Source organism: Halomonas sp. M1, from assembly GCF_029581375.1.
Lineage (GTDB): Bacteria > Pseudomonadota > Gammaproteobacteria > Pseudomonadales > Halomonadaceae > Vreelandella.
In genome coordinates, this window is record NZ_CP121119.1 from 288,132 (window position 1) to 344,660 (window position 56,529).

Consider the following 56,529-nt stretch of genomic DNA (forward strand, 5'->3'; position numbering starts at 1 on the left):
GGCCCTAAAGGTGAGTGCCAACCGCACGGCGTTGCGCATGGCAGATTTTGGGTTGGCTAGCCTGCGCCATGTAGAACACCAAGTAGAGCGTGAGGTAAGCCTGCTTACGGTGCGTGGACAAGCTGCCTTTGCTCTTGAAGGGCATGGTTCGCCAACGGCCCATGAAAGCTTCGTGCGTGCCAGAGAGCTATTGCGTCACCCCTGTGGTGAGGTTTCAGATGAGCCAGAAGATCTCGAGCAAATTTTCTTGGTGAAGTGGGGGCTGTGGGTGGGTCGCAGTCAGCGTTATGCCCATGCGGACGCATTTGCATTGGCGTCTACCCTTTCCGATATTGCTGAGCGCTTGGAAGATCCGCGTTATCAGCGGCTGGCAGACTATGCCAGGGCGCAGTGTGAGTATTGGGCGGGGCGTATTCAGCAGGCCCACGACCATCTAGACGAGATCGATCCACTTAACGCGCAGATGATGATTGAGTGGCTACCGTTCTCGGATCACCCGCAGGTAACGGCGACGTGTTTCCAAGGTTGGGCGCTCTGTTTGCGTGGGGATTACCAGCGTGCTGAGCGGCACGTCTCGTCCGCTATTCGGTTGGCTGAAAAAATAGGTCACCCCGGCACCTTAGCCATGGCGTTAATGTTTGCTGCAGCGCTTTATCGTCAGCTGGGTCATGTTCACCTTGCTGCGCGCCATGCTGAGCGCGCGGCAGCGATGACAGAAACTCCGGATTTGCAGCTTTGGCAAATTTCCGCTCAGGGTGTACTAGGTTGGCAACGTGCCCTGGCAGGCGATCATGGCGGGCTAGTCCAGATGCGCGATAGCTTAGATCAAATGGCCGAGCTAAAAGGCCGCGACCATTTTCAGCGGCCGGTACTCTGGTACTCTGATGCCTGTATCGAACTTGGTGAGTTAGCCGCAGCAGAAGATTACCTAGACCAGTGCTTAGTAATCGCTCGTGAACGAACAACGCTGTTTTTACCCGAGCTTGCTACCCAACTTGCTAAAGTGCGCGATCTGCTTGGGCATCCAGCCAATGAGATAAAAGCGCTAGCGGAAATGGCGATTCACCAGGCTCGCGAACATGGTAATCGCCACCAGGAGTTGGCAGCACTGGAATTTTGGTTGACGCGCATTGCGCCTAGCGACCAGCAGGCAAGAGAAGCATTTAGAGGCTTGCTAGGCGAAATCAGCCACAGTGATGCGCCTGTTTTAGTGCGCTGGACGAGCCTGCTAGACCGTCGTTCACAGGCGACAAGTGTGGAGAGCTAATGCAGGCTCAAGCAGAGGGAAATGCATTCTCTAGGCGGTCGTTTTTTCAAGCCATGTGAGTGTGACGATTGCCTGTTCGCGGTCGTCGCCACACACATGGCGATCAAACTCGAACTGCTTGCACACGGCAGGGCGAGTAGGGTGGCCAAACAACTTGCATAGGTTGTCATCGCTTAATTGAGCGCACCTCACCCCAGCCGGTTTGCCATGGGGCATGCCTGGTATGGGGGAGGTGATGGATGGCGCTATACAGCATGCGCCACAGCCGACACGGCAAGCCGTTGGCTGTGGCGCAGTTGTTCCACTGCTCATGTTAAGACGTCAGCCATTGCGCCTTTATTAATCCCTTCAAATGCCTGAACCGAGGACGATTTTCCGCTTTGCTCGGTTATTCTCTCAGCTAACCACGCAGCAATATTTTCTACGGTGGTCGGTTTAGGTAATACGCAGCAGCGAGCTTGAGGGATAGTGATTAAAAACTCTCCTTGTGCGGCTTCATAGCGACAGGTCATAGTAGCATCATCTTGGTAAGCGATATCCGCGTCTTCAAGTAAATAACGATTGTCTAACCAGTCAGCCCATTGTTGCTCAAGGGTAGTTTGCCGCTCACCTTCTTGCCATATATAGAGTCTTGAGCGGTGCCCATGGGCAATGCGTTGGCAGTTGCCTGTGTGGCGTTTCAGTCCATGACTGTAGCCGTAAGCTGCGCCTTCAATAGCCTCATCACTTAAGCTTAGCTTTACATAATGAACGTTGTCAGGCCGCTGCATAGTGAGAGTGTCGCTCAGTAGATCTGTAACATCTCCAATAGTAATTGTTTCCCATGGCAGCAGTGTAAATGCTTCGGCGGGGCCGCGTACTTCCATGGCGTAAGGGGTAGTGGTTCGAATACAAATGCCTTCAGGGCACTCGCTGACTTCAATGCCTGGCGCCTTGAGGGGTACTAGCAGTGTATGGTCAAGGCCGCTGTCGAGCGTTCGTTTAATCCAGGGCTTCACTTCACCGAAGTCAAACAGCATGCCGTCTTCACCCAGCTCTCCGTCTAATAGGGCATCTACTTGCCAACTGCACCCCTTTAGGCCTTTTTCTGGGCACCAGAGGGAAACATCAATATGGGTCAGGTGGTTAACAAATAGCGACATTAATCAAATCCTGCGATTTTGTGCGTTTGAAGCGAGAGGCGCCACTGGGGGTTAGCCATGCAGTAAGCGGTCGTTGATTTAACCGTTTGAGCATTTAGTGGCTCACTACCGCGATCCATGGGCTGTAAAAAAAAGTGGCTGAAATCGAGCGAGGCAAAATTTTCTGGTAGCGCGTCAGGTTGCGGATAAACCAGCTTTAGTTCGTCCCCGTGGGTCACTGCAAGAGGGTTAGTGCCCTTTGGACTCACGCACAGCCAGTCGATACCGGGCGGTGGCAAAAGGGAGCCGTTGGTTTCCACGGCTACTTCAAACCCATAACGGTGCAGCGCGGCTACCAGCTCGGCATTGAGCTGCAACAGCGGCTCGCCTCCTGTAAAAACCACATAGGGCGTCGCTCGGCTAGAGCTCTGGGGCCACAGCGCATGAATATGATTGGCCAGCGCGCTTGCTGTAGCAAACTGGCCGCCATTAATACCGTTAGTGCCGATAAAATCGGTATCGCAAAACGTACACTTGGCGCTAGCGCGGTCAATCTCTCGACCTGACCAAAGATTACAGCCGCTGAAACGGCAGAATACGCTGGCGCGGCCAGCTTGTGCGCCTTCGCCTTGGAGCGTGTAAAATGCTTCTTTAACTTGGTACATCAGCGCACTCCCTGCAAAACGCCACTTTCATATGCGAGTGGATCGGTGGCATGGTTAGCGCTAAAGGCGGCCAGACGTTCTCGGCAGCTGCCGCACTTACCGCAGGCGAGTTCGCGCCCTTCGTAGCAGGTCCAGGTATCGCGGTAATCTAGGCCCATGGCGAGCCCATCACGCAAAATCTCCGCTTTGGTAGATTGCAGGTAGGGGGCGTGGATCGTGACGGGTTCGAAATTAGCGATGCCAGACACGTGGTTCATGGCTTGAACAAACTCAGGACGGCAGTCAGGGTAGAGAATATGGTCTCCCCCATGGGCACCATAATCGACGCGTTGGGCGCCAATGTTGACCGCTTTAGCAATCGCAAGTGAAAGCAGGATCATATTGCGGTTAGGTACCACCGTGGCGCGCAGGTTATCCGCCGCGTAGTCGCCTTCGGGCATGGCAATGGCATCGCTGGTTAATGCCGAGTTATCAATCAGGCCGTGAATGGCGCGTATATCAACCACCTGATGAGGCACTTCGAGCTGCTGGCAAACGTTTCGTGCCGTGGTCAGTTCTCGTGCGTGGCGCTGTCCATAATCAAACGAGAGCGCGTGAACGGTGAGGCCTTCGTTCAGCGCGCGATGAAGGACTGTGTAGGAGTCCATGCCACCGGAATAAATCACAACGGTGGCAGACGCGTTTGCGTCTAGAGTGGTGTTTAACGACATTATTAATACTCACTGTTCGGAGAATTTTTTAGGCGCGTTAGCGTCACGCTAAGCGATGATCCGGGGTCCGGTCCGGAAGGGCGGCAGTGTACGCAATGTGGGGTTATCTGACCAGAGGTAGTCACGCCGCTTCGTTGTGTATGTCGGCATGGTTTGGCATGTTAAGCTGTTAATCCCAGCCGTAAGAGACAAGCTCATGGCCACCATAGAACATAGTGAAATTATTAAAGCGTCCCCAGAGCGCGTATTTGAGCTGTTACGCCGCGTTGAAGATTTTGCGGACTATTCTGATTTAATTCGTTCGATCGATACGTTAGGCAATGACCGTTACCGTTGGCATGTACGGGCGGTGGGTATGGACTGGTCCTTCGATGTAGCAGTGACAGAAATTCAGCCCCCTCACGTGTTGGCGTGGGAGTCGTTGGAAGGGGTGAAAAACCAGGGGCGCTATAAGCTGCGTGCAGTGCCAGAAGGAACGGAGGTTGAGTTAACCTTACGCTATGATATTCGTAATCGCTTAATGGAAAAAGCGGTAAACAAAGCTGCCAAACCTTTAGTAGGTAAAGTCAGCCGCCAAATACTTGAACGGGTTGAAGCTCGGTTACATGAATAATTTCACACGTTACTCATGGCGTTGGGCCGCGGGCTTCGCGGTCGTGGCAATGCTTGCTTATGTTTGGTTATGGTACTCCCCTGATTTAATGGCGGTAAAGCGCTGGGCAGCCACGATGTCTCATCATCCGGTGGTGATCATTGGTGTAATGGTAACGATGGCGGTAACCCTTGCCATTGGTTTACCTGGCAGTATTGGCTTGTGGTTGATTGCCCCTTTTTATTCACCACTGATTGCGACGTTTATGCTGACCATAAGCAGTGTTGCAGGTGCGTGGGGCGCTTACCAGCTAGCGGCAAATGCGGGCGACCGCTGGAACCCTAAAGGGTTGACGCTTAAGGTCATGGAAACATTAGAGGCGCGTAGTGACCTTCTTACCCAGTGCGCGTTACGTATCCTACCGGGCTTTCCGCATTCGGTGATTAATTTTGCCGCTGGCCTGCGACGCATTTCGCTGGGCCGCTATTTAATCGCGGCGGCGCTGGGCTTGTCGGTAAAGTGGGCGGTCTATAGTAGTGCCATTTATGGCGCTCTTGAGGCGATAGAAGAGGAAAATGCCCTTCAGTTTGAGGTTATATTCCCACTTTTGGCACTGGCATTACTGCTATTAGTAGGTGGCTGGTATCGGCGCCGCGTTGAAGCGGCGCGTGATTTTTAGCCGTTATTGAAGAGTATTAACCGCCCTGGCTACTTAGCGCAGGGCATGGCTGCGTGTGGTTAGCCGGTTTTGTGCATTGATGCGTCAAGGTGGTCAACCACTTCTGCCCAGTCAGCATCTGCTTCAACGGCTTCGCGTAGAAACTCTGCTTGGCCTTCATTCCAGCAGGGAGCGTCTGCTAGGGCCATCTCTTCGGGGAGCGGCGAGTTGCGTTGTATAAAGCGCTCGATAGATTCTGAATCAGAGGGTAATCCAAGCTGCTCAAAAAGTTCGCTAAAATGGTGTACGGGTTGTTCCATATTTTGCTTTCCTTTCCGTTGGTTAACGTACACTTAAACATAGCGTGAATGAGGGACTATGCCAGTCTCTTTTCGCAAAAAGCGCGTTAGCGTTCTCCGACGAGTGGTGTCAAAAAGCGGCGACGCTGGTCTTCAAAAGAGAGCGGTTGGGCGAGTAAGTGAACCAGCTTGGTATAGGCAGCTTCGGGCGTCATGTCATCGCCTGAGAGCACGCCAGCGTCGGCAAGGCCGTCGCCTGCCGCATAGGCACCTAAATGAATGCTCCCTTGGGGGCATTGGCTAATTGCTGCAATGAGTTTGCCTTCACCACTTGCCTTAGCAATGAGCGCGAGTAAGTCAGGATTGCTAGGAATGTTGCCCGCCCCCCATAGCTGTAATAGCGCGCCTTTGATGCGTGAGTCGCCAAGTATGCTCTCCAATTGCCACGCGCTAATACCAGGCCAAAGGACGACTCTTGCCACTTCACCCTGGGCTACTGGAAGATAGTCGGCTAGCTCAAAGCGTGGGGCGCCTCGCTGTTGGCAGGCCAGTCCCCGGCTAGGATAGTGTATAAAGTCATCGCCTACTCGCTCCCCAATAAGTGGGTAATTGGGGGAGGAGAATGCATCTACAGCGTTGCTGTGCTGCTTGATGGAGCGAACGCCTCGTAACAATCGGTTTGCAAAATAGATAGCCACTTCTTGCAGTGCTGGTTGGACGGCAAAGCGGAATGCGCCGTACAGGTTATCCAAGGCGTCGCTATTCGGGGCTTCTAGCGGCTGCATGGCGCCAGTTAACACCACGGGACGATCTATTCCTTGTAACTGATAAGCAAGGCTGGCGGCCGTCCAGCTTAATGTGTCGGTGCCATGAATAATCACGAAGCCGCGATAGGCGTTGACGTTGTCGGCGATGTCTCTTGCTAACTGCTGCCAGTTAAGCGGTGTGGCAGCACTTGAATCGATTAGCGACGAGTAGCTAATAACATCGTACGCGGGCAGGTTTTGCCGTTGTGCCAGGGGAAGATGGCTTAATGCTTGATGTAGGCGTTCACGAAAATTACCGCCTGGGGTAAGGCCATTCGCCTGTTGCAACATGCCTATGGTGCCGCCGGTATAAATGACCAGCAGGCGCTCTTTAGTGGGAGCTGAAGATGTTAAAGGAGACGTCGTGCTCAAAGCATTATCCTGAAATGGTCGATGACTGCGTTAACGGGCCGCTTTACATCGGTAGCGTTAGTGTCACTAGTAAGTTAGTTGTTATGTACTAGCAGTTTGCCTGACTGGTCATCTAGTCGACGTTTACGACCAGCGAGAAGCGCAAACCCGCAGCAGATTAGAATCAATAAAATAAGTAGCCAAGCGATGTCTGCAGTGCCGGCACCTGCTTGGAGCATCAGGCCCACGCCAAATGGCCCAAGGGATGCAAGCGTGTAACCTCCACCCTGGACGAGGCCAGAGAGCTGCCCGGCTAAACGTGAGTTAGCGGTTCTCAATACCAGAAGGCTAAGTGCTAAGCTGAAGCTGCCGCCTTGACCAATGCCAAGTAGCGCTGCCCCTGGCCACTTCCAGGCCAATGGCGCGATTAGCAGCATCCAAAGGCCTAATGCAGTGCTGAACAGAACCAGCAGCAAGGCGGGGCGCTGGTCTTTGCCTAAGCGCGCCAGCCAAGGGGCGGATAGCGCAGCGCCTAGCTGGCACATGATTGAAATAGCCATTGTCCAGCCCGCGGCAGCCTCATCATATCCGCGATATACCAGCAGTGTGGGCAGCCAGCCGAACACGATATACGCCATTGAGGACTGGATGCCCATAAACAGCATGACATGCCAAGTCAGCGGTTTGCGTAGCAAATGCAAAAGCGGTGCTTTTGGTGAAGTGGGTAACTGAGATTGCTGGGTTTTGGGCGCCTTCGCGATCCATAGAAGTAATGCCACAAGCGCTAACAGGGACCAGCTCATTAAACTCAGCTGCCAACTTCCCAGCCATTGCATTAGTGGCACGCTAAGCCCTGCGCCCAGTGCACCCCCAAGGCAGAGCGCCATGGTGTAAAGCCCGGTAAGTAAGTCGGCACTTTCAGGCAGTTCTCGTTTGACCAAGGCGGGCAGCAATGTACCACTAATCCCGATAGCCGTGCCTGCCATAGCAGAACCCATAAATAGGCTGCCGGGCAGCGGTAGCCCCCTAACTATTAGCCCACTGGCTAATAGTAAAAGCGCTCCGCTTAGCGCACGTTCACTACCAAAACGGTGGGCCAACATTGGTGCGAGTGGGGCCGACAAGCCCAGGAAAAGTACCGGTAAGGTGGTGAGAATACCTGCGGCCGCAGGTGTTAACCCGGCGGTCTCTTGTAGGCGGTTTAGCAGTGGGGCAACCGATGACATAGCAGGGCGCAAATTAAGCCCTACTACGAACATCAGTAAGATGAAGGTGAATGCACGACGAGAGACCATGGCGGGCGCTTACGCTTATTTAAGGTGTGGACGTAAATCTCCACGCACCGCATCGAGCAGGGTAATAAAGTGGTAGTCCTGAGGAGTGTCCAAGCAGTCTACCCGTACCTGGGTGCGCATTCCTTTATTGATATCTAATTTATCATAGATTTCCAGGGTTAGCTTGCGCGCAGGTTTATCGCCAGGAGCGATAATGCCTTCTTCAAGGGTAAACGTTTCAAGCAGGGTCACGCGCACCCGCGTACTGTTGCCTTCGCTCAGTACACGCCGCACGAAGAGCCAGCCTTCGCAGGGGAGCGCGTCATTGCTGTCGCGCTCGCGCAAAAAAAGCGTACGGTAGCAGGCACCTTCCACCGAAGCCTTTTCGGCCATGCTGCGATATGCTTGAAGCACTTGTCCTGAAGAAGCACGCGCATCTTCTAGGCGCTGTGAAATACCTTGATGTTCGCGACTCAACTGCTCTTGATGCTGAAAGGCAAGCCACTGACGGTACTCATTAATTAGTTGCTTCGACGCCATGATCACTCCATGAATCAATTCAGTGGTAATGCTGGAATATGCAGGGCGCTAACCTTCGCATATTCCTTGCCGGCAGGCTAGCGGCGGGCGCGGCGGCGTTCGCCGTTTGAAGGCGCGGATTGCCCGTCAGGCTTACGTTTGGCGCGGGGTTGCCGCTGGCCCCGGCGCCCATTTTCAATCGGCTCGGGCTTGGCGTTGGGGTCAGGTTCGAAACCGGGCTCAATGCGCTTGGGAAGTGTCTGCTTGATTAACCGTTCGATGCCGCTGAGTAAACCATGCTCATCAACACATACCAGTGAGACGGCTTCACCATTGCTACCTGCACGACCTGTGCGGCCAATACGGTGCACATAGTCTTCCGCTACATTAGGCAGGTCGAAGTTCACTACGTGGGGTAGTTCATTGATATCCAGCCCGCGCGCGGCGATATCGGTGGCCACCAGTACCTGTAGGTCACCGCTTTTGAACGCGCCTAGAGCCCGAGTTCTGGCGCCTTGACTTTTATTGCCATGGATTGCCATCGCAGGGATATCTTGCTTTGAGAGCTGCTCTGCTAGGCGGTTAGCGCCATGTTTGGTGCGTGTAAACACCAACACCTGAAACCAGCCATGCTGTTGGATCAAATGAGCGAGTAGTTCACGCTTTTTATCGCGATCTACGCGATAAATGGCCTGCTCAATTCGTTCGGCTGTGGTGTTGCGCGGTGCAACTTCAATCAACGCAGGGTTGTCGAGTAGTTGCTGGGCGAGCGCTTGAATTTCATTTGAAAACGTCGCGGAAAATAGCAGGTTTTGACGCTTTTTTGGCACCAAGCGCAGCAGCCGCTTAATGTCATGAATAAAGCCCATGTCGAGCATGCGATCCGCTTCATCGAGAACAAGGATTTCCACTGCGGATAAATCGACATGGCCTTGCTGATGAAGGTCAAGCAGCCGGCCTGGGGTGGCAACCAAGACATCAAGGCCTGCTTTTAAGGCATCAACCTGGGGTTGCTGACCAACGCCACCAAAAATAATGTGGGAGCGTAGCGCAAGGTGTTGGCCATAAGCGGAAACACTTTCACCCACTTGGGCGGCCAGCTCACGGGTAGGAGTGAGGACGAGAGCTCTTACTTGGCGTTTCGCGGGGCGCTTGCCGTTAGCGAGCCGCTGAAGCATCGGTAGCGTAAAACCAGCTGTTTTACCTGTGCCGGTTTGGGCACTGGCGAGTAGGTCACGCCCCTCCAGTACTACGGGGATAGCCTTTAATTGAATAGGGGTTGGCTGGGTATAGCCTTGCGCGGTAACGGCGCGCAGTAAATCGTCGTGCAGACCAAGTTCAGAAAAGCTCATGCGTTCTCCGCAATCACCTAGCAAGTCATACCGACAGGCGGCAGTTTGCTAAGCGTAATGTTCAAAAAGCGAGGATGATACACCGTCGCGGCAGCGAAGTTTGCCAGATAAAGTGCGCAGCCGCGATGGACATTTATTAGCCGTAAAAGGCAAGTACGTATGACAAAGCCTTGTTCGGAAGTGACGGGGTAGTGCTGAAAAATAACCGTGATACACCACTACAGTGTATCACGATTGCTAGCTGGCGGTGCCTTTCAACGTGCTTATTGGTGGTCAATGTGCTGCGCATAAAGGCTGGTAACCCGCGCATGACTGGCAGCAGGCAGTGGCAGCGAGGCGACTTCATCGGCGCTAAGCTCAAAGAGTTGGTTGGGGTGCGCTATGCCAGCATCAAATAGCTGCGCCGCCGTGGCAGGGCCAATGCCATCTAGGGTCATTAACGGGCGGGCAAAGTTTTCAAGAATATGTGCTTGCTGTTGGGCAGAGCTGGGGGCGCTGTATAGCTCAAGGGCTTGTTCAGCAACAAACTGTTCAATGCGTCCCAGTGTCTCAATAGCCTGTGCAGGGGCTCCTTGGGTAGCCAGTATGTCGGTGATAGCCTCATGGCTATTTAGGGCCGTCTCTAATAGGGAGAGTGATGTATCGCCCTCAAGCCATGCTTCAAGAGAATGCGTTAGGCTAGCAAGCTGCTTGTGTAGCGCCTCAACGTCTAACGTGTTGTCACTATGCATATCGCGTCCTTGTCCGAGTCTCTGACGTAGCCTAGCCGTTAATAGGCAGGTCGACATGAGGTGCCCAAGCTGGCCTACTCAAAAAAGTTGCCTTGGCGTAGTTGATGTGCGATCTGGCCGGCAATGCTGGCCCAACTCTCGCCTAGTGAGCGTACCAATGCTGGGTAGCCATCTTCATTGAGTTCTGTTTCAGCAGTAAAACTTTTCATCGTCAAAAGTTCATTGCTGGTGCTTCGAAGTTGCCACTGGCCGCTGGCCACAGCAACCCCATCATACCTTCCCTGGAACTGATCAATTTCAAGTTGCAGTGTTGGACCGCTAGGTGCATTGATCTCTTCCCGAACTACTTGGATAGTGGGTAGCTCATGGGCAAGGTGCACCCGCAGTGAGCGCTCCAGCTGACGGCCTATGCTTTCCGCCCACTGATGCTCCCGCGCTTCGTTGAGGGCAATATCATCTAACTGCATAACAATGCCATCAACATCTAGATAATGTGCTAACCGTGGAGCGCTTACTTTAAGCGTGGCTTGGGGTTGAACCGGGGCGTTAACCGCTGGGCTGCTAGGTAGCATGTAGCGTGCTGGTGGTGTAACGCTGCTTGCACAGGCCGACAGCAGAAGGCTCAGGCCGAGCAACAGTAAAGCCTTAAGGGTCAGAAAGCGCATAGTCATTCCTTGTTAGCGTGGAGCACGGGGAATTGGATCCTGGGTATCCAGATTATCAAATAGTAACGCCCTGGGGTTTTCGTTCAACGTGCGGGTAAGTGGCTGTAGGTCACGCATTAAGCGGTCTAGGCGTTGAATCGCGGTGGTTAACTCCTGGTAAGCAGGCGAAGAGGGCGAAACACCTTGTAGTGTGCTGCGTAGCTCATCGAGTGTAGCGTTCAGGTTGCCGCCAAGTGCTTGGGTGTCTGGGTCATTTAGAAGCTGGTTCATTGCCGAACTGACTTCACGAACTTCGTTGAGCACGCTCTCTGACGCCTGCAAATTGCGATCTAGGCCGGCCAACAGCGGCTCTACCTCTAATCCGTTAAGTTTATCCAATAAATTGGTCACTTGTGCTTGGATTTGTGCAAACCCGCCTGCCACCGTGGGGAAAACGGTGCGTTCTGAAAAAGATTCGGCCAAATATTGATCGGCTAAGTCACGCTGGAAGTTCAGATCGACAAAGAGGGCGCCAGTGAGCAGGTTGCCATTTTTCAGGGATGCGCGCAGGCCCATGCCAAACATGCGTTGAAAACGCTCTTCCCACATCTCTAAATCAATATCCTCATTTTCAATACCTAAACGTTGCGGCTCAATGCGGATCAATACTGGTATGGAAAACTGAGCCCGTGAATCAGGTTGTGGAGCGGTAAAGTTCCAGGGGACGGCGGCAACGGTGCCCAGGCGGACACCTCGAAACTCCACGGGCGCCCCTTTTGAGAGCCCACGTACCGTATCCTCAACCAGTAGCACGTATTCGAGATAGCGGTTAAATGTTCCCTCGCGGGCACTATCTTCATCTGCATAAAGGCTAAAGCTGGCATTGGCTTCTACCGGGCGGCCCATGGGTAAATCCTCGGGTACGCCAAAGGTAACCCCGCCGCCAAGCAGCGCTTCCAGAGACTCTACGTTGACACGGACGCCATCGGCGTCTAAACGAAAATCAACGCCGCTAGACGTCCAGAACCGAGTGCTGTCCGTGACAAGCTGTGCATAAGGGTCTTCTATAAAGACATGGTGATGCATGGTACGAGTTTCAGGCTCAAAACGTGTGTCTTCAACGCGGCCAACGGTATAGCCTTGGAAGGACACGGGATCCCCTACACGCAGTGAATTGCCCAGTTGGCTCACTAAACTGATGTGCAGCCCAGCTTGGCCTGCAGGCGCGACCGGGGGAACGTCGCTGACCTGAAACTCACGGCGTGACTCTTCAGACCTACCCGGCTCAAGCTGAATATAAGCACCTGAAAGCACGGTACCAAGGCCGCTGATGCCTTCCCTTCCAATACGTGGTTTGACGACCCAAAAGCGGCTGTCTTCGCGCAGCATAGTTTCAGCTTCAGGTTGAATGCGGGCAGTCAGGACCGCGTGGGAAAGATCGTCAGATAGCTGCACGCTTTGTACCCGGCCTATTTCAACGTTGCGGCTACGAATTAATGTGCTGCCTGCCTCTATGCCTTCAGCATTTTCCATATTGAGCGTTACCAGCGTGCCGCGGCTTGTATAGTTGTCGTATACCAGCCACATGCCAATAATGACAGCGACAATTGGCACAATCCAGATAGGCGAAAGCCTGGTCTGAGGCGATGACTTCGCCCTGTGCAAGTCGTTCTCTTCTGAAGGCGTTGTTCTTTGCTGCGGGGTTGAATCATTAGCCATCAACAGGTTCCTTGGTGGCCGTTTCACGGCGAGTAGAGCATGTGGGTGGGGCGTCCCAAATCAAGCGTGGGTCAAAGGTTATGGCAGCAAGCATGGTGAACACTACCACGGCTCCAAATGCCAATGCAGCTGGGCCAGGAGTAATTGACATTAACGAGCCGGCCCGTATGAGGGCAACTAAGATAGCAACAACAAACACATCGACCATTGACCAGCGGCCGATAAACTCGGTGAGCCTGTAAAGTTTAGTGCGGCTTTGGGCGTTCAGTTCGTTGCTGCGCTTTATTACAAGGCAGAGCCACGCCAAGGCGACGAGCTTACCTACGGGTACGATGACACTCGCAATAAAGATAACTGCGGCTACCGGCCATGAGCCCATTTGAAGCAGTTGCACTACCCCGCCAATGATGGTGGAAGGTGTTGTGTGCCCTAGGCTAGTAGTGGTCATAATCGGGTAGACGTTAGCCGGGATATACATAATGGTGGCGGCAAAGAGCAGTGCCCAAGTGCGCTGTAAACTGTGAGGTAAGCGCTGGTGGAGCTTTTCATGGCAGCGTATGCAGCGGTTTTGGCCTTGAGGAGAAAGGCGATTCACTAAGCCGCAGGTTGGACACCCTGTCACCCCTTGGCTGGCGCCGGTGGTGCCAGTTTTTGTTCCTTCTGGCGCGAGGGGTTCGCCCTCCAGCGAGAACCACATCCAGTCGGCGTCAAGAGACTGTGACGTCTTTAGCAATAACACGGCAAAAATACAAAACGACCAAAAAGAGATACCCAGCTCAATATGCGCCATGCCGGCAATTTTAATTAAACTGACCAGGGCGCCAATGATAAAGACATCGGCCATCATCCAAGGGGTTAGGTGGGCTAAAGAGCGCGCGATGTCACGGCTAAATGACATGTGTTTGCCGCGTAAAAGGCCGTACTGCAACCAAATGACGCCCACCAGATAAACCGCTGGCAGCACGATAATCGTCATGATGACCGCAATTGCGACAATAGGCTGGTGAAAGGCGATTAGTGTAGTGGCTGTCTGCGAGAGCTCAATGCGGTTACCCACGCCACCTACGTTAAAGCTGATAAACGGAAATGATACTGCAATCAGCAGGGCAATAAGCGAAGCGAGTGCAAGCGCCATGCTGCGTTGGGCTGGAAAGCGGTTACGCTTAACCAGGACGTGAGAACAGCGTGGGCAGGAAGCTTTCTCCCCAGATTTAAGCGGGGGCAGTGCTGAAACCCAGTCGCACTCATGGCAGGCACGCAGCCGCCTACGCTGAACGCGAAGCTCAGGCGGTAGGCGATCAACCAGCGGTGTATTAACCGGTAAGTGGCGTTTTTTTAGAGGGTAGTGGGGCAACAGCGAGCTCTCAATGCATTAAGTAGTTAACACTAATACGGCGGGCGTGCTTGGCTGTCAAACCCGCGAATAAACTCTTCTTGACTGATGTGAAGGGTTGGACAAGGATGCACCCGCGATAGTGCCTAACATTACGACATTAAGGAACTGAAATGTTGCTCGCTTATATAGCGGTGCTGGTGGGATTGGCGTTACTTATTTGGAGCGCCGAAAAATTTATTGATGGTGCTGCGGCTACATCACGCTGGCTGGGGCTTTCACCCTTGCTTATTGGCATGCTTGTGATCGGATTTGGAACATCCGCACCCGAGATGACCGTATCGGTGTTAGCCGCCATGCAGGGAAATCCTGGTTTAGCAGTAGGTAATGCGTACGGGTCAAACATTGCCAATATCGGGCTCGTGTTAGGTTTTGTAGCGCTTATTGCACCTTTGGCGGTGCATTCAGATGTTATTCGCAAAGAGATGCCGTTATTAGTCGCCGTTATGCTTTTAACCGGCTTTATGCTGTTTGATGGATGGATTTCACGCTGGGAGGCGGTTGTACTGCTTGTCGCCTTGGTACTCTTTATCGGTGTGAGTATCGTGCGCTCTCGCGGACAAGCGGATGATCCGCTGGTTGATGAAGTTGCTCAGTCGCTGGACAGTAAACCCATGACCCGGGGCAAAGCACTCATGTGGACGCTCGTGGGGTTAGTGTTGCTGATTGTGAGTTCGCGTCTGTTGGTCTGGGGAGCGGTTGAGATAGCGGTTGGTTTTGGTGTTAGCGACCTGATTATTGGTTTGACCGTGGTTGCTATAGGTACTTCTTTGCCTGAGCTGGCGTCTTCTATCAGTGCGCTACGCCGTAAAGAGCACGATATGGTGCTGGGCAACGTGGTGGGCTCCAATTTATTCAATAGCCTGGCTGTGGTTGGCTTGGCTGGAGTGATTCACCCCATTGAGGCGGGGCGCGAAGTGCTGGTGCGTGATTGGAGTGTGATGACCTGCATGACGCTGCTAATGGTTCTATTCGCATTTTCCTGGCGAGGTCGACCGCGCCGGATAAATCGTGTTGAAGGCGGTATTTTGCTGGCGCTTTTTTTGGCTTATACCGGCTATATGGTGAGCATCGTAGTCACCACCTAAAGTGCTTTTAACTCTGCGTCAATGCGACACAGCTTAACGGCAAACTTTCTCTGTATAGCCATTGTCGAAGCTGTAAGATAAGCGTTAGATAAAGAATAAGCTTAGTGCTTATAACTAAAATGCAGTGCCACTAAGGCTCAACTAAGCTTGTGTGACCCAGTGATGGGATATTTGTTCAGGTCTTAGGAGAGTGTGATGGAACTCGACCCCCTGGTGCTATCGCGAATACAGTTCGCATTCGTTGTATCGTTTCACGCTATTTTTCCTGTTTTTACCATAGGTTTGGCATCTTATATTGCCCTACTTCATGGCCTCTATTTTAAAACCAAAAACCCTGCGTGGGATCGTTTGTCGCTGTTTTGGACAAAGGTGTTCGCTGTGGTGTTTGGCATGGGGGTGGTGTCGGGCATCGTTATGTCTTTCCAGTTTGGTACGAATTGGAGCAACTTTTCCCAGGCAGCGTCTAATTTTTTAGGGCCTGTACTAAGCTACGAAGTGGTTACCGCCTTCTTCTTAGAAGCTGCGTTTCTTGGGGTACTGTTATTTGGCCGAGGAAAAGTACCACAGGGCGTGCACTTGTTTGCCGCTATCATGGTGGCCGTTGGTACGTTCATTTCCTCCTTCTGGATTCTCTCAGCTAACAGCTGGATGCATACGCCGGCAGGGGTCGAGCTGATTGACAATCGCTTCCATGTTGTTTCATGGATGGAAGCCATCTTTAACCCTTCCTTCCCATACCGTTTTGCTCACATGGCGATGGCATCGTTTCTTACCGGTGGCTTTGTTGTAGCAGGGGTTAGCGCTTGGTTCTTACTGAGAGGTCGCGATCCGGAAGCTAATCGCCGGGCGCTCTCAATGTGCTTATGGTTACTGTTGTTCCTGGCGCCTGCTCAAGCGGTTGTCGGTGATTTTCATGGCTTGAATACCTTGGAATATCAACCTACAAAAGTGGCGGCGATGGAAGGCAATTGGGAAACCTCAACTAACGTACCACTACTGCTGTTTGCAATTCCTGATCAAGAGGCACAGACCAATCGTTTCGCTATTGGCATCCCTAGCTTAGCGAGCATTATTTTGACCCACTCAGCAGACGGGGAAGTGCCAGGAATTTCAGAGGCGGCGCCGGATGAACAACCACCGGTTGCGATTGTTTTCTGGGCTTTCCGGGTCATGGTTGGCATTGGGCTGTTGATGATCGCAGTTGCTTTGACAGGGTTAATACTGCGCCGCAAAGGGCGTATCTACCATAACCCTGTTTTCCTGAAAGCGCTGACTGGCATGATTGCTATGCCTTTTGTAGCAGTGCTGGCCGGATGGATAGTCACTGAGTCGGGCCGTGCTCCTTGGTTGGTATACGGGATGATGACCCATGCCGAAGGGGTCACGCCGTCGCTAACAGGGCCGATGGCGCTGTTTACTCTGGTTGGCTATGTGCTCGTCTATGGCGTGGTGTTCTATGCCGGTATTTATTACCTAACGCGCGTTGTGCGTAATGGCATGCTGCCAGAGGAAGAGCGGGAGACGGTGGGCGATAACTTCCATCGTCCTATGCGTCCAATGTCTGCTGCCCATACCCCCTTTGATGATGACGTTGATCCGGCTAGGAGCTAAACATGGAAATGTTTGATTTAACGCTAATATGGGCGTTCATCATCGGCTTTGGCATTATGATGTACGTCCTGATGGATGGGTTCGATTTGGGGCTTGGGATACTTTATCCCTTCGCCCCGGATGAAGATGCCCGCGACGTCATGATGAACTCTGTAGCGCCGGTATGGGATGGTAACGAGACGTGGCTAGTGCTTGGCGGAGCAGGGTTGCTTGGCGCTTTCCCGCTGGTCTATTCAGTGTTTTTACCAGCACTGTATATTGGCGTCTTTCTTATGTTGGCAGGGCTGATATTCCGGGGTGTGGCGTTTGAACTTCGTTTTAAGTCACGTCGTAACCGGCACTGGTGGAACCGAGCATTTTGCTGGGGTTCTTCTATTGCTGCCTTTGCGCAAGGGGCCGTGGTGGGTGCCTATATCCAAGGCTTTCGAGTAGAAAATTTCGCCTTTGTTGGCGGCCCTTTTGATTGGCTTACCCCGTTTTCGGTTTTAACCGGCTTAGGTTTAATGGCGGGCTATGCACTGCTAGGCGCCACATGGCTTATTCTTAAATCGGAAGGCCACATTCAGGATTGGGCATACAAAATTACGCCACTGCTGTTAGCAATAGTGCTGGGCGTGTTTGCTATTATTAGTCTCTGGACACCGTTCGTGAATCCTGTGGTGTGGGAGCGTTGGTTTGGTCATCTTCAGATCATCTGGATATTTCCGGCGCTTGCGCTGCTATGTGCGTTCACTGTGTATAGGTCGGTGAAGCGGCGTAGGGAAGGTATCCCTTTCGTTGCGACGATAGGCATCTATGTATTTACCTATTTGGGCCTTATCGTTAGCAAATGGCCAGTGATTGTGCCTCCTAATTATACGCTTTGGGACGCTGCGTCTGCCCCTGAATCCCAGCTTTTCCTGCTGATTGGTGTGCTGTTCGTTATCCCGATTATTCTTACTTATACCGCTTGGACGTACTGGGTGTTCCGCGGCAAGGTACGAGTGGGTGACGGGTATCACTAATCCTATGTCCGGTCGGGATCAAAGCGAAGAGCCCCTCATTACGCCGCGCCGCTGGCTTCACATGCTCGCGCGCAGAGAGCGAAATCGGTTGGTAGGTGCGGCAGCCTGCGGTGTTTTAGCTGGTGTTCAAACCGTAGTGCTGGTGGTGGGCCTTGCCTGGCTGATAGACCAGCTAGTGATTCATGGCCGTTCGCCTGTGGAGCTTTTGCCCCTCTTTGGCGGGCTGGCCCTAGCAGTGGGGCTCCGCTCTCTTTTTCAGTGGGGGCAAGAAGTATTAAGCGCTGAGGCGAGTCTGCGTATTCGCCAATTTGCCAGGGCCGAGTTGCTAGCGAAGATCGCGAAACTCGGCCCTGTTTGGTTGACCCAGCGGCAGAGTGGTGCCCTGGCTACTCAGGCTGTGGAACATATTGATGCCCTGGATGGCTACTTTGCGCGTTTTTACCCCCAGCTACGTATCGTGGTGGCGTTGCCGCTGTTAATTGCCTGCGTGGTGGGGTGGCTCGATTACTTAGTAGCTATTTTTTTGCTCCTTTCTGCACCGCTTATTCCACTGTTTATGGCCTTGGTAGGGATGGGCGCGGAGCGTTTGAATCGAGATCAATTTGCAGCGGTTTCACGCTTATCTGCGCATTTTATTGATCGCGTGCGCGGTATGACGACGTTGCAGCTCTTTGGTCACACCCGTTCCGCTCAGCAGGACGTTTGGTATGCCACGGATGAGTATCGCCGCTTAAGTATGCGTACCTTGCGACTGGCGTTTTTATCCTCCGCTGTGCTTGAGTTCTTTGCGTCTGTCGCTATTGCGGTTGTTGCCATGTATGTGGGTTTTGGTCTGCTAGGCTACATCGATTACGGTCCATCGCCATCACTTACGCTATTCACTGGCTTGGCAGTGTTGCTGTTGGCGCCTGAGTTTTTCCAGCCTTTACGCACGCTTTCTCAGCACTACCACGATCGTGCGGCGGCGTTAGGTGCTGCGGAAAGTATTGCTACAATTTTTAATGAACCAGCATTGGTTCCTCATCATATAGCGTCGCCGAAAGCGTCAGGCGTTGAGTGTGAGTTAGCCAGTATCAGTGTGGGCTATGTTGGACGGACACCGGCGTTGCAGGCAGTAAGCATGACGGTTTGTGTCGGTGATGTTGTGGCTATTACTGGCGAGTCAGGTAGCGGAAAATCGTCGCTGTTAGCGATTTTTGCGGGCTTTATGGCGCCATTAAGTGGCGAGTATCGCCGACGGTCAGCAAAAGTGGCGTGGCTTGATCAAAGCCCGTGTCTTATTCAGGGCAGCATAGCGGATAATCTGCGATTAGCTAATCCAGAGGCGAATGAGGCAGCCATGACGGATGCGTTGCGCCGTGCTGGATTGGGGGCCTTATTAGAAGCATTGCCGGCTGGGCTAGAGAGCATTGTTGGCGAGCGCGGCGTTGGTCTTTCGGGAGGGCAGGCCCAGCGGCTTGCCCTTGCGCGTGTTTATTTAAGTACGGCGCCGCTAGTCGTATTGGATGAGCCAACGGCGAATTTGGACGCCTCAGCAGAACTAGCCGTTATTCAGGCGCTGCTTGAGTGGGCTAAAGAGGGGCGAACGCTAGTGATTGCTACTCACCATCCCGCTATTGTTCATGCGGCTACTCGCCACTTTGTGTGCGAGGCGGGCAAACTCAACGAGGTAAGCCTATGAGGCGTGTCTACCGTGAGTTCAAACCCTGGCTTGCTCTCTTACTGCGACGTCGTCAGCGCTTCTTAGTTGGCGTCTTCCTCGTTTGGATTACGCTGCTAGCAGGGCTCTCTTTATTAGGTTTGTCCGGCTGGTTCATAGCTGCCTGCGCCCTTGCGGGTATTGCGTTAGCGGCAGGCCTGCCTTCTTCTTTGGATATTTATGTGCCTGGTGGAGGCATTCGTTTTTTTGCCTTGCTGCGAACGGTTGCACGTTACGTGGAGCGTCTTTATAACCACAATACGGTGTTAACGCTGCTGGCGGATCTACGCTTTCGTGTGTTCGGGTACTTAACGCGACTTGATGATGCTAGCTTACGTCGTCGTAGGGCCAGTGACTGGCTAAGCCGCCTGACAGCAGATATTGATACGCTAGATAATTTTTACCTTCGCCTACTGATACCGCCCTTTGTGGCGTTGTTATGCCTGCTTGTTGTATCGGCATTTATCGCTATTTGGCTACCTGGCGTTGCTCTCATGGTGGCTGTTTCGTTAGGGCTGCTGTGGCTAGTTATTACCCTGGGGTATGCTTGGCTTGGGTTTGCCAATAGCCACCAGCAGACAGTCGATCAAAGAGAACTGCGCCACTTAGTGCTTGATCAAGTACAAGCCTCTGCGGAGCTGATGAGCTACGGTACCAGTGCCTGGCATCAGCGAAAAATTGCCAGTCATGAAATGGATGCTGCGGCTAATCAGAGACGCTTGACGCTTAAAGCAGCGCTAGGTAACGCACTAGTTTCCATTGTGACCGGTATGCTGGTGTTAGCCGTATTGTGGCTTGCCAGCATCGCCTTGGGGGAGGGGCGTGTAAACGGGCCAATTATGGTGATGGCCGTATTAATTATTTTGGGGATCAATGAAGCATTTAACCTATTGCCTTCAGCCTTTATTAAATTAGGGGCAAGCTATGCGGCGGTTCAGCGGTTGAATATTTTGTCGGTTAATACGCTTAGCCCTGCTTCCATGGCCCTTCCCCTCGAGAGCCAGACCTACTCCCTTCGTTTGAATAGCGTCTCATTTTTCTATCCAAATATGCTTGAGCCCGCGTTAAGAAATGTTTCGTTTGTGCTGCCAGCCGCTAAGCGAGCGGTGATAACAGGGGTCTCCGGCGCGGGTAAGTCGACACTTGCGCAACTGCTTATGGGGCGAGCTTCACCCTCTAGTGGTGATGTCAGCGTGGCAGGTTTTGCGCCGTTTAAATTGTCAGAAGATAGCCGGGCAGCACATTTCGCTATGCTTTCCCAGCAGGTTGATCTTTTCGATGGATCATTGGCGGAAAACCTACGTATCGCAAAGCCTAGCGCTAGCAACAAGGAGCTATGGCGTGCCTTGGATCAAGTGGCGTTAAGCGATTGGGCGCAGCAGCAGCCACAAAAGCTGGGCACGCCAGTAGGGGAGAAGGGGCAGCAGCTATCCGGTGGGCAAGCCAGGCGGGTTGCCTTAGCGCGCTTATTTTTACGTAGTCCAAACGTGGTGCTGCTGGATGAGCCTTTTGCTGGTGTTGATGCGCAAACGGCACAGCATCTAGCGCGTGCTTTAGATGACTGGTTGCAGGATAAAACAGTGATTTACTTTGTTCATCAAGTAGATGATGCGAGTTTATTGCCCAGAGTTGAGTACACTTGGCGGCTTGCTGAGGGACAGCTAATTGCTGATACTGGCATAAATAGCTAGTTACCTAAGCAAAAAAAGGAATTCGATATGCATGAGTTTTTACGTCGGCTGCCAAAAGTAGAGCTTCACTTGCATATTGAAGGCTCTCTTGAGCCAGCATTAATGTTTGAGCTTGCGAAACGCAATAACATTGAGCTTCCTTATGCAACGGTTGAAGATGCGAAAGCTGCTTATCAATTTGATGATCTGCAAGGATTTTTAAATCTTTACTACCAAGGCATGGATGTACTGCGCACCCAGCAGGATTTTTATGATTTGGCGATGGATTATTTTAAACGAGCGCGCGAAGAGGGAGTGGTGCATATAGACATGCATTTTGACCCGCAAGCGCACTTGCAGCGTGGCGTGCCCCTTGAGGTTGTGATGGCGGGCTTGTTGCAAGCAAAAGAAGAGGCTGAAACATCGTTAGATTTGTCTGTTGGCATGATCATGGCATTCCTGCGTGATCGGCCAGCGGATGAAGCGCTGCATGTTTTTGAACAAGCGGCGCCTTATTGGAAGCTGCTGGATGCGATTGGTCTTGATAGTGCTGAGCGCGATAACCCACCCGTTAAATTTCAGGCACTATTTGCACGTGCTAAAGATGTTGGCTTAGTGCGTGTGGCCCATGCTGGTGAAGAGGGGCCTGCGGCCTATATCGTTGAAGCGCTCGATGTGCTTGATGTGCAGCGTATTGATCACGGTGTGCGCTGCTTAGAGAGTAACGCTGTGATCCAGCGCCTTCGTGAGCAGCAAACCGTCTTAACCGTTTGCCCGCTTTCAAACGTTAGCTTAAAGGTGGTTGAGCAATTGAGCGACCATCCGCTCCCGATCCTGCTAGCGGAAGGGCTAAAAGTCACGATCAGTTCAGATGATCCGGCGTACTTTGGGGGTGGCTTGCTTACAAATCACTTGGCGTGTGCTGAAGCATTTGGTTGGGGTGAGGATGTTTTTCGCACGTTAAATCGCAATGCGATAGAAGAAGCATTTACTAGTGAGGGGCGCCGCGAAGAACTTAAGCAGCGTTTAGAGCGTGCTTAAGTTGAGTATATAAAAGAGAACTGCCGGCGCAAGTGAACTGACCCCATAAACTTGGACAGTGAAAATTAAGCGGCTAAGGCCTGATTTCGGTACTGCACCGGACTCAGGCCTTTTAGCTTGGTCTTAATACGCTCGTGGTTGTAGTAATGGATATAGTGGCGGATGCCCGCCTGTAACTGTTCAATATTGTCGAACTGATTCAGGTAGAAATATTCACACTTCAGCGTTCCAAAGAAGCTCTCCATCGCGGCATTATCTAGACAATTTCCCTTGCGTGACATGCTCTGGATCACGTCATACTCCGCTAGCTTGCGCCTGTAAGCAGGCATCTGATAGTGCCAGCCTTGGTCGGAATGCAGTAACGGCGCCTCTTGGTTGGCCAGCTTGGCCAAGGCTTTCTTGAGCATCCCCCCTACCAGCGAGAACTGTGGCCGCTGCTGCATTGAATAGGACACGATTTCCCCATTGTAGAGATCCATTACCGGCGACAAGTACAGCTTTTCACCTCGGACATTGAACTCCGTGACGTCGGTGACCCACCTTTGGTTGGGGCGTTCAGCCTGAAACTGACGGGCAAGAAGATTGGGAACACTGGCCTGTTGTCCACGATAAGAGCGGTATTTCTTTGGGCGTACCAATGACTTCAACCCCAGATGCTGCATCAGACGTTGAACTGTTTTGTGGTTGACCTGCTCTCCCGCTTGGCGCAATGCTGCTGTAATTCGTCGATAGCCGTAGCGCCCTTTGTGACGCTCGTAGAGGGCGTGAATTCGACGCTTCAGACCAGCATGCCGATCATCCAGCTGCTGAACCCTTACCTGATAATAGAAGGTGCTACGCGACAGTTCTGCTACTTTTAGCAGCGTCGGCAAAGGGTGGCCTTGCTTCAGTTCAAGGACTACCCGCGCTTTTTCTGCGCGGCTTGCTCTTTGGCCTGACGCAAGGCCCTCAATTTTTTTAGGTAGGCCACCTCAGCACGCAAGTATTCGTTCTCTTTGAGCACCTGCTCAAGCGAACTCTTTTCAGCCTGTAAAAGTGGGGCCTTGGGGGGCTCTGTTGTGGGCATCTTCGTCGGGCGACCTCGAGGCTTAGGCTCCAGCGCCTGGAAACCTCCTTCATAATACTGACGTTCCCACCGTCGTACGACGCTCGTTCCGCCTCGGATATCGAACAGGGTGGTCGCTTGTAAGGCTGAGAGATCCTCTTGCCTCATTCGTTGCAACACCGATAATTTGAACTCAGCGCTGTAGTGGCTGAACTTCTTCTGCAACCCATTTAGGCCATGCTGTTCATAGCTTTTGAACCAACGCCTGATGGTGGCATGATCAAGACCGTACTGCTTAGCCAAGCCCTGATAGCCTTGCTGCCCTTCTAAATAGCTTTGCACTACTGATAGTTTGAACGCTTCTGAATATTTCGCCATGAAAAAGCACCCCAATCGCTGGATGAGTGTCCAACTTTTGGGGTGCAGTTCACAAGGCCGGCAGTTTTGTGATAGCTAACTCAGGTGTAATGCCTGCGTCAGGGGAGAGCTGGAATTTCGAAATCAGGCATCTCGCCGGTGAGCGTATGCAGAAATGCGGTGATGTCGTTAATCGTTGCATCATCAAATTCCCGGCCAAGCATCTCCTCGCCCATGATAGCGACCGCTTCCTCTAGCGTTTCAGTAGCGCCATTGTTCATGTAGGGGTAGGTGACTGCTACGTTTCTAAGCGTAGGTGTTTTGAAGCGATATTTATCGCTCTCTTCACCAGTTGCTAGGTAGCGGCCTAGGTCGGTTGAGCCTGGAACTTGGATCGCATGGAAGCGGCTATCTGTTAGCGCTGGCCCGCTGTGGCAAGCAATACAACCATTGTTAACAAAAGCAGCCATACCATCTTTAGCTTGGTCGCTGATGGCGCTTAGGTCACCGCGGAGGTAGCGGTCAAACGGTGAGTTTGGTGTATTAAGTGTGCGCTGAAAAGAAGCAAGTGCTTTGGCCAGGTTGTCGGCATTGATTGGATCTGCGTCATCAGGATAGGCTTCAGCAAATTTCTCCTGATAGAGATCAAACTCCGTTAAGCGTTCCAACGCCATTTCAAGATCCATTGCCATTTCGACATCGGCTTCGATAGGCCCAAGTGCTTGCCCTTCTAGATCTGGTTCGCGGCCATCCCAGAACTGGGCTTCAAAAAAACCACTATTTAGGACTGTTGGTGTATTGCGCTCACCGACTTGGCCGTCATGGCCTACTGCGCGAGGGATACGGTCAGCCCAACCCAATGCAGGGTTATGGCAGGTCGCGCAGCTGATGACACCGCTGGAAGAAATTCGCGGCTCGAAAAACAGCATATTACCCAACTCAACTTTCTCTTTGGTAAGTGAGTTGTGCGCAGGTATAGGGGGTAAGTATGGCAACGCCTCAAAGCGGTCGCGGTAATCTTCAAAACCGTCTTCCGCTGCCATGGCCCCAGTAGATATTAATGCTGCACTGGCAATAATGCCGGGCAGAATTTTTTTCGTCATTTTCATCGATGATCCCCTCGCATGAGTAGCACTCATAAATAGCACTTACAACGGCTAGTCCTGCAGTTTGCTAATCTAGCCTTAATTAAGGTAGGTGCTTTTAATATTAGTTTTCAACCAAGTGTAATAGTCGGGTAAAGGGGTGGCTTGCGCTGGGTCAAGTTTTCTTGCAATTTCTATCTAAGCTTAGTGTTTATTCTACGCTGGGTGGTTATGGAGGAAGGAGGGTGAGGTACCCTGGTGATAAAACGTGTCTTAAGTCTTTTATAGTAAGGAGGTGATATGCCGCGTTACCGATACCCTGTTATTCCTGAATCGGAAGTGACGCCTAAGGCAGTATTCGACAATCGTCGTCACTTCTTGCGTCAGGGTTTTGCTGTTGGGGCTGCCGTCATGCTGGCTCCCAGCATGTTTTTGACAAAAAATGCGCATGCCTGGGCAGATGTACTTAAGCCCGCCCTCGAAAGCGATTTACCGAGCCAAGAATTGGCCGGCGGTGAAGCGCTTACCGACTTTCGAGATGCCACCACCTACAATAACTTTTATGAATTTGGAACGGGAAAACGAGACCCTGAAGTTTTTGCTCATAATTTGCCAGTTGACCCCTGGAGTATCACCCTAGAAGGGGAGCTGGACAAAACAGGGGCTATACCACTTGAAGATATTCTTAAACGCCACTCTTTAGAGGAGCGTATTTACCGATTACGTTGCGTGGAAGCGTGGTCGATGGTCATTCCTTGGATTGGGATACCTCTGGCGGATCTGCTCAATCACCATGGGCTAACATCCCGGTCTAAGTATGTTGAATTTGAGTCGCTATATGACCCAGATAATTTAAGAGGCCAGCGCCGTTCCATTATCGATTGGCCATATCGAGAGGCACTGCGTATTGATGAGGCAATGCACCCGTTAACGTTGCTAGCTGTGGGCATGTATGGGGAAAAAATGCCTAATCAAAATGGTGCGCCCATTCGGTTAGTTGTGCCATGGAAGTACGGTTTTAAGAGCATTAAATCGATTGCCAAAATACGTATTCTTGAAGAGCCGCCCACTACTTCCTGGCAAGCGCGCAACCCTGAAGAGTATGGTTTTTACGCCAATGTAAACCCGGATGTTAATCATCCCCGTTGGTCGCAGGCAAGGGAGCGTAGGATTGGCGAGTCAGGCCGCCGAGAAACTTTGATGTTCAATGGGTATGGTGATGAAGTCGCTCATCTTTATAAAGGTATGGATCTTCAAAAACATTATTGATTAGCAGTGAGTGACTTATGGCAGTTAAAGCAACGCCAGTATCTTTTTTTCGTTTATGCGTATTCGCGGCAGGTCTACTGCCAGGCTTATGGTTAATATGGCAGTGGCATTACGGTGATCTTGGGGCTAATCCAGCGGAAGCCGTTATTCATTTCTCTGGGAGGATTGGGCTGTCACTATTGTTAGCCACGATAGCGTTTAGCCCTGCGTTTCGGCTTACACGCTGGTTAGGGTTTATGAAGGCTCGTCGTCAAATAGGGCTGTGGTCTTTTTGTTGGTTAATTTTACATATGCTTTCATGGATGGGGTTGGAGCAGTACTGGGAGTGGCAGTGGATTTGGCATGAAATGGTTGCCCTTGAATACATACGCTATGGAGCTGCTGCACTGCTACTGCTTATACCGTTAGCTTTGACCTCTTTTCAATGGGTGCCCGCTAAAATGGGTTGGAAAGCTTGGCACTGGTTGCACAGGCTGATCTATATCTCCGCAGGTCTTGGCATATACCACCTTTGGGTTCTCACTAGGGCTGACTATCTGCTACCTACTATATTTGCTTTATTATTTGCTGGTTTGGTTGTTTTTCGGTTGATTGATGCATTCATTCACCGCCAGTAAAATCTAAGAGTAAAAAACTCACGCCATGTGCTTGACCAGAAAAAAAATACCAGTATGATATGCACACATCGAACGGCAGCAGCCTTCGAGAGCTCTTTAACAATTTGATCAGGTAATTCATGTGGACGCTTGCCGATGAGGGTGATAAATCACCAAATATCAAGGCAAGCGGTCATGACAATGTAAATTGAAATGAATTCGTTTGAACCTTGAGCCAAGTTTGATGCGCTTTTGTTGCTTTCGGCTAGTCCTTAAGTAACGAGTAAGCATCACAATGATTTTAAACTGAAGAGTTTGATCATGGCTCAGATTGAACGCTGGCGGCAGGCCTAACACATGCAAGTCGAGCGGTAACAGATCTAGCTTGCTAGATGCTGACGAGCGGCGGACGGGTGAGTAATGCATAGGAATCTGCCCGATAGTGGGGGATAACCTGGGGAAACCCAGGCTAATACCGCATACGTCCTACGGGAGAAAGGGGGCTTCGGCTCCCGCTATTGGATGAGCCTATGTCGGATTAGCTAGTTGGTGAGGTAATGGCTCACCAAGGCAACGATCCGTAGCTGGTCTGAGAGGATGATCAGCCACATCGGGACTGAGACACGGCCCGAACTCCTACGGGAGGCAGCAGTGGGGAATATTGGACAATGGGGGAAACCCTGATCCAGCCATGCCGCGTGTGTGAAGAAGGCCCTCGGGTTGTAAAGCACTTTCAGCGAGGAAGAACGCCTAGGGGTTAATACCCCCTAAGAAAGACATCACTCGCAGAAGAAGCACCGGCTAACTCCGTGCCAGCAGCCGCGGTAATACGGAGGGTGCAAGCGTTAATCGGAATTACTGGGCGTAAAGCGCGCGTAGGTGGCTTGATAAGCCGGTTGTGAAAGCCCCGGGCTCAACCTGGGAACGGCATCCGGAACTGTCAAGCTAGAGTGCAGGAGAGGAAGGTAGAATTCCCGGTGTAGCGGTGAAATGCGTAGAGATCGGGAGGAATACCAGTGGCGAAGGCGGCCTTCTGGACTGACACTGACACTGAGGTGCGAAAGCGTGGGTAGCAAACAGGATTAGATACCCTGGTAGTCCACGCCGTAAACGATGTCGACCAGCCGTTGGGTGCCTAGCGCACTTTGTGGCGAAGTTAACGCGATAAGTCGACCGCCTGGGGAGTACGGCCGCAAGGTTAAAACTCAAATGAATTGACGGGGGCCCGCACAAGCGGTGGAGCATGTGGTTTAATTCGATGCAACGCGAAGAACCTTACCTACTCTTGACATCCTGCGAACTTGTGAGAGATCACTTGGTGCCTTCGGGAACGCAGAGACAGGTGCTGCATGGCTGTCGTCAGCTCGTGTTGTGAAATGTTGGGTTAAGTCCCGTAACGAGCGCAACCCTTGTCCTTATTTGCCAGCGCGTAATGGCGGGAACTCTAAGGAGACTGCCGGTGACAAACCGGAGGAAGGTGGGGACGACGTCAAGTCATCATGGCCCTTACGAGTAGGGCTACACACGTGCTACAATGGCCGGTACAAAGGGTTGCCAACTCGCGAGAGTGCGCTAATCCCGAAAGCCGGTCTCAGTCCGGATCGGAGTCTGCAACTCGACTCCGTGAAGTCGGAATCGCTAGTAATCGTGAATCAGAATGTCACGGTGAATACGTTCCCGGGCCTTGTACACACCGCCCGTCACACCATGGGAGTGGACTGCACCAGAAGTGGTTAGCCTAACGCAAGAGGGCGATCACCACGGTGTGGTTCATGACTGGGGTGAAGTCGTAACAAGGTAGCCGTAGGGGAACCTGCGGCTGGATCACCTCCTTAAACGATGCATTATCCTCGCGGTAAGCGCTCACAATGAATTACCTGATCAGATATAGAGCAAACGGTTTAAGCACGATCCCCTCTTGGGTCTGTAGCTCAGTTGGTTAGAGCGCACCCCTGATAAGGGTGAGGTCGGCAGTTCAAGTCTGCCCAGACCCACCAAATTCCTGCGATACTGCGTTAAAATGCCCCTCGTATAGCAGGCTATACGTTGTCGCATTTTGCCTTGTCTCACAGAAATTAATGGCAAGAGGTAAGGTCAGCAAAAACAATGGGGCCATAGCTCAGCTGGGAGAGCGCCTGCCTTGCACGCAGGAGGTCAGCGGTTCGATCCCGCTTGGCTCCACCATTATGTGCTGTTTTGTACATATTGTTTTATCGTACTTTAATGTCCGTTTGTGAATGTTTCGTGACCACTGATAAGTCACTGTGTTTTAACACGTTGTTTTAACATACTGCTTTATCACTGTTCATTGAACAGCTGCTCTTAACAATGTATATCATGCTGACATAAACACTTCGTAGAAGTGTTTATACGTAATTGTTTTGTGATACGTCTCAAGCGTATCCGGCAATCGTTATTATTGCGAACCCCAGACTCCTTCGGGTTATAGGGTCAAGCAATTAAGCGCACACGGTGGATGCCTAGGCAGCCAGAGGCGATGAAAGACGTGGTAGCCTGCGATAAGGCTCGGCGAGGTGGCAAACAACCTGTGACCCGGGCATTTCTGAATGGGGAAACCCACTCAGCATAAGCTGAGTATCTTACGCTGAATATATAGGCGTAAGAGGCGAACCAGGGGAACTGAAACATCTAAGTACCCTGCGGAAAAGAAATCAACCGAGATTCCCCTAGTAGCGGCGAGCGAACGGGGACCAGCCCTTAAGCATGTGACTGATTAGGCGAACGCGCTGGGAAGCGCGGCCGTAGCGGGTGATAGCCCCGTAGTCGAAAATCTGATCATGTGAAATCGAGTAGGTCGGGGCACGAGAAACCTTGACTGAAGACGGGGGGACCATCCTCCAAGGCTAAATACTCCTGGCTGACCGATAGTGAACCAGTACCGTGAGGGAAAGGCGAAAAGAACCCCGGAGAGGGGAGTGAAATAGATCCTGAAACCGTGTGCGTACAAGCAGTAGGAGCAGACTTGTTCTGTGACTGCGTACCTTTTGTATAATGGGTCAGCGACTTATATTCAGTGGCGAGGTTAACCGTTTAGGGGAGCCGTAGGGAAACCGAGTCTTAACTGGGCGACACAGTCGCTGGATATAGACCCGAAACCGAGCGATCTATCCATGAGCAGGGTGAAGGTTGAGTAACATCAACTGGAGGCCCGAACCAGGATCTGTTGAAAAAGATTTGGATGACTTGTGGATCGGAGTGAAAGGCTAATCAAGCTCGGAGATAGCTGGTTCTCCTCGAAAGCTATTTAGGTAGCGCCTCACGTATTACCGCCGGGGCAGAGCACTGTTTCGGCTAGGGGGTCATCCCGACTTACCAACCCGAGGCAAACTCCGAATACCGGTGAGTACAGCGTGGGAGACACACGGCGGGTGCTAACGTCCGTCGTGAAAAGGGAAACAACCCAGACCGTCAGCTAAGGTCCCCAAATCCTGGTTAAGTGGGAAACGATGTGGGAAGGCTCAGACAGCTAGGAGGTTGGCTTAGAAGCAGCCATCCTTTAAAGAAAGCGTAATAGCTCACTAGTCGAGTCGGCCTGCGCGGAAGATGTAACGGGGCTAAACCAGGTACCGAAGCTACGGGTTCACACTTAGGTGTGAGCGGTAGAGGAGCGTCGTGTAAGCCGATGAAGGTGAATTGAGAAGTTCGCTGGAGGTATCACGAGTGCGAATGCTGACATGAGTAACGATAAAGGGAGTGAAAAACTCCCTCGCCGGAAGACCAAGGGTTTCTGTTCGACGCTAATCGGAGCAGAGTGAGTCGGCCCCTAAGGCGAGGCCGAAAGGCGTAGTCGATGGGAAACGGGTCAATATTCCCGTACCGGACATGATTGCGATGGGGGGACGGAGAAGGCTAGGTGAGCCAGGCGTTGGTTGTCCTGGTGAAAGTGAGTAGGCCGAGGTGCTAGGAAAATCCGGCACCTTAAAGCCGAGACACGAGATGAACTGACCACGGTCAGGAAGTCACTGATGCCACGCTTCCAGGAAAAGCCTCTAAGCTTCAGATCATGTGCGACCGTACCCCAAACCGACACAGGTGGTCAGGGTGAGAATCCCAAGGCGCTTGAGAGAACTCGGGTGAAGGAACTAGGCAAAATGGTGCCGTAACTTCGGGAGAAGGCACGCCGGCGTAGGGTGATGAGACTTGCTCTCTAAGCCCGAACCGGTCGAAGATACCAGGTGGCTGCAACTGTTTAGTAAAAACACAGCACTCTGCTAACTCGTAAGAGGACGTATAGGGTGTGACGCCTGCCCGGTGCCGGAAGGTTAAATGATGGTGTTAGGATTCGTCCGAAGCTCTTGATTGAAGCCCCGGTAAACGGCGGCCGTAACTATAACGGTCCTAAGGTAGCGAAATTCCTTGTCGGGTAAGTTCCGACCTGCACGAATGGCGTAATGATGGCCACGCTGTCTCCACCCGAGACTCAGTGAAATTGAAATCGCCGTGAAGATGCGGTGTACCCGCGGCTAGACGGAAAGACCCCGTGAACCTTTACTATAGCTTCACACTGGACGCTGATGTTGCCTGTGTAGGATAGCTGGGAGGCTTTGAAACCCGGACGCCAGTTCGGGTGGAGCCAACCTTGAAATACCAGCCTGGCATCATTGGCGTTCTCACTCAGGTCCGTTATCCGGATCGAGGACAGTGTGTGGTGGGTAGTTTGACTGGGCGGTCCCTCCCAAAGAGTAACGGAGGAGCACGAAGGTACCCTCAGCACGGTCGGACATCGTGCAGTGAGTGCAAGAGCATAAGGGTGCTTGACTGCGAGACAGACACGTCGAGCAGGTGCGAAAGCAGGTTCTAGTGATCCGGTGGTTCTGTATGGAAGGGCCATCGCTCAACGGATAAAAGGTACTCCGGGGATAACAGGCTGATACCGCCCAAGAGTTCACATCGACGGCGGTGTTTGGCACCTCGATGTCGGCTCATCACATCCTGGGGCTGAAGTCGGTCCCAAGGGTATGGCTGTTCGCCATTTAAAGTGGTACGCGAGCTGGGTTTAGAACGTCGTGAGACAGTTCGGTCCCTATCTGCCGTGGGCGTTGGATGTTTGAGAAGAGCTGCTCCTAGTACGAGAGGACCGGAGTGGACGACCCTCTGGTGTTCCGGTTGTCACGCCAGTGGCATTGCCGGGTAGCTATGGTCGGACAGGATAACCGCTGAAAGCATCTAAGCGGGAAGCCCCCTTCAAGATGAGACATCCCCGAGGACTTGATCCTCCTAAAGGGCCCAGCGAGACCAGCTGGTTGATAGGCACGGTGTGGAAGCGCTGCAAGGCGTTGAGCTAACGTGTACTAATGGCCCGTGAGGCTTGACCCTATAACACCCAAGGGGTCTGGTCGTAGTAATAACGAGAACCGGATACGCGCATCAAGCCCAGGGCTTGATAGAGACGCACACAAACACGTCAGCATGATATACATCGCCAGTTACGCCTGACGACCATAGCGAGCGTGAACCACCTGATCCCTTGCCGAACTCAGCAGTGAAACCGCTTAGCGCCGATGGTAGTGTGGGGTCTCCCCATGCGAGAGTAGGTCATCGTCAGGCACTTATTAAGAAACACCCCAGCTTCATTTGAGGCTGGGGTGTTTTGTTTGGGCGAAAGAAAACAAATGTCTCCCCTATGGTTTATTTGTCGGGCACAAACGGGAACTGCTTTAGCGAGCCCGAAAGGCGAGTCTCAAGGAGAATATGCGTAAAGCCCCGGAAGCCCAGCGCTAAATGGCCGGAACAGGCATCGTCAGATATTTACTCACAGGAAAAAAGCTAGCAAAGCATTGGGTAGCGGCAGCTTGTATTAGTCAGTTCTGTCGATGATGGAAAAAAGTTAAGATGCCCTCTTTGGTGGTATTAACGCCAGCGGATGCCAGGCCCTTGGTTTACCATTAAGTGCTTGGTTACCGCTAAAAGGTTCGAGTGTCATGCATACACCAGTGTCCACTACCTGTATAAAAATCAAGGAGCTATCTCCATGTCGGCTGAGACCGCTAACCATGAAAATGCCAGTCGAGACCGTATTGAACAAAGTATCTTAAGTGCCGCTGAGCAGGTGTTTTCTCGCCACGGTTACCGCGGCGCTAGCCTACAGGCGATTGCCGACCAAGCCGGTTTGCCTAAAGCAAACATTCTGTATTACATGGGGAATAAGCAGGCACTGTACGTGCGTTTGCTGAACCGCATGATGAGCCGATGGAATGCGGTTCTTGAAGACATTACCCCTGAAAGTGATCCTGGACAGGTGCTGAGTGAGTTTATTCGCACCAAAATGTTGCTTGGACAACGCTATCCAGAAGGTTCAAAGCTCTTCGCCGCTGAAATTTTGGCCGGCGCCCCGTTTTTAAGCGACTATTTATCGGGAGAGCTGAGGGAGTGGGTAGCCTCTCGGGCGGTAATTATTCGTCAGTGGTCAGCGCAGGGTAAAATGGACGATGTTGACCCGCGCTGGCTGATATTTTTGATCTGGTCATCTACTCAGCATTACACTGAATATAGTGCCCAGGTAAGCGGCATACTAGGTCGAAATACGCTCAGTGAAGCGGATATTGAATCGATTTCTCAGTTTTTAGAGCAAATAATTTTAAAAGGCTGCGGCATTCGGCAATCTTCCTCGTCTAGCAGTATCCACGTGTAACTATCATGTCTACTTTGCCTATTGAGCCGCATCTAGCCGCTTTGCAAACCGCATTAGATGCTCACAACCGGCTGATTTTGGTTGCTCAACCGGGAGCGGGTAAGACTACCCGTGTGCCGCTAACACTTCTTGGCAGCTTGTGGTCACAGGGGCAAAAGCTTTTGCTGCTAGAACCCCGGCGCGTTGCGGCGCGGTTAGCGGCAAACTATATGGCAGAGCAGCTTAACGAGTCGGTTGGCCAGACGATCGGTTATCGAATGCGTGGTGATAGTAAGGTTAGCGCACAAACCCGTCTGGAAGTAGTTACCCAAGGGGTGCTCACTCGCATGCTGCAGGATGATCCGCTCCTTGAAGGCGTTGCGGGCATTATTTTTGATGAGTTTCATGAGCGTAGTCTTGAAGCGGATCTTAGTCTTGCGTTTGCGCTGGATATACAGCAAAGCATTCGCGATGACCTGCGGCTTATTGTGATGTCTGCCACGCTCGATGTCGTCGCGTTGAAGAATGTGTTGGGAAACGATACGCCCGTCATTGAAAGCAGCGGTCGACAATTCCCTGTTGAAACACACTATCGTCCTACACGCGGCAGCGAATCGTTAGAAATGGCGGCTTTTCGCGTGATAAGCGAGGCTCTATCATGGCCAGATGCACGCGATGTGCTGGTTATCTTGCCCGGTGTGGCTGAAATTGCTCGACTAGTTCAGACGCTAGAGAGTGACATGCCTGATATTGAAGTGCGTGCATTACACGGACGAATGCCCATCGAAGCACAGCAAGCTGCGTTGAAGCCCCATGAAGTGCGCCAACGTGTGATTGTATCAACCGCGATTGCTGAATCCAGTGTCACCGTAAACGGTGTAAATGTGGTTATCGACGCAGGCCTGGAGCGAGTACCGCTATTTCAGCCGCGTACAGGGTTAACACGCTTAACCACACGACGTGTTAATCGCGCCAGCGCTGACCAGCGCAGGGGGCGGGCCGGTCGGCAGCAACCAGGCATATGTTTCCGCTTATGGCCCCAAGAACAGCCGCTGGTTGCCTATGGCGAGCCAGAAATCGCCCAGGCTGATTTATCTAAACTGGTACTTGAAGTTGCGGTCTGGGGCGTTCAGTCACCCGATGTGCTGGCATGGGTGACTCCACCGCCAAAGGGCGCTTGGCAAAGTGGTCAGGCGTTGCTTGAGCAGCTAGGCATCATTGACTCGGTGGCTAAGCTAACGCCGCTGGGTAAGCAGAGTGCACTCTGGCCCCTTGAGCCACGGCTAGCCGTTATGCTTGCAACGTCTTCTTCACTCAATGCAGTGCCATTAGCCTGTGGATTGGCAGCGCTATTAGAGGGTAGAGAGCGCATAAACGGCACTTTACAAGAGGCTTTAGTTCAGCGATTTGGGCAGCCCTCACGGTTTCCCCAGTGGCAAAGAGAGGCTGAGCGCCTGGCTAAAGTAGCGGGTATAGCGTTGTCTCGCAGCGTTAGTTGCGAGCCGTTAGGCGTGCTGCTGGCCCTGGCTTATCCGGATCGTATCGGTCAACTTATCACTTCCGGCCGGTTCAAATTGGCCAATGGGAAGACCGCAACATTACCCAGCCGCCACTCCCTGGCAAACGCCCCTTACCTTGTTGCGGTGAGTGTTGAAAGTGCTTCCAAGGATGCAGCCATTTACTTGGCAGAGTCGCTTGCGTTGGCAACACTTGTGCGTTTTTTCCCGGCAACCCAACAGTGGGTGGATCGGATAAGGTGGTCAGATTCCCAAGGCAAGCTTGTCGGCGAAGCCGTACAGTGTCATGGAGAGCTGGTGTTAGCCTCTCGACCGCTCGGGGAGCTGCCCGCTGAGGCTATTCAGCGTGCATTACTCATAGCGCTGAAACAGCGTCCAAACGTGGTGTTTACAAAGGAGGTACGGCAGCTGCAGGGGCGTATGGCGCTGCTACATCGTCTCTTTCCAGACCAGTGGCCAGACTGGTCAGATAAAGTGTTAATGGATGCGTTGGATACATGGCTTTTACCCTACCTAGCGGGCATGACGCGCATGAGTCAGCTAGAAAAGATGTCCTTTCACACGCATTTACTGGCTTCGTTGAAGTGGGATGATCAGGTTGCTTTTGATCGATTAGCGCCTAAGGCGCTGCCTGTGCCTAGCGGCAGTCAGGTGATGCTCGATTATGCTCCCTGTCATGATGGCCGTCCGCCTGTGTTAGCGCTTAAACTGCAAGAAGCGTTTGGATGGCAAGACTCACCAAGCATTGCTGATGGGCATGCTGTGGTTCTCATTCATCTGCTTTCACCTGCAAGAAGGCCGCTACAAGTAACTCAAGATCTGCGTAGTTTTTGGCTAAATGGCTATTCAGAGGTGCGTAAGGAGATGCGTGGTCGCTATCCAAAACACCCCTGGCCAGAAAATCCGTTAACTGCAAAAGCCACTGCCAAGACAAAGCATGGCAGTGGCTCAGCGCATTAACGTAGGCGGCGCCATATGGCTTTTTCAATTTCGACTAACGCGTAAATAGCGAGACTTAACAGCAAAATGGCTAACCAGTGCTGCAATTGTAGGGCTTCGCTGGCAAAAATAACCTGCATTATCGGCCAGTAAGTAAATGCTAGCTGTAGGAGCATAATAGCGCCAATCGCTAGCCAAACCATGCGGCTACTAAAAATGCCGTGAAAGGAGAATGTGCTGTTGATGAGGAAGCGACTATTGATTAAATAGGCAGCGCTACCGACCACCAGCATATTTACGGCGGCAGTGCGCGCTAACTCAATGCTTTCGCCTTGGGCGAGAACCCAGCTGAAAACGCTGAAAACACCGCCCAGTAATAGTAATGAGACAAAGATGACACGCCAGAGTAGAAACATATCGAGCAATGCCGCTTTTGGGTCCCGCGGTTGACGCTGCATTAAATCCTGTTCACTTTCCTCGAAGGCTAGGGCTAAGCCGAGTGTGGTAGCCACCACCATGTTTACCCAAAGCGCTTGAAGCGGGGTGATCGGTAGGTTGGTGCCCGCCAGCACCGCCAGCATTATTGCTAAGCCTTGTGCACCGTTGGTAGGCAGAATGAAGGTGATCGTTTTACGAATGTTGTCGTAGACTTTTCTACCTTCAGCTATCGCATTCACAATCGTGGCAAAATTATCGTCTGCAAGTACCATTTCAGAGGCATCTTTTGCTGCCTCGGTGCCTTGAATGCCCATCGCCACGCCGACATCAGCACGTTTAAGGGCAGGGCCATCATTGACCCCATCCCCAGTCATCGCACATATACCGCCCTTTGCCTGCATAGCTTTAACCAGTCTTAACTTGTGTTCAGGAGATGCGCGGGCAAATACATCGACATCCGTAATAATCTCTTCAAGCTGCGTATCGCTCATTGCTTCAACTTCGCGACCGGTAACCACTCGCTCTGTCTGTGAAAAACCTAGTTGTTTGGCAATAGAAAGGGCAGTAGCGGCATGGTCCCCGGTAATCATGACAGGGCGAATGCCTGCTCTGAGACACTCTTTCACTGCGTCAATAGCTTCTTCACGCGGAGGGTCGAGTAGGCCGATGATGCCTAAAAAGGTGAGATCCTGTTGAATATGTTCATGATCAAGAGACGGTGAGTCGGGTGATGCTATTTCTGCGATAGCTAACACTCTCAAGCCTTGCGAAGATAGCTCTTCAATCCGTGCTTCCCATTGGCTGCGATCAATAGGTGATAACCCTTCTTGAGTCAACGTATGACTCGACATCTCAAGGAGCCTATCCGGGGCGCCTTTTACCAATACTCGATGCTTGCCATCAAGCTCGTTTACCGTCGCCATATATTTATGTTCAGACTCGAAAGGAATCGCATCAAGTCGCGGATGGCGCTCGCGTAGCGGCTGAATTTCAAAGCCTGCTTTAGCGGCAGCAACGATTAAAGCGCCCTCTGTCGGGTCGCCGACAATGTGGTATGAATCATCACGCTGGGCAAGTTCTGCATCATTGCAAAGCGAAGCGACCTTCAGGAAGTGGCTTAATGCAGTGTGATCTTCTATGGAAATAGAAGAGGGTTGTGATTGAGCATCAGCGTCGACCTGTCGAATATTGCCCTCGGGGTTAAAGCCAGTACCTTCAATGGTGTATTGAGCGTCACCAAGCCAAATAGATGTGGCTGTCATCTCGTTGCGAGTAAGTGTGCCGGTTTTATCGGAAAAAATAGTCGAAATTGAGCCAAGAGTTTCAACCGCAGGAAGGCGCCGAATAATTGCCTTTCGTTTCGCCATGCGCTGAACGCCAAGGGCTAGGCTAATGGTAACAATAGCGGGTAAGCCTTCAGGAATGGCGGCCACTGCCAAGCCTACTGCCGCCATAAACATTTCGTCGAGGGGTTGGTTGTGAAAAAAACTACCTACGGCCGCAGTGAGTGCGGCTGCGCCTAATATAAAGAACGCTAGCATGCTTCCAGCGCGGTCTAATTGGCGCAATAAAGGGGTTTTAAGCTGTTCAACGCCGCGTACTAGCTCAGAAATTTTACCAATCTCTGTTTGGGTGCCAGTTGCCACCACTAGGCCTTTGGCAGTGCCTTGAACAACAATCGTACTGGCATAAGCAATTGAGCTACGTTCAGCTAAATCAGCGTCGGTCGATACGGGGTGGGATTGTTTATCAACCGGTATGGACTCGCCCGTAAGCGCCGCTTCGTCGGTGCAAAAGCGTTTTACTTCAATTAAGCGAAGGTCGGCAGGAACACGGTCGCCACTTTCAATAAGTACCACATCACCAGGAACGACTGTTTCCGCGTCAACGACAGTTCGCTGCCCATTGCGTAATACTGTGGCTTGGGGGGAAAGCATATTGCGTATGCTTTGAATGGCCTGCTCAGCTTTACCTTCTTGAATAAATCCAATTAACGCAATGATCACTACCACCCCGAGGATGGCAGCGGCATCCAAGTGATGCCCCAGCAGAGCACTGGCAACTGCTGCGATAATCAGGATAAGCATAAGGATGTTATTAAATTGATCTAAAAAGCGCCGATACCAGGGGCGCGCTTGTTCTTGCTGAAGCCTATTCGGGCCATGGGTTTTCAGCCGCGATTCAGCTTCTTGGCTGGATAAGCCGGTCGTGCTTGATTGCAGTGATGATATCGCTTCGTCTGCATCAGTGCTGTGCCATGCAGCAGTGGTTTCATTCGGTAGTGGTGTTTTGGCCATTCCGTGCCCCCTTTAATGTGTCAATACAAAATGCAGTATAGGGAAATATATGCTGCAGTGCAGTGACTGGGGGCAAGGCTTAGATGTAATAGTGAAAAAGCTAGATGAACGAAACGTTATTCAGGAATATCGCCTGGTAGACGATAGCGAACGCCTTCTGCCCGCTGCTCTTCATAACGTTGGTTTTCATTTTCCGGAACGACGCCCAATACAGTTTCCTGAGAGCCATCTGGCCACGTGTACGTGGTGCAGGCAGTTAAAGGTAGCAACAACCCCAGGGTGATAAAGGGAATGAATACATGAAATTTACGGCACTTGGGCATAGTTGGCTCCATAACCTGGGGTTGCTGCTTCGTTTTAAATAAACCGTGAGCGGCACTATAGGGCGCAACACGCTTAATTGTAAATTATTAGAGCTCTTCCCATAAGCTGCGCCGAAACTCATGGGAAAGCTGAGAAACTTTTGTCAGGCGCTCCATATTGGCATCGGTGAGCGTCTTAACCATTTCTTGGTAGTGTTCTGTGAACTCCGCAGCGTTGCAGTGGTGCGGATTGTCGGTTAGGCACAGCGTTAATTTTTCGCTGCTTTTGGCTAGGGCTTGAAAAAGTTGCGCCTCCATCTGCATAGCCTGAGTCACATTTTCTAACCAAGCAATTTGAAGTCGTACCATGGGCATCGTGCTTAATAAGCAGTATTGATGCCACCACGCCTGCATGGGTTGGGCATCGTCAATCCATGGCATGGAAGGGGTTTTATCGCTAGTTGTCATGGTGGGCTCCTTTTTTGATAGTGGAAACTGGACGGCATGATTTTTAAGATTGCCTATCTTGAACTATAGCTAAGTGCAGCATGAGTGCGCCGTTTTCGTAACGAAATTTGTCACTTTCCAGGAGATGCTCTATGTGGTCGGTAATTAAATCGGTTCTAGCCGCACTTATTGGCGTCCAAAGCGATTTCCAGCGCCAGCAGGATTTCTCAAGTGGGAAGCCCACTACCTTTATCTTAGTTGCCATTGTGGTAACCCTAATTTTTGTGCTGCTGCTCATGGCTGTGGCTAATATGGCGGCGCGGTGAAAAGCGTTGACAGCTTTTGCAAGGTAGTTCGTGACGTATGACACATGTTTTCTATACTGATTCTTATCACATAATCCCACCCTAATTAAAAAGCCGTTAATAACAACAATAACAAAGGAGGTACTTATGCTCTCACCGTGGCGCTGGCTGCTGCCCATAAGCTTTATTTCAACCGCTGCCCAAGCTCAATCCAGCGGGTGGAACATGCCCGTAGGCGTGACAGATATCAGTCGCGATATTTACGGTCTGCATATGACAATCTTTTGGATATGCGTAGTGATTGGCCTGATAGTGTTTGGAGTCATGTTTTACTCGCTGTTCCGCTATCGGCACTCAAAAGGAGCTAAACCAGCGAAATTTCACGAGCACACCACTGTGGAAGTGCTTTGGACAGCTATTCCGGTGTTAATTTTAGTGGGAATGGCCGTGCCTGCCACGGCCACACTTAAGAATATGTATGACACCTCTGAAGCCGAACTAGATGTGATGATCATCGGCCAGCAGTGGCGCTGGCGCTACGAGTATCTTGGTGAGGATGTGGCTTTTAACTCAAGCATGAGCACTCCTTGGGAGCAGATTCGTGGCGAGGAGGCACGTGATGAGCACTATTTACTTGATGTAGATGAGCCACTGGTGCTGCCTATTAACCGCAAAGTACGGTTCTTAATGACCTCAGATGACGTTATCCACTCTTGGTGGGTGCCGGACCTTGCCGTCAAGCAAGATACGATCCCTGGCTTCATTAATGAGAACTGGGTGCAAATTAACGAACCGGGTATTTACCGTGGTCAATGTGCAGAACTCTGTGGTGTTAACCATGGGTTTATGCCCGTGGTGGTGCATGCCGTTGAGGAGGAAGAGTTTGAAATATGGTTAGCGGAACGTAAAGAAGCGGCTCAGCAAGAAGCGATGGGAGTGGATCGGGAGTGGGAGCTTGATGAGCTAATGGCGCGAGGGGAGCCGGTATACCGGGCTATTTGTGCCTCATGCCATCAGGCGGATGGTCAAGGCGCGCCGCCTGCTTTCCCGGCGCTGGTCAATAATGACCAATTAATCGACGACTTGGACTGGCATATCGACCGCATTTTAAATGGCGTTTCGGGAACCGCCATGCCTGCGTTTCGCAATACGTTGAACCCTGTGGAGATTGCTGCGGTAGTGACCTATACGCGTAACGCATGGGGCAGCGACACGGGCGATGCCATTCAGCCAGCGGCAATTGCTGAAAAAATTGTTCAATAAAACGCATGCGTGCCAATCAGCAATGATAGCTACTAACGCTATCACAACAATAAAGTAGGCGGAGAGATTTATGGCGCCCAAACTACCTCCTCAACACTCGCTGCAGCATAGCTCTACCGCAGTGGCTGACGGTCAAGCACCCCATGCGCATCACGAAACGCCTAAAGGGATTATGCGTTGGCTGCTCACGACTAACCACAAAGAGATTGGCTCTTTGTACCTAATCTTTTCACTGATTATGTTTTTTATTGGCGGTATTTTTGCGCTCGTAGTCAGAGCGGAGCTGTTCCAACCGGGTCTGCAGCTGGTTGAGCCTGAGTTTTTTAACCAAATGACCACAATGCATGGGCTAATAATGGTCTTTGCCGCGGTAATGCCAGCATTTACTGGCCTGGCTAATTGGATGATTCCTCTGCAAATTGGCGCGCCAGACATGGCGCTTCCTCGTCTAAACAACTTTAGCTTCTGGCTGCTGCCCGTCGCGTTTACATTGCTGTTGTCAACGCTCCTGATGCCTGGAGGAGGGCCAAATTTTGGCTGGACATTCTATGCGCCTCTATCAACGACGTATGCGCCGCCTTCAACCACGTTCTTTATTCTTGCCCTGCATATCGCCGGTATTAGCTCAATATTAGGTGCGATTAATATTGTTGCGACTATCCTCAACATGCGTGCTCCTGGCATGCGCATGATGGATATGCCGCTGTTTGTCTGGACTTGGCTCATCACCGCTTTCCTACTTATCGCCGTTATGCCTGTGTTGGCGGGCGTCATTACCATGATGTTAATGGATATAAACTTTGGCACTAGCTTCTTCGATGCTGCGGGCGGTGGAGACCCGGTGCTTTTCCAGCATCTGTTTTGGTTTTTCGGCCATCCTGAGGTTTACATTATGATTTTGCCCGCATTCGGGATTGTCTCCGCCATCATTCCTACGTTTGCCCGCAAACGGTTGTTTGGCTACGCCTCCATGGTTTATGCAACCGGCGCTATCGCACTGCTTTCGTTTTTAGTTTGGGCACACCACATGTTTGTGGTTGGCCTACCGTTAGCAGCAGAGCTGTTTTTTATGTACACCACAATGCTGATTGCAGTGCCAACGGGGGTTAAAGTCTTTAATTGGATCACCACACTGTTTCGAGGCTCAATTAGTTTTGAACCCCCCATGCTGTTCGCACTTGCATTTGTCGTTCTGTTCACCATCGGTGGTTTTTCGGGGCTTATGTTGGCAATTGCCCCTGCCGACTTTCAATACCACGATACCTACTTTGTGGTAGCCCATTTTCACTATGTGCTAGTGCCAGGGGCCATCTTTGCCATTATGGCAGGGGTTTACTATTGGCTTCCCAAGTGGACGGGGCACTACCCCCATGAACGATTAGCGCAGTGCCATTTTTGGTGTTCGATTGTGGGCGTAAACCTGACGTTCTTCCCAATGCATTTTGCCGGTCTCGCCGGGATGCCGAGGCGTATCCCTGACTATGCGCTTCAGTTCGCGGACTTTAATCTTGTTTCAAGCATTGGTGCCTTTTTCTTCGGGGTGTCGCAGTTAATTTTTGTGCTGGTGGTGGTGCTGTGTGTCCGAGGGGGTAAAAAAGCGCCTGCTAAGGCATGGGAAGGCGCAGAAGACCTTGAGTGGAGTGTCCCTAGTCCAGCGCCCTTGCATACCTTTGAAACACCTCCCGTGTTTCATCGTGCACAACACGGCGAATAAGGCCTTATATAAGGCAAGGGGAGTGATATGTCTGAATATGAAGTCGTCAGGGCTGCGGGTGTGCGGCGCACCGTCATTCGGTCGATTGCGGCACTGATAGGCATGTTTGCGTTTGCGTTTGCGCTAGTGCCTCTTTATGACGTTTTCTGCCGCATTACAGGCATTAACGGCAAAGTCGATACCACTGCCCAGGCCATCATCCATGAGGAGGTTGATCAGTCGCGCTATATCACGGTGCAGTTTATCACTCGGGGGAGTGCTGGCTTACCTTGGCAAATGAGCGTAGCCACGCGTCAAATGCGAGTACACCCTGGGCAAACGGCTGAAGTGGATTTTACTTTTACGAATAATAGCGCCAAAGAGAGTTGGGGAAGAGCCATCCCAAGTGTTTCTCCCTCTAATGCGACGACCCACTTGCGAAAAGTAAGCTGCTTCTGTTTTCAGGAGCAGCAGTTGCAGGGTGATGAGCGTTTAACCATTCCACTGGTCTTCCAATTGGCGCGAGATCTGCCGGAAGAGATCACAACGATTACGCTGGTTTATACCCTGTACCCAGTTCATAACATGGCACTAGATTCCACAGTGAATAACAACAATAGCGTGGGGGATAAGATATGAGCGGCGGTAACTACTATGTTCCGACGACTAGCAGATGGCCCATTCTCGGCTCACTGGCGCTGGGGGTCATGATGGTGGGGGCAGGTTCCCAGCTAGTTTATGACACTGGTGCGTTAGTAATGCTGATGGGTGTTATTGGCGTTGTGGCGGTGATGGGGCTTTGGTTCAGGGATGTGGTCAGGGAGTCTATGAGTGGGTTGTACGACACCCAGATGGATCGCTCATTTAGGTGGGGGATGGGGTGGTTTATCTTCTCTGAGTTGATGTTTTTTGCTGCCTTTTTCGGTGCCCTTTTTTACGTTAGAACTTTTGCTATCCCTTGGCTAGGTGGTGAGGGAGAGAAAGGTGTCTCTGCGCTGCTATGGCCAGAATTCATCTCTCACTGGCCTCTGATGAACCCTCCTGATTCCTCTGTGCTAGGTCCTGAGCAAGTGTTCAGCCCATGGCAACTGCCGCTCGTTAATACGCTGATCCTTATCACGTCCAGTATTACGCTAACGGTGGCCCATGAAGCGTTAAAGCTGGGTGAGCGTATTACCTGCCGAAACTGGCTTGCTGGCACAGTATTATTAGGATGCTGCTTTATCGTTATACAAGGGGTCGAGTACTACGAAGCCTACAACCATTACGGCATTACGCTGGAAGCCGGCATCTTTGGCGCTACTTTCTTTATTTTGACGGGGTTTCACGGTGTGCACGTCATTATCGGTACGATCATTTTAGGCTGTATTCTCGTCCGGATCTGTAAAGGCCATTTTGCTAACGATCATCATTTTGGTTTTGAAGCATCCTGCTGGTATTGGCATTTCGTTGATGTGGTGTGGGTGGGGCTGTTTATTTTTGTTTATGTCCTGTAGCGGCTAGCCCAGTTCTCCTGACCAAAAGCCGAATACTAATAGCGCCATGAGAAGACATGCCAGGGCAACACGCCACTTTAGTGATACTAGTAATCGCTTTGAAGGGGCGCTGTCTCGTAATAAAAAACCAGCGCCCGCTGCAAGGCTAATAACCATGGCAATAAATACTAAGGCAATAAGAAACTGTAACCACATGATGTCTACCTCTGTCAGATTAAGGCGCTTTTACGCGTGGTGTGCTTTTTGGAGCTTGTTAGTTGCATTAGGCATTTTTTTAGGACTATGGCAGTGGGAGCGTGCTAATGACAAGCGTGTTTTGTTAGACGCACGGGCGGCAGCTCCGGCTTTAACGGCGCCCCAAGAGATGCCGCAGGACGGCGCAATGGTAAGATTGAGGGGCGAGTATCTCCCACAGCACACGCTCTTTTTAGACAATCGTGTGGTAGAAGGTCGGCTTGGGGTGGCTGTTCTCACCCCGTTGCGCGATGAGCATGGGCAGGTTTGGTTAATACAGCGTGGCTTTATTGAAACAGGCCCAAGTCGTAGTGCCCCCACTGCGCAAACGCCTAGCGGCAGTGTAGAAGTGTTTGGTGAATGGCAAACAACTCGCCCTGGTGGGCCATTATATGGGGATAATCAAGAAGGACTCCGTCTGCAGCAAATGAGCTTGATACCTTGGCAAGAAACGCTAGCGCCCATTAGCTATCAGGGGTGGCTACATGCCACGGAAGGAGAAGGTGTTTTTATACCCTGGTGGCAAGCAAATGTAATGCCGCCCAGCCGGCATATTGGCTATGCTTTTCAGTGGTGGGGGTTAACACTTGCAGCTTTCGTTGTAATGATATTGGGTGGCTATCGCATGCGCAAAGACCGCATACAATAATAAGAGGAATGAAGAATGGAGCAGGCTAAAACGGTTCGTTATCAGCGGCTCAAATTGATAATGATCTTTATTGTTTTTACAGCGCCTATGGCGACAGCCTGGGGAATGGTTAAATGGGGTTTTGGCATTCCTGCTCAACACACTGCACATGGAGAAGTAGCAATAACGGCGCCAAATTTATATGAGTGGCCATTGGTTAATGTACCGGAAGGTTCGAAGGATGTATGGACGTTGGCGTTCGAGTGTGCCGTTGATTGTGAACAGCGTAAAGACGAGCTTTGGCGCCTTCACCGTGCTCTTGGCCGTGAAGCGCCGCGGTTGCAGCGGTTGCGCATCGGTGGTTCCTACGAAACCTTGCCCGGAGAGCAGGCTAACCAGTGGCAAGAGTCGCCAGCTTGGCGTAATGAAAGCGTTATTTGGTTACTGGATCCAATGGGAATGCCAGCGTTAGCATTTAATGAACAGGCTAATGCAAGTGATATTCTTGACGATATAAGGCATCTGTTCAAAGTAAATCACCATTAATGTTAGTCGGCACCCTGGGCCGTAAGGAAAGAGCATGCAATACGCAATGGAGCGGCGATTACGTTGGTTGGTGCGCCTCACCTTGGCAGGCACTCTGCTGACAGCCCTAGTGATTTTAGTAGGTGCCTGGACACGTTTAGTTGATGCTGGGTTGGGGTGCCCGGATTGGCCGGGTTGCTATGGGCGCTTGCTGGTTCCCGATAGCGAGCAAGCCGCGCTACGTCATCCTGATGTGCCTCTTGAGCCTTTTAAAGCATGGGTGGAAATGGCGCACCGCTATGTAGCGAGTTTTTTAGGACTGATGGTCATTAGCGTCGTCGCGCTAGGCTGGCCTCTGCGTCGCCGCCCTGGGTACCCTTGGGGCATTAGCCTGGCGTTACTCGTTGTGATTCTAATCCAGGGGGGCTTTGGTGCATTTACCGTAACACTCAAGCTTTGGCCGCAGGTGGTCACTCTCCATTTACTGGGTGGGCTGAGTGTATTAATGCTGTTTTTCTGGCTTCATTTGCGCGTTCGTCACGCATGGAAAGAGAGGGCTATGGGGCGGCAGTCTATTAATTTTTTATGGGCAGCGGCCATTGGCTTACTAGTGATTCAGCTGGCGCTTGGCGGCTGGGTCACCAGCAACTATGCAGGTATTGCTTGTCAAGGGTTTCCCACCTGTAACGGCCAATGGTGGCCAGAGATGGATCTAAGCGAGGGTTTTCATTTAACACAAACGGTTGGGCCTAATTATTTACACGGTCAGCTGCACGCAGACGCACGCACCGCTATACAGGTGGTTCACCGTATTGGTGCCTTGTTTTTGGGTATTGCGTTATTGGTGCTTTGGTGGCGGTATCGCTATTTAGTGATCCTAGGGAAGGCGCTAGCTGTTGTGGTTAGTGCCTATGCCGTACAGGTAGCGCTGGGTATTGCCAACGTCCTTCTGTGGCTGCCTTTATGGCTTGCTTTACTGCATACCGCTGGTGCAGTGGTGCTGACGCTTAGCGTTGGTTGGGCATGGTGGTGCTGGCGGCAGGCACCTGATGCGATACTTGTTGAGCGTCAATTGGCTCCAGCAACTGCCAAGTAGTGAGTTAAAAGTGGGTGTCATTGGTGTAACGACACCTTTAGGGTGTACAATTCTCGTTAAATTATTCTTGTGTGGCTAGCTGAAGGAGTGCCATGAATTCCACTACAGCTTTAGTTTTGCTCGCAGTAGGTATTGCGGTCATTGTTGCTCTCTGTGCCTATGCGCTTACCCTGCGTAAGGAGGTAAAGCGGCGAGAAGCTTATCGTGTCGATGAAGATCGTCGCGCACACCAAAATAGTCTAGAGAACCTTGACTACGTCGTTAGTGCGTTGGTTCAGGAGCAAGTAGATATAACTGAGGCCTCCTGGCGCTGTAAAGTTCTGCTTGAGATTGTTGATCCAAGCTTAACCGAAAGGCCAGAGTTTCAAGCGTTTGCCGAGGTTTATCAACGCACACAGCACTTGAAAACACACTCAGCACGTAAGCAGCTTTCCCCCCGTGAGCGGATGCAGGAAGATAAAGAGCGTTTGATTGTTGAGGATGAAATGCGCCCTGCAGTGTTAGCGGCCGCAGCAGCCGTTATCAAGTGGCGTGCCAAAGGACCAACGTCATTACACTGATATCTCGTTGGAACCCCAAGCGCACAATGACAACTATTTTTGAAACGAGTTCAGCTTTTTTGGCGCTTACAGCACCCTTTTTGCTATGCTGAAACGGTGGGTATTAGCAAGAAGTTGATATCTCGGTATTGTTGCCTTCTAGCGTTCAAACGTTAATCATAGGCAGAGTGTCCAGTATTAGAGCATTAGCTATGTATTGCTAGGGTGCTGGGCAGGCGAAAAAAGGATGCTCTCGCAATAAGAAGCATTGGATAGAATTGGTCGTGTGACCATTTCAGCATTGGATCAAGAAGGAGTCTTGCATGAAAAAATCAACAACTGGCTTGCTAGTCGGTTCTGCCCTGGTAGTTGGTTTATCAGGCTGCGCCAGCTCTGCCACCCAGACATCTGGGCAGGCTAGTGCTAGCAGTGATCGTAGCTGGTACCAGCACCCGGCTGTTTGTGGTTTGGCTGGTGGTTTAATTGGCGGCAGCATTGGCTATGCCACCAGCGGTAGTTCCGATGAAGAAAGTGGTGCCGCTACAGGTGCTGCAGCTGGCGCTGCTATTGGTGGCCTGCTATGTGCTGACCGCACGCCTCAGCCTGTTGCGCCGCAGTGCCCAAGCTACGGCGAAGTGCCAGCTGGCGTTGCCGTTGATGCGCAAGGCTGCCCACTGGACTCCGACGGTGACGGCGTGCCGGATTACCGCGATCAGTGTCCAGGTACTCCGGCTGGCGTTGAAGTAGACGCGCGTGGCTGCCCGCTGGATTCTGATGGCGATGGCGTGCCGGACTACCGTGATCAGTGCCCGGATACCCCCGCAGGCGTTGAAGTTAACGCCCTGGGCTGCCCAGAAAGTCTTGTACTGCGTGATGTTAACTTCGAGTTCGACTCTGCTCAATTGACATCCAGCGCACAGCAAGTGCTTAACGGCGTTGCCGAGCGTCTGGTTAACAACCCTGACGTTCGTGTGAGCATTGAAGGTCACACTGACTCGCGCGGCTCTGCAGAGTACAACCAGAACCTGTCTCAGCGTCGTGCCGAATCAGTTGCTGCTTACCTGTCACAGCGTGGCGTAGAGACTAACCGTATGCGTGCAGTAGGCTACGGTGAAGAGCGTCCAGTTGCTTCTAATGAGACAGACGAGGGCCGCGCTCAGAACCGTCGTGTAGAGCTGGATGAGTGGAACTAAGCCACTGAGGCTAGTTCGGTTGAGCAATGATTGCTTATTGCAATGGTTTGCTTAATCAAATAAAGAAGCGGGAGGCCTTTGTGCCTCCCGTTTTATTTTACGGCTCACCGAATTCTGATAGGCTAGAGCCCTGCTATAAGAAAGGCCCGCAACTCCCGCCCATTGATAGCGAAATGTGATCCTTGGTATGGATCACCACTGCGCTCAAGGAATATTTGAATGCCCATTGTGACACTGCCTGATGGCAGCCAAAGAACGTTCGATACACCGCTTTCTATTATGCAGCTTGCTGAATCCATTGGCCCTGGTTTGGCCAAGGCCTGTGTGGCTGGCAAGATTGATGGTGTATTGGTTGATGCCGCTGATTTAATTGAGCAAGATGCTGAAGTGGCGATAATTACCGCTCGCGATCCGGAAGGTCTAGAGATCATCCGTCACTCTTGCGCGCACCTGATTGGGCATGCGGTTAAGCAAATGTACCCTGAAGCCAAAATGGCGATAGGGCCGGTCATTGAAGATGGTTTTTACTACGACATTGAGTTTGGTCAATCGGTTACTCCAGATGACCTTGAGGCCATCGAAACGCGCATGCGTTCATTAATTGAACACGAGTACGATGTAGTGCGCGAGTACGTTGATCGCGACCAAGCAATGTTGGCTTTTTTGCACCGTGATGAGCCTTATAAGCAAGAAATTGTTCGTGATATCCCCGAGGGGGCGACCATTCGGTTGTATCACCACGAAGAGTATGTCGATATGTGTCGCGGCCCGCACGTGCCGAATACTCGTCATTTGAAAGCCTTTAAGCTGACTAAGTTGGCGGGTGCTTATTGGCGTGGTGACGCTGCTAACACTATGCTGACCCGTATTTACGGCACTGCATGGGGCGATAAAAAACAGCTGAAGGCCTACTTGCAGCGGCTTGAAGAGGCTGAAAAGCGCGATCACCGCAAGTTAGCGCGTAAGATGGACTTGTTTCATCTGCAAGAAGAAGCGCCGGGGATGGTGTTTTGGCACCCTAATGGCTGGACAATGTACCAGGCGTTAGAAGATTACATGCGCAAGATTCAGCGCGAGCATGGTTATCAAGAGATCAAGACGCCTCAAGTGGTTGATTTGTCGTTGTGGAAAAAATCTGGCCACTGGGGGCACTACAGTGAGCTGATGTTCACGACAGAGTCGGAAAAGCGCGAATACGCGGTTAAGCCAATGAACTGTCCATGTCACGTTCAGGTGTTTAATCAGGGGCTAAAGAGCTACCGGGATTTACCACTGCGTTTGGCAGAGTTTGGCAGCTGTCACCGCAATGAGCCTTCAGGCTCGTTGCACGGTTTGATGCGCGTGCGTGGCTTTACTCAAGATGATGCCCATATTTTCTGCACAGAAGCGCAAATCCAAGCAGAGGCTGAAGCATTTATCGCACTAACGCTGCAGGTATACAAAACACTCGGTTTCGATGAAGTTGAGCTTAAGCTATCAACGCGTCCCGAGGATTTCCTGGGCGAAGCTGAAATGTGGGATCGTGCAGAGCAGGGGCTTGAAGCCGCGCTCAATGCGACGGGGCTCAAATGGGAGCTTCAGCCGGGTGAAGGCGCTTTTTATGGGCCTAAAATTGAATTTGCTCTACGTGATTGCCTGAATCGTGTTTGGCAATGTGGTACTCTTCAGCTAGATTTTAATTTGCCAGGGCGTTTGGGAGCGCAATACGTCGATGAAGACGGTACGCGAAAAACTCCTGTAATGCTTCACCGTGCAATTTTAGGATCCTTTGAGCGTTTCTTAGGCATCCTAATTGAGCACTATGCGGGTGCGATGCCACTTTGGTTGGCGCCTCAGCAAGCAGTTTTGATGACAATTACGGACGCACAGCGTGACTATGCGCTCAAATTAGAGCATCGACTGCAAAAAAATGGCTTACGGGTCAAGGCGGACTTGAGGAACGAGAAGATCGGCTTTAAAATCCGTGAGCATACGTTACAGAAAGTTCCCTATCTCCTTGTGGTGGGAGATAAGGAAGTAGAAGCTGACTCAGTGGCCGTGCGAACTCGCAGCGGCGAGAACCTCGGCACTATGACGGTTGATGAATTCATTGAGCGTTTTAGTGAAGAGCGAGCAGCCCTGGCGACATCGTCAATTGCCTAAGGAGACGGAGCGATCAAGCGAAGCAATCAGCGCGGGCGTCCACAAGACAAACGCCCACCAATGAACGAGCGAATTACCGAAGAAGAAGTACGTCTAATTGATGCTGAAGGTGAGCAGTTGGGTGTTGTGCCCACCACCGAAGCTCTTGAGCGTGCAGAAGCTGCTGGTTTAGACCTCGTGCAAATTTCGAATGCCGATCCTATCGTTTGTAAGATTATGGATTACGGCAAATTTGTTTTTGAGACGAAGAAGCAAAAAGCGGCTCAAAAGAAAAAGCAGAAGCAAATCCAGGTGAAGGAAGTTAAATTCCGCCCTGGCACCGACGAAGGCGATTATCAGGTCAAGCTTAAAAACCTGACGCGCTTTTTAGAAGGTGGTGACAAGGGCAAAGTCACATTGCGCTTCCGTGGTCGTGAAATGGCGCACCAGGACATTGGCCGCAAGCTAATGGAACGGATCGCGGCAGACCTGGAAGAGATCGGAGCGGTTGAGGCTTTCCCGAAAATGGAAGGCCGCCAGATGATCATGATTATTGCCCCGAAAAAGAAGTGATCCAACGGCGAAGTTAACGGGCCAGCGTGTAAACGCTGGTCGGCCCTGGGTTTTCTAAAAAATATCGAGCGGAGTTCTCTCATGCCGAAAATCAAAAGCAACAGCGGCGCTGCTAAGCGCTTTAAAAAGACCGCTAATGGCTTTAAGCACAAGCAGTCTTTTCGTAGCCACATCCTGACCAAGAAGTCGACCAAGCGTAAGCGTCAGCTGCGTGGAATGAAGCAGATTCATGCTGCTGATAAAGCGCTGATCCAGCGCATGCTGCCGAATCTGTAAGGTCGAATTATCTTATCTGAGTGCATATTGCCTCAGACTTAATGTCAGGAGTGTGTTATGACCCGTGTTAAGCGTGGCGTAGTTGCCCGTCGTCGCCATAAAAAAGTATTGAAACAGGCCAAAGGTTACTACGGTGCCCGTTCGCGTGTTTTCCGCGTAGCCAAGCAGGCTGTTATCAAAGCCGGCCAGTATGCTTACCGTGACCGCCGTAACCGTAAGCGCCAGTTCCGTGCGCTGTGGATCCAGCGTATTAATGCTGGTGCGCGCATTAACGGTATGTCTTACAGCCGTTTTGTTGGTGGCCTCAAAAAAGCCGGTATTGAAATCGACCGTAAAGTATTGGCCGATCTGGCGGTACACGAAAAAGCAGCGTTTGCTGCCATCGTGGAAAAAGCCAAGGCTGCCCAATAAGGTTTTTCGCGCTGAGTTAGATCAGTGTGAAATGCCCGAGGTCATTTCAGTGTGACCCAAACAGGGGAAGAGCAGCCGCTCTTCCCCTGTTTTTTTGTCACCTCCCTATGCCACACCATCTTTGGATGGAAACCGCTTAATTCGGAGTGAAACGGATGGATCACCTTCCTACTCTGGTATCAGAAGCTCGCGAAGCCATCCAGGCGGCGCCGAGTGTCTCTGCGTTAGATGAGTTACGAGTACGTTATTTAGGTAAAAAAGGCGATGTTACTGCCTTGTTAAAAGGCTTGGGTAAGTTATCCGCAGAAGAGCGTCCTGCCGCTGGCGAGCGTATTAACCAAGCGAAGCAAACTCTTTCCGAAGAAATTGATAAGAAGCGGCATGAGCTAGAAACCGAGGCATTGAACGCACGGTTAGCGGCAGAGCGGATCGACGTTACGCTACCGGGTCGTGGCCAGGCAGAGGGTGGGTTGCACCCCGTTACACGAACGCTTGAGCGTATCGAGAGTTTATTTACCCGTATTGGGTACGATGTGGCGGTAGGGCCTGAAATTGAGGACGACTACCATAATTTTGAAGCCCTCAATATTCCCGCTCACCACCCTGCGCGTGGAATGGCAGACACGTTCTACTTTGATGCTACGCGCTTGTTGCGTACGCATACCTCGCCGGTGCAAGTACGCACAATGAAAAGCAGTGAGCCGCCGATTAGGATCGTTTGTCCTGGACGGGTATACCGAAGCGACTCCGACCTAACGCATACGCCCATGTTTCATCAGGTAGAGGGCCTGCTCGTTGACGAGGGTATAAGCTTTGCAGACTTGAAAGGAACTATTGAAGATTTCCTTCAAGCGTTTTTTGAGCGTGACGACCTCTCTGTGCGTTTTCGTCCTTCCTACTTTCCGTTTACTGAGCCTTCGGCAGAAGTCGATATTCAGTGCGTCATGTGTAGTGGTAATGGTTGTCGCGTCTGCTCCCATAGCGGTTGGTTAGAAGTAATGGGCTGTGGAATGGTGCATCCAGAAGTATTCCGCCACTCGGGAATTGATACTGAGCGCTACACCGGTTTTGCTTTTGGAATGGGAGCGGAGCGTCTAGCCATGCTGCGCTATGGGGTGAATGACCTGCGCCTGTTTTTTGAAAATGATTTGCGCTTTTTACGTCAATTCTCCTAACGCCGCCGCCAAAGACAGGAACGAATATGAAATTTTCAGAACAGTGGCTGCGTGAATGGGTATCTCCGCAGTTGGATACGCAAGCGATTGCTGATCAAATCACCATGGCTGGCCTAGAAGTTGATGCGGTTGCGTCGGTTGCATCAGCATTCAGTGGCGTTGTTGTGGCGGAAGTGCTTACCAAAGAGAAGCACCCTGATGCTGATAAGCTTAACGTTTGTACGGTTAATGATGGTACGGGCGAGCCAGTTCAGGTGGTATGTGGGGCGCCTAATGTCGATGTAGGTCAGAAAATTCCTTTCGCCCAGGTAGGGGGTGTACTGCCGGGGGATTTTAAAATTAAAAAAGCCAAGCTGCGTGGCGTCGAGTCACGGGGCATGGTTTGCTCTGCTTCTGAATTGGGGTTGGAGGAGGAGGTCTCTCCAGGTATTTTGGTGTTGCCAGCCTCGGCGCCAATCGGGGTCAGTTTTCGAGAGTATATGCAGCTCGATGACATGACTATTGAGGTTGATCTAACACCTAACCGCGGTGACTGTCTTAGTATCAAGGGGCTTGCCCGAGAAGTGGGCGTCTTAAACCGACTGCCGGTGAGTGGGCCTACTATTCAACCAGTAGTTGCCAGTGTCGATGATACTTTCTCTATTAATGTTGATGCGCCCGAGCAGTGCCCGCGCTATGCAGGGCGGATCATTAAAGGCGTCGACGTTACCGTTGAAACGCCGCTTTGGATGGTAGAGCGCCTGCGCCGTAGTGGCGTTCGATCCATCGACCCAGTAGTAGATGTTACTAATTACGTTATGCTGGAACTTGGTCAGCCCTTGCATGCGTTTGATCGCGATAATTTGCAAGGTGGCATCACGGTGCGTTTGGCCCAAGAGGGTGAGCGGCTAACGCTGCTAGATGGTCAGGACATCGCGTTGCGCCCTGAAACGCTGGTGATAGCAGACAATAGTGGCCCCTTGGCGATGGCCGGCATTATGGGTGGGGAGAATTCAGGTGTTAGTAAATCCACTCATACTATTTTCCTAGAGTCGGCGTATTTCACGCCTTTAGCGATTGCGGGAAAAGCCCGCTCCTACGGTATGCATACTGATGCATCGCACCGTTTTGAGCGTGGTGTTGACCCTGAGCTTGCTGGTGTGGCCATTGAACGCGCTACGCAGCTGTTAATCGACATTTGTGGTGGACAGGCAGGTCCTGTGACAGAGGCGGTTAGCAAGCCGCATATGCCAGCATTGCGGGCGATTTTTCTGCGAGAAAGCCGGTTGGAGAGTGCCCTTTCAAAGCATCTGGCTGCCGATGATGTGACCGATATTCTTCAGCGGCTGGGGTTAGAGGTAGATAAGCAGGCTGAAGGCTGGTCGGTGACAGCCCCCAGTTGGCGGTTTGACTTGGCTATCGAAGAGGATCTCATCGAAGAGATTGCTCGTATCCATGGCTACAATAACCTGCCTGTACGACGGCCTGCGGCACGGTTAGCGTTGCGGCCTGCTAACGAGGCAACGCTGACCCAAAGGCAGCTGCGTAATCAAATGGTTGCGCGTGGCTTCCAAGAAGCGGTTACCTATAGCTTTGTAGCACCTGAGCTACAGGCGGCTATCTTGCCTGATGCGGTTTCTCCAGTGCTAGCCAACCCGATCTCATCTGATTTGTCAGTGATGCGCGCAAGCCTATTTCCTGGGCTAGTCCGTGCGCTAGAACACAATCTTAACCGCCAGCAGACACGGGTGCGTTTATTTGAGACTGGCTTGGTGTTCAATGGTCATCTAGACAATCTCGCCCAAGTACCCATGATGGGGGCGTTAGTGTGTGGCTCCCGTGAGGCTGAAGGCTGGAGTTGTGCTAAGTCGTCGGTTGATTTTTACGACTTGAAAGGCGACCTGGAAAGTCTGTTGACACTTGGGGGGAATCAGCACGCGTGGCGTTTTGAGCCAGCAGCGCATCCGGCGTTACACCCAGGCCAAAGTGCGCAGCTGCTGCATAATGGCGAGCCTGCTGGCTGGATTGGCACTCTTCACCCGCAGGTTCGGGCAACGCTGGGGCTAAAAGTCGATGCGGTGCTCTTTGAAGTACGCCTTGATGCCCTTAGTGAAGGGCGTATTCCTGCTTTTGAGCCGTTATCACGTTACCCAGAAGTGCGTCGCGATTTAGCCTTTATGCTAAGCCAAGAAGTGCCGGTTCAGGCATTGCTAGACTGTGCCCAGGCCGAGGCAGGCGATTACTTGAAAGACATTAAGCTATTTGATGTCTATGCTGGTAAAGGGGTTGCTGACGGCTTCAAGAGTATTGCGTTAGGCTTGACCTGGCAGCATCCATCGCGCACGCTAAACGATGAAGAAATCAATCAGTTGGTCGATTCAATCGTGACACAAGTGCGTGTCAAATTGGACGCTGAACTGCGCGGCTAACCAGTACATGCCATGACGCGACGCTTATCACGTTCTTGGCAATGCGTTTGCTACAAGGAGGAGCCTTATGGGTGCGTTGACCAAAGCAGAGCTAGCGGAGCATTTACACACAGAGCTGGCGCTGTCTAAGCGAGAAGCAAAAGCGATGGTGGAAGCTTTTTTTGAAGAGATCCGTGCCTGTTTGCGCGAGAACGAGCAGGTCAAACTATCGGGGTTTGGTAACTTCGACTTGCGCGATAAGCGCGAACGCCCTGGGCGTAATCCTAAAACAGGCGAGGAAATACCTATCTCTGCTCGTCGCGTCGTAACGTTTCGCCCTGGCCAAAAGCTGAAGCAGCAAGTGGAGCATTTCACCAGTTCACAATAGCCCTTAGCGCTTTATCCGTCTGTAGGTGAACGCAAGGCCGGTGAATGTAACCAACAAAAAAGGAGTGCCTATGGCGCTCCTTTTTTAATGCGTATGCGTTTTTTGATGCCTGTGTGTTTTTGAGTAACTTAGCTCAGCAAAATCTAGGAGGACGTTGCTAAAGGCTTTATACGCCTCGCCCCTCTATCAGCCAAGTTATCACTACCTTAAGAATATAGCCCAGCATGCCAGCGCCGAGCACCACAAACAGCATAATGGTGCCAAATTTCCCCGCATTCGATTTTTTCGCAAGATCCCAAATAATGAAGCACATGAAAATAATTAGACCGCCAACCATGATCGGCGTTATCCAAGTCTCAAAGGTTTGCTGCATGAGAACTCCTAGTTGAGGTCGCAAGAGGGCTGAAGGAGAGGCGTGCGTCATTTTTGCCAATCGTGTTAATATTTGAGCAAATTCATCAGGTATTTGTCGACTGAACAAAGCGCAGTGCGACACTTTTACAGGGGAGTGCGACGATGCCCAAGCTAAACATCTTAGTTGGAACCATGTATGGCGGCGCGTTAGATGTCGCTGAGCAAGTTAAGCCACTTTTTGAGCAGGCAGGCTACAGCGTCGATATTATTGAGCAGCCCACCTTAAATGATGTGACCGGTAGTGATGGGGTTTCCCTGTTTTGTGTCTCCACGACAGGAAGTGGTGATTTTCCAGGTAACTTTGTGCCTTTTGTTCGCTCTTTGCGCGACCAAAGTCCTTCGCTAACGGCCTTGCGCTACGGCCTGATTGCGTTGGGCGATAGCTCCTACGGAGAAACGTTCTGTGGTGCAGGTAGGGCCCTTGATGCGTTGTTGGAAGACCATGGTGCGATGCGCCTAGGCGAACGGCTTGAGGTGGATGCAATGGAGACCTTTATGGCAGATGATGCCGCGCTGCCCTGGGTAGAAGAGTGGATTGATGCTCAGCAGCTGAAGGTTGGCTAGCGATGCAGAGGATCCCTTACTCTCCCGAACGGGTTAGCGTCGCTATTGGACTGTGTCTTGTCATGCTGTCCGCTTTGCCGCGCTATGCGGCAGGAGGGCATGAGTCGCGCC

The 56,529-nt window shown here is 51.7% G+C and carries 52 protein-coding genes, 2 tRNA genes and 3 rRNA genes (2 of these 57 running past the window's edge); 37 read left to right on the forward strand and 20 right to left on the reverse strand.

Annotated elements, in window-relative coordinates:
* Window positions 1-1,267 carry the 3' portion of an AAA family ATPase gene (locus P8S54_RS01285; protein ID WP_281442905.1) on the forward strand. It extends 2,630 nt beyond the left edge of the window, so only the last 1,267 of its 3,897 coding nucleotides appear in the window; the start codon falls outside the window, past its left edge; it ends in the stop codon at window positions 1,265-1,267.
* Between the two features lie 30 nt (window positions 1,268-1,297).
* On the opposite strand, the gene P8S54_RS01290 is transcribed toward P8S54_RS01285, so the two are convergent.
* The 4 genes from P8S54_RS01290 to queC are packed head-to-tail and all read right to left on the reverse strand — an operon-like array spanning window position 1,298 to window position 3,763.
* Window positions 1,298-1,579, reverse strand: coding sequence for a YkgJ family cysteine cluster protein (locus tag P8S54_RS01290; protein WP_082429662.1), 282 nt, complete (start codon window positions 1,577-1,579; stop codon window positions 1,298-1,300).
* A complete protein-coding gene (locus P8S54_RS01295) occupies window positions 1,576-2,409 on the reverse strand; it encodes a 6-carboxytetrahydropterin synthase (protein ID WP_281442906.1) in 834 nt (277 codons plus the stop codon). The genes P8S54_RS01290 and P8S54_RS01295 overlap by 4 nt, the downstream gene beginning before the upstream one ends.
* Window positions 2,409-3,053: a 7-carboxy-7-deazaguanine synthase gene (gene queE, locus P8S54_RS01300; protein WP_281442907.1), complete on the reverse strand. Its 645-nt coding sequence runs from the start codon at window positions 3,051-3,053 to the stop codon at window positions 2,409-2,411. Before queE ends, P8S54_RS01295 begins: the two co-directional genes overlap by 1 nt.
* The gene (gene queC / locus P8S54_RS01305) at window positions 3,053-3,763 is read right to left on the reverse strand and encodes a 7-cyano-7-deazaguanine synthase QueC (RefSeq protein ID WP_281442908.1); all 711 of its coding nucleotides are present in this window, start codon (window positions 3,761-3,763) and stop codon (window positions 3,053-3,055) included. Before queC ends, queE begins: the two co-directional genes overlap by 1 nt.
* 196 nt (window positions 3,764-3,959) lie before the next feature.
* Between queC and P8S54_RS01310 the strand changes: the two genes are divergently transcribed.
* Window positions 3,960-4,376, forward strand: coding sequence for an SRPBCC family protein (locus P8S54_RS01310; RefSeq protein ID WP_281442909.1), 417 nt, complete (start codon window positions 3,960-3,962; stop codon window positions 4,374-4,376).
* A complete protein-coding gene (locus P8S54_RS01315; protein ID WP_009096143.1) occupies window positions 4,369-5,034 on the forward strand; it encodes a VTT domain-containing protein in 666 nt (221 codons plus the stop codon). The genes P8S54_RS01310 and P8S54_RS01315 overlap by 8 nt, the downstream gene beginning before the upstream one ends.
* Before the next feature lie 59 nt (window positions 5,035-5,093).
* On the opposite strand, the gene P8S54_RS01320 is transcribed toward P8S54_RS01315, so the two are convergent.
* From P8S54_RS01320 to P8S54_RS01360, 9 genes are all read right to left on the reverse strand, one after another.
* Window positions 5,094-5,333, reverse strand: a complete 240-nt coding sequence (locus P8S54_RS01320) for a DUF2789 domain-containing protein (RefSeq protein WP_009096141.1) — start codon at window positions 5,331-5,333, stop codon at window positions 5,094-5,096.
* Window positions 5,334-5,419: 86 nt separating this feature from the next.
* Window positions 5,420-6,490, reverse strand: coding sequence for an asparaginase (locus P8S54_RS01325; RefSeq protein WP_281442910.1), 1,071 nt, complete (start codon window positions 6,488-6,490; stop codon window positions 5,420-5,422).
* 74 nt (window positions 6,491-6,564) lie between these two features.
* Window positions 6,565-7,764, reverse strand: coding sequence for an MFS transporter (locus tag P8S54_RS01330; RefSeq protein ID WP_281442911.1), 1,200 nt, complete (start codon window positions 7,762-7,764; stop codon window positions 6,565-6,567).
* A gap of 15 nt (window positions 7,765-7,779) precedes the next feature.
* Window positions 7,780-8,283: a hypothetical protein gene (locus P8S54_RS01335; RefSeq protein ID WP_009096137.1), complete on the reverse strand. Its 504-nt coding sequence runs from the start codon at window positions 8,281-8,283 to the stop codon at window positions 7,780-7,782.
* 77 nt (window positions 8,284-8,360) lie between these two features.
* On the reverse strand, window positions 8,361-9,614 hold the full coding sequence (locus P8S54_RS01340) for a DEAD/DEAH box helicase (RefSeq protein WP_281442912.1): 1,254 nt from the start codon (window positions 9,612-9,614) through the stop codon (window positions 8,361-8,363).
* 263 nt (window positions 9,615-9,877) lie between these two features.
* The gene (locus P8S54_RS01345; protein ID WP_281442913.1) at window positions 9,878-10,345 is read right to left on the reverse strand and encodes a hypothetical protein; all 468 of its coding nucleotides are present in this window, start codon (window positions 10,343-10,345) and stop codon (window positions 9,878-9,880) included.
* Window positions 10,346-10,419: 74 nt separating this feature from the next.
* Window positions 10,420-11,010, reverse strand: coding sequence for an ABC-type transport auxiliary lipoprotein family protein (locus P8S54_RS01350; RefSeq protein WP_281442914.1), 591 nt, complete (start codon window positions 11,008-11,010; stop codon window positions 10,420-10,422).
* Window positions 11,011-11,022: 12 nt separating this feature from the next.
* The gene (gene pqiB, locus P8S54_RS01355) at window positions 11,023-12,708 is read right to left on the reverse strand and encodes an intermembrane transport protein PqiB (protein WP_281442915.1); all 1,686 of its coding nucleotides are present in this window, start codon (window positions 12,706-12,708) and stop codon (window positions 11,023-11,025) included.
* The gene (locus P8S54_RS01360) at window positions 12,701-14,062 is read right to left on the reverse strand and encodes a paraquat-inducible protein A (protein ID WP_281442916.1); all 1,362 of its coding nucleotides are present in this window, start codon (window positions 14,060-14,062) and stop codon (window positions 12,701-12,703) included. Before P8S54_RS01360 ends, pqiB begins: the two co-directional genes overlap by 8 nt.
* A gap of 152 nt (window positions 14,063-14,214) precedes the next feature.
* On the opposite strand from P8S54_RS01360, the gene P8S54_RS01365 reads away from it, so the two are divergent.
* From P8S54_RS01365 to P8S54_RS01390, 6 genes are all read left to right on the forward strand, one after another.
* The gene (locus P8S54_RS01365; RefSeq protein ID WP_281442917.1) at window positions 14,215-15,189 is read left to right on the forward strand and encodes a calcium/sodium antiporter; all 975 of its coding nucleotides are present in this window, start codon (window positions 14,215-14,217) and stop codon (window positions 15,187-15,189) included.
* A 195-nt stretch (window positions 15,190-15,384) separates the two neighbouring features.
* Entirely contained in the window at window positions 15,385-16,800 is a 1,416-nt protein-coding gene (locus P8S54_RS01370; RefSeq protein WP_281442918.1) for a cytochrome ubiquinol oxidase subunit I, read from the forward strand.
* Between the two features lie 2 nt (window positions 16,801-16,802).
* The gene (gene cydB / locus P8S54_RS01375) at window positions 16,803-17,804 is read left to right on the forward strand and encodes a cytochrome d ubiquinol oxidase subunit II (RefSeq protein ID WP_009096121.1); all 1,002 of its coding nucleotides are present in this window, start codon (window positions 16,803-16,805) and stop codon (window positions 17,802-17,804) included.
* A gap of 4 nt (window positions 17,805-17,808) precedes the next feature.
* Window positions 17,809-19,485: a thiol reductant ABC exporter subunit CydD gene (cydD, locus tag P8S54_RS01380; RefSeq protein ID WP_281444052.1), complete on the forward strand. Its 1,677-nt coding sequence runs from the start codon at window positions 17,809-17,811 to the stop codon at window positions 19,483-19,485.
* Window positions 19,482-21,194 (forward strand): thiol reductant ABC exporter subunit CydC, encoded by a 1,713-nt coding sequence (gene cydC, locus P8S54_RS01385; protein ID WP_281442919.1) that lies wholly within the window; start codon window positions 19,482-19,484, stop codon window positions 21,192-21,194. The genes cydD and cydC overlap by 4 nt, the downstream gene beginning before the upstream one ends.
* A gap of 27 nt (window positions 21,195-21,221) precedes the next feature.
* Window positions 21,222-22,214 carry an adenosine deaminase gene (locus tag P8S54_RS01390; protein ID WP_281442920.1) on the forward strand — a complete coding sequence of 331 codons (993 nt, stop codon included), beginning with the start codon at window positions 21,222-21,224 and terminating at the stop codon, window positions 22,212-22,214.
* Between the two features lie 65 nt (window positions 22,215-22,279).
* Here the strand turns inward: P8S54_RS01390 and P8S54_RS01395 are convergent.
* Window positions 22,280-23,637 (reverse strand): IS3 family transposase gene (locus P8S54_RS01395; RefSeq protein ID WP_281442921.1). Its coding sequence is split into 2 segments (ribosomal slippage): window positions 22,280-23,155 and window positions 23,158-23,637, totalling 1,356 coding nucleotides; the frame shifts between segments, so codons are not numbered across the junction.
* A gap of 98 nt (window positions 23,638-23,735) precedes the next feature.
* Window positions 23,736-24,725, reverse strand: coding sequence for a cytochrome c peroxidase (locus tag P8S54_RS01400; protein WP_281442922.1), 990 nt, complete (start codon window positions 24,723-24,725; stop codon window positions 23,736-23,738).
* Window positions 24,726-25,001: 276 nt separating this feature from the next.
* Here P8S54_RS01400 and msrP point away from each other — a divergent pair, with 276 nt between their 5' ends.
* From msrP to hrpB, 9 genes are all read left to right on the forward strand, one after another.
* A complete protein-coding gene (gene msrP / locus P8S54_RS01405; protein ID WP_281442923.1) occupies window positions 25,002-25,970 on the forward strand; it encodes a protein-methionine-sulfoxide reductase catalytic subunit MsrP in 969 nt (322 codons plus the stop codon).
* A gap of 17 nt (window positions 25,971-25,987) precedes the next feature.
* Window positions 25,988-26,587 carry a ferric reductase-like transmembrane domain-containing protein gene (locus P8S54_RS01410; RefSeq protein WP_281442924.1) on the forward strand — a complete coding sequence of 200 codons (600 nt, stop codon included), beginning with the start codon at window positions 25,988-25,990 and terminating at the stop codon, window positions 26,585-26,587.
* Window positions 26,588-26,869: 282 nt separating this feature from the next.
* Window positions 26,870-28,401, forward strand: a 16S ribosomal RNA gene (locus P8S54_RS01415).
* A gap of 85 nt (window positions 28,402-28,486) precedes the next feature.
* A tRNA-Ile gene (locus P8S54_RS01420) sits at window positions 28,487-28,563 on the forward strand.
* Between the two features lie 111 nt (window positions 28,564-28,674).
* Window positions 28,675-28,750 (forward strand) — tRNA-Ala (locus tag P8S54_RS01425).
* A gap of 265 nt (window positions 28,751-29,015) precedes the next feature.
* A 23S ribosomal RNA gene (locus P8S54_RS01430) occupies window positions 29,016-31,903 on the forward strand.
* A 115-nt stretch (window positions 31,904-32,018) separates the two neighbouring features.
* A 5S ribosomal RNA gene (gene rrf / locus P8S54_RS01435) occupies window positions 32,019-32,134 on the forward strand.
* Together the 16S, 23S and 5S rRNA genes with 2 tRNA genes alongside form the textbook arrangement of a ribosomal RNA operon.
* 424 nt (window positions 32,135-32,558) lie before the next feature.
* Window positions 32,559-33,218: a TetR family transcriptional regulator C-terminal domain-containing protein gene (locus tag P8S54_RS01440; protein WP_281442925.1), complete on the forward strand. Its 660-nt coding sequence runs from the start codon at window positions 32,559-32,561 to the stop codon at window positions 33,216-33,218.
* A gap of 5 nt (window positions 33,219-33,223) precedes the next feature.
* Window positions 33,224-35,674: an ATP-dependent helicase HrpB gene (gene hrpB / locus P8S54_RS01445; RefSeq protein WP_281442926.1), complete on the forward strand. Its 2,451-nt coding sequence runs from the start codon at window positions 33,224-33,226 to the stop codon at window positions 35,672-35,674.
* Here hrpB and P8S54_RS01450 read toward each other — a convergent pair.
* The 3 genes from P8S54_RS01450 to P8S54_RS01460 all read right to left on the reverse strand — a co-directional run bounded on the left by P8S54_RS01450 (window position 35,671) and on the right by P8S54_RS01460 (window position 39,158).
* Window positions 35,671-38,388 carry a cation-transporting P-type ATPase gene (locus P8S54_RS01450; protein ID WP_281442927.1) on the reverse strand — a complete coding sequence of 906 codons (2,718 nt, stop codon included), beginning with the start codon at window positions 38,386-38,388 and terminating at the stop codon, window positions 35,671-35,673. The two genes, hrpB and P8S54_RS01450, sit on opposite strands and share 4 nt — an antisense overlap.
* A gap of 116 nt (window positions 38,389-38,504) precedes the next feature.
* Complete coding sequence (locus tag P8S54_RS01455; RefSeq protein ID WP_009097642.1) at window positions 38,505-38,711, reverse strand: hypothetical protein; 207 nt, start codon at window positions 38,709-38,711, stop codon at window positions 38,505-38,507.
* Between the two features lie 87 nt (window positions 38,712-38,798).
* Window positions 38,799-39,158 (reverse strand): hypothetical protein, encoded by a 360-nt coding sequence (locus tag P8S54_RS01460; RefSeq protein WP_281442928.1) that lies wholly within the window; start codon window positions 39,156-39,158, stop codon window positions 38,799-38,801.
* 131 nt (window positions 39,159-39,289) lie between these two features.
* Between P8S54_RS01460 and P8S54_RS01465 the strand changes: the two genes are divergently transcribed.
* The 5 genes from P8S54_RS01465 (at window position 39,290) to P8S54_RS01485 (ending at window position 43,894) form a co-directional block, all read left to right on the forward strand.
* Window positions 39,290-39,463 (forward strand): DUF2970 domain-containing protein, encoded by a 174-nt coding sequence (locus P8S54_RS01465; protein ID WP_281442929.1) that lies wholly within the window; start codon window positions 39,290-39,292, stop codon window positions 39,461-39,463.
* Window positions 39,464-39,589: 126 nt separating this feature from the next.
* Window positions 39,590-40,705 carry a cytochrome c oxidase subunit II gene (gene coxB / locus P8S54_RS01470; protein WP_281442930.1) on the forward strand — a complete coding sequence of 372 codons (1,116 nt, stop codon included), beginning with the start codon at window positions 39,590-39,592 and terminating at the stop codon, window positions 40,703-40,705.
* 70 nt (window positions 40,706-40,775) lie between these two features.
* Window positions 40,776-42,419 (forward strand): cytochrome c oxidase subunit I, encoded by a 1,644-nt coding sequence (gene ctaD, locus P8S54_RS01475; RefSeq protein ID WP_009097632.1) that lies wholly within the window; start codon window positions 40,776-40,778, stop codon window positions 42,417-42,419.
* A gap of 27 nt (window positions 42,420-42,446) precedes the next feature.
* Entirely contained in the window at window positions 42,447-43,037 is a 591-nt protein-coding gene (locus P8S54_RS01480) for a cytochrome c oxidase assembly protein (protein ID WP_009097631.1), read from the forward strand.
* Window positions 43,034-43,894 carry a cytochrome c oxidase subunit 3 gene (locus P8S54_RS01485; RefSeq protein ID WP_281442931.1) on the forward strand — a complete coding sequence of 287 codons (861 nt, stop codon included), beginning with the start codon at window positions 43,034-43,036 and terminating at the stop codon, window positions 43,892-43,894. The genes P8S54_RS01480 and P8S54_RS01485 overlap by 4 nt, the downstream gene beginning before the upstream one ends.
* Before the next feature lie 3 nt (window positions 43,895-43,897).
* On the opposite strand, the gene P8S54_RS01490 is transcribed toward P8S54_RS01485, so the two are convergent.
* Window positions 43,898-44,089 carry a DUF2909 family protein gene (locus P8S54_RS01490; protein ID WP_009097625.1) on the reverse strand — a complete coding sequence of 64 codons (192 nt, stop codon included), beginning with the start codon at window positions 44,087-44,089 and terminating at the stop codon, window positions 43,898-43,900.
* Window position 44,090: 1 nt separating this feature from the next.
* Between P8S54_RS01490 and P8S54_RS01495 the strand changes: the two genes are divergently transcribed.
* The 12 genes from P8S54_RS01495 (at window position 44,091) to P8S54_RS01550 (ending at window position 55,440) form a co-directional block, all read left to right on the forward strand.
* Window positions 44,091-44,777, forward strand: coding sequence for an SURF1 family protein (locus tag P8S54_RS01495; RefSeq protein WP_348651278.1), 687 nt, complete (start codon window positions 44,091-44,093; stop codon window positions 44,775-44,777).
* A 15-nt stretch (window positions 44,778-44,792) separates the two neighbouring features.
* Window positions 44,793-45,302 (forward strand): hypothetical protein, encoded by a 510-nt coding sequence (locus P8S54_RS01500; protein WP_281442933.1) that lies wholly within the window; start codon window positions 44,793-44,795, stop codon window positions 45,300-45,302.
* 34 nt (window positions 45,303-45,336) lie between these two features.
* Window positions 45,337-46,377, forward strand: a complete 1,041-nt coding sequence (locus tag P8S54_RS01505; protein WP_281442934.1) for a COX15/CtaA family protein — start codon at window positions 45,337-45,339, stop codon at window positions 46,375-46,377.
* Between the two features lie 92 nt (window positions 46,378-46,469).
* Window positions 46,470-46,937, forward strand: coding sequence for a DUF2489 domain-containing protein (locus tag P8S54_RS01510; protein WP_009097618.1), 468 nt, complete (start codon window positions 46,470-46,472; stop codon window positions 46,935-46,937).
* Window positions 46,938-47,239: 302 nt separating this feature from the next.
* Window positions 47,240-48,109 (forward strand): OmpA family protein, encoded by an 870-nt coding sequence (locus P8S54_RS01515; protein ID WP_281442935.1) that lies wholly within the window; start codon window positions 47,240-47,242, stop codon window positions 48,107-48,109.
* Window positions 48,110-48,328: 219 nt separating this feature from the next.
* Window positions 48,329-50,251 carry a threonine--tRNA ligase gene (gene thrS / locus P8S54_RS01520; RefSeq protein ID WP_281442936.1) on the forward strand — a complete coding sequence of 641 codons (1,923 nt, stop codon included), beginning with the start codon at window positions 48,329-48,331 and terminating at the stop codon, window positions 50,249-50,251.
* A gap of 12 nt (window positions 50,252-50,263) precedes the next feature.
* Window positions 50,264-50,803: a translation initiation factor IF-3 gene (infC, locus tag P8S54_RS01525; protein WP_082429671.1), complete on the forward strand. Its 540-nt coding sequence runs from the start codon at window positions 50,264-50,266 to the stop codon at window positions 50,801-50,803.
* Window positions 50,804-50,884: 81 nt separating this feature from the next.
* Window positions 50,885-51,079, forward strand: a complete 195-nt coding sequence (gene rpmI / locus P8S54_RS01530) for a 50S ribosomal protein L35 (protein WP_009097609.1) — start codon at window positions 50,885-50,887, stop codon at window positions 51,077-51,079.
* Between the two features lie 57 nt (window positions 51,080-51,136).
* Window positions 51,137-51,490 carry a 50S ribosomal protein L20 gene (gene rplT, locus P8S54_RS01535; protein ID WP_009097607.1) on the forward strand — a complete coding sequence of 118 codons (354 nt, stop codon included), beginning with the start codon at window positions 51,137-51,139 and terminating at the stop codon, window positions 51,488-51,490.
* A 155-nt stretch (window positions 51,491-51,645) separates the two neighbouring features.
* Entirely contained in the window at window positions 51,646-52,665 is a 1,020-nt protein-coding gene (gene pheS / locus P8S54_RS01540; protein WP_281442937.1) for a phenylalanine--tRNA ligase subunit alpha, read from the forward strand.
* Window positions 52,666-52,691: 26 nt separating this feature from the next.
* Window positions 52,692-55,073 (forward strand): phenylalanine--tRNA ligase subunit beta, encoded by a 2,382-nt coding sequence (pheT, locus tag P8S54_RS01545; protein WP_281442938.1) that lies wholly within the window; start codon window positions 52,692-52,694, stop codon window positions 55,071-55,073.
* Between the two features lie 67 nt (window positions 55,074-55,140).
* The gene (locus P8S54_RS01550; RefSeq protein WP_009097598.1) at window positions 55,141-55,440 is read left to right on the forward strand and encodes an integration host factor subunit alpha; all 300 of its coding nucleotides are present in this window, start codon (window positions 55,141-55,143) and stop codon (window positions 55,438-55,440) included.
* Window positions 55,441-55,606: 166 nt separating this feature from the next.
* Here the strand turns inward: P8S54_RS01550 and P8S54_RS01555 are convergent, their stop codons facing one another.
* Window positions 55,607-55,813: a DUF2788 domain-containing protein gene (locus tag P8S54_RS01555; RefSeq protein WP_009097597.1), complete on the reverse strand. Its 207-nt coding sequence runs from the start codon at window positions 55,811-55,813 to the stop codon at window positions 55,607-55,609.
* A 143-nt stretch (window positions 55,814-55,956) separates the two neighbouring features.
* On the opposite strand from P8S54_RS01555, the gene P8S54_RS01560 reads away from it, so the two are divergent.
* Together P8S54_RS01560 and P8S54_RS01565 are read left to right on the forward strand one after the other, a co-directional pair.
* Complete coding sequence (locus tag P8S54_RS01560; RefSeq protein WP_009097596.1) at window positions 55,957-56,418, forward strand: flavodoxin domain-containing protein; 462 nt, start codon at window positions 55,957-55,959, stop codon at window positions 56,416-56,418.
* Window positions 56,419-56,420: 2 nt separating this feature from the next.
* Window positions 56,421-56,529 carry the start of a hypothetical protein gene (locus P8S54_RS01565; protein ID WP_035540216.1) on the forward strand. 263 nt of this gene lie beyond the right edge of the window, so only the first 109 of its 372 coding nucleotides appear in the window; it begins with the start codon at window positions 56,421-56,423; the stop codon falls past the right edge of the window.

Excerpts from the sequence above, each read along its gene's own strand:
- P8S54_RS01290 (WP_082429662.1), bottom strand. The coding sequence starts at position 1,579 with ATGAGCAGTGGAACAACTGCGCCACAGCCAACGGCTTGCCGTGTCGGC.
- P8S54_RS01295 (WP_281442906.1), bottom strand. The coding sequence starts at position 2,409 with ATGTCGCTATTTGTTAACCACCTGACCCATATTGATGTTTCCCTCTGG.
- queE (WP_281442907.1), bottom strand. The coding sequence starts at position 3,053 with ATGTACCAAGTTAAAGAAGCATTTTACACGCTCCAAGGCGAAGGCGCA.
- queC (WP_281442908.1), bottom strand. The coding sequence starts at position 3,763 with ATGTCGTTAAACACCACTCTAGACGCAAACGCGTCTGCCACCGTTGTG.
- P8S54_RS01310 (WP_281442909.1), top strand. The coding sequence starts at position 3,960 with ATGGCCACCATAGAACATAGTGAAATTATTAAAGCGTCCCCAGAGCGC.
- P8S54_RS01315 (WP_009096143.1), top strand. The coding sequence starts at position 4,369 with ATGAATAATTTCACACGTTACTCATGGCGTTGGGCCGCGGGCTTCGCG.
- P8S54_RS01320 (WP_009096141.1), bottom strand. The coding sequence starts at position 5,333 with ATGGAACAACCCGTACACCATTTTAGCGAACTTTTTGAGCAGCTTGGA.
- P8S54_RS01330 (WP_281442911.1), bottom strand. The coding sequence starts at position 7,764 with ATGGTCTCTCGTCGTGCATTCACCTTCATCTTACTGATGTTCGTAGTA.
- P8S54_RS01335 (WP_009096137.1), bottom strand. The coding sequence starts at position 8,283 with ATGGCGTCGAAGCAACTAATTAATGAGTACCGTCAGTGGCTTGCCTTT.
- P8S54_RS01340 (WP_281442912.1), bottom strand. The coding sequence starts at position 9,614 with ATGAGCTTTTCTGAACTTGGTCTGCACGACGATTTACTGCGCGCCGTT.
- P8S54_RS01345 (WP_281442913.1), bottom strand. The coding sequence starts at position 10,345 with ATGCATAGTGACAACACGTTAGACGTTGAGGCGCTACACAAGCAGCTT.
- P8S54_RS01350 (WP_281442914.1), bottom strand. The coding sequence starts at position 11,010 with ATGCGCTTTCTGACCCTTAAGGCTTTACTGTTGCTCGGCCTGAGCCTT.
- pqiB (WP_281442915.1), bottom strand. The coding sequence starts at position 12,708 with ATGGCTAATGATTCAACCCCGCAGCAAAGAACAACGCCTTCAGAAGAG.
- P8S54_RS01365 (WP_281442917.1), top strand. The coding sequence starts at position 14,215 with ATGTTGCTCGCTTATATAGCGGTGCTGGTGGGATTGGCGTTACTTATT.
- P8S54_RS01370 (WP_281442918.1), top strand. The coding sequence starts at position 15,385 with ATGGAACTCGACCCCCTGGTGCTATCGCGAATACAGTTCGCATTCGTT.
- cydB (WP_009096121.1), top strand. The coding sequence starts at position 16,803 with ATGGAAATGTTTGATTTAACGCTAATATGGGCGTTCATCATCGGCTTT.
- cydD (WP_281444052.1), top strand. The coding sequence starts at position 17,809 with ATGTCCGGTCGGGATCAAAGCGAAGAGCCCCTCATTACGCCGCGCCGC.
- cydC (WP_281442919.1), top strand. The coding sequence starts at position 19,482 with ATGAGGCGTGTCTACCGTGAGTTCAAACCCTGGCTTGCTCTCTTACTG.
- P8S54_RS01390 (WP_281442920.1), top strand. The coding sequence starts at position 21,222 with ATGCATGAGTTTTTACGTCGGCTGCCAAAAGTAGAGCTTCACTTGCAT.
- P8S54_RS01400 (WP_281442922.1), bottom strand. The coding sequence starts at position 24,725 with ATGAAAATGACGAAAAAAATTCTGCCCGGCATTATTGCCAGTGCAGCA.
- msrP (WP_281442923.1), top strand. The coding sequence starts at position 25,002 with ATGCCGCGTTACCGATACCCTGTTATTCCTGAATCGGAAGTGACGCCT.
- P8S54_RS01410 (WP_281442924.1), top strand. The coding sequence starts at position 25,988 with ATGGCAGTTAAAGCAACGCCAGTATCTTTTTTTCGTTTATGCGTATTC.
- P8S54_RS01440 (WP_281442925.1), top strand. The coding sequence starts at position 32,559 with ATGTCGGCTGAGACCGCTAACCATGAAAATGCCAGTCGAGACCGTATT.
- hrpB (WP_281442926.1), top strand. The coding sequence starts at position 33,224 with ATGTCTACTTTGCCTATTGAGCCGCATCTAGCCGCTTTGCAAACCGCA.
- P8S54_RS01450 (WP_281442927.1), bottom strand. The coding sequence starts at position 38,388 with ATGGCCAAAACACCACTACCGAATGAAACCACTGCTGCATGGCACAGC.
- P8S54_RS01455 (WP_009097642.1), bottom strand. The coding sequence starts at position 38,711 with ATGCCCAAGTGCCGTAAATTTCATGTATTCATTCCCTTTATCACCCTG.
- P8S54_RS01460 (WP_281442928.1), bottom strand. The coding sequence starts at position 39,158 with ATGACAACTAGCGATAAAACCCCTTCCATGCCATGGATTGACGATGCC.
- P8S54_RS01465 (WP_281442929.1), top strand. The coding sequence starts at position 39,290 with ATGTGGTCGGTAATTAAATCGGTTCTAGCCGCACTTATTGGCGTCCAA.
- coxB (WP_281442930.1), top strand. The coding sequence starts at position 39,590 with ATGCTCTCACCGTGGCGCTGGCTGCTGCCCATAAGCTTTATTTCAACC.
- ctaD (WP_009097632.1), top strand. The coding sequence starts at position 40,776 with ATGGCGCCCAAACTACCTCCTCAACACTCGCTGCAGCATAGCTCTACC.
- P8S54_RS01480 (WP_009097631.1), top strand. The coding sequence starts at position 42,447 with ATGTCTGAATATGAAGTCGTCAGGGCTGCGGGTGTGCGGCGCACCGTC.
- P8S54_RS01485 (WP_281442931.1), top strand. The coding sequence starts at position 43,034 with ATGAGCGGCGGTAACTACTATGTTCCGACGACTAGCAGATGGCCCATT.
- P8S54_RS01490 (WP_009097625.1), bottom strand. The coding sequence starts at position 44,089 with ATGTGGTTACAGTTTCTTATTGCCTTAGTATTTATTGCCATGGTTATT.
- P8S54_RS01495 (WP_348651278.1), top strand. The coding sequence starts at position 44,091 with ATGTCTACCTCTGTCAGATTAAGGCGCTTTTACGCGTGGTGTGCTTTT.
- P8S54_RS01500 (WP_281442933.1), top strand. The coding sequence starts at position 44,793 with ATGGAGCAGGCTAAAACGGTTCGTTATCAGCGGCTCAAATTGATAATG.
- P8S54_RS01505 (WP_281442934.1), top strand. The coding sequence starts at position 45,337 with ATGCAATACGCAATGGAGCGGCGATTACGTTGGTTGGTGCGCCTCACC.
- P8S54_RS01510 (WP_009097618.1), top strand. The coding sequence starts at position 46,470 with ATGAATTCCACTACAGCTTTAGTTTTGCTCGCAGTAGGTATTGCGGTC.
- P8S54_RS01515 (WP_281442935.1), top strand. The coding sequence starts at position 47,240 with ATGAAAAAATCAACAACTGGCTTGCTAGTCGGTTCTGCCCTGGTAGTT.
- thrS (WP_281442936.1), top strand. The coding sequence starts at position 48,329 with ATGCCCATTGTGACACTGCCTGATGGCAGCCAAAGAACGTTCGATACA.
- rpmI (WP_009097609.1), top strand. The coding sequence starts at position 50,885 with ATGCCGAAAATCAAAAGCAACAGCGGCGCTGCTAAGCGCTTTAAAAAG.
- rplT (WP_009097607.1), top strand. The coding sequence starts at position 51,137 with ATGACCCGTGTTAAGCGTGGCGTAGTTGCCCGTCGTCGCCATAAAAAA.
- pheS (WP_281442937.1), top strand. The coding sequence starts at position 51,646 with ATGGATCACCTTCCTACTCTGGTATCAGAAGCTCGCGAAGCCATCCAG.
- pheT (WP_281442938.1), top strand. The coding sequence starts at position 52,692 with ATGAAATTTTCAGAACAGTGGCTGCGTGAATGGGTATCTCCGCAGTTG.
- P8S54_RS01550 (WP_009097598.1), top strand. The coding sequence starts at position 55,141 with ATGGGTGCGTTGACCAAAGCAGAGCTAGCGGAGCATTTACACACAGAG.
- P8S54_RS01555 (WP_009097597.1), bottom strand. The coding sequence starts at position 55,813 with ATGCAGCAAACCTTTGAGACTTGGATAACGCCGATCATGGTTGGCGGT.
- P8S54_RS01560 (WP_009097596.1), top strand. The coding sequence starts at position 55,957 with ATGCCCAAGCTAAACATCTTAGTTGGAACCATGTATGGCGGCGCGTTA.